This is a genomic window from Mesorhizobium captivum (genome assembly GCF_033977165.1).
Lineage (GTDB): Bacteria > Pseudomonadota > Alphaproteobacteria > Rhizobiales > Rhizobiaceae > Mesorhizobium > Mesorhizobium captivum.
The window spans coordinates 1-43,264 of record NZ_JAVIJB010000051.1; the positions used below are offsets into that span (position 1 = coordinate 1).

Below are 43,264 nucleotides of genomic sequence, written 5' to 3' on the forward strand. Positions count from 1 at the left end.
TCGTGCCGCCGCCGTTTGCCGCCGATTCGATCATGGAGGCGGCGGATGCCGGGATAAAGCTTTGCGTGTGCATCACCGACGGCATCCCCTCGCAGGACATGATGCAGGTCAAGCGCTACATGCGCCGCTACCGCTTCGAGGACCGCATGCGCCTCGTCGGCCCGAACTGCGCCGGCGTCATCACCCCCGGGCAGGCGCTGATGGGCATTATGCCCGGCAACATCTATCTCCCCGGCCGCGTCGGCATCGTCGGCCGCTCCGGCACGCTGGGTTACGAGGCGGCCTCGCAGATGAAGGCGCTGGGCATCGGCGTCTCGACCAGCGTCGGCATCGGCGGCGATCCGATCAACGGCTCCTCCTTCAAGGACATTCTGCAGCTCTTCGAGCGCGACGAGGATACAGACGCCGTGGTGATGATCGGCGAGATCGGCGGCCCGCAGGAAGCCGAAGCCGCGATCTGGGCGCGCGACAATATGCGCAAGCCGCTGATCGCCTACATCGCCGGGCTCTCAGCACCGAAAGGCCGCCGCATGGGCCACGCCGGCGCCATCATCTCCGCCTTCGGCGAGTCGGCGCAGGAAAAGGTCGAAATCCTGAAGGAAGCCGGCGTCGTCATCGTCCCGACGCCCGCCTCCTTCGGCGAGGTCGTTGCCGACACGCTGGCGCGGACGAAGAAGGCGGCGTGAGCGTGGGCGGACGTCTGGTCGGGTATCCTGGCCCGTCGAAATCGCCGTCAACATCGCGGACCGCTGCTGCCAGCCTGGCGGTTTCGCATGGTCGCTTGGGCAAGGTTGGGGGATCCAAATGAAGCCGCGTATCATTGTAACCCGACGTTGGCCGGCCAAGGTGGAAAAGCTTCTGACGGAACGGTTCGATGCGGTACTGAATGCCGATGATGTGCCGTTGACGCCAGCAGATTTCGCGACGGCGTTCCAGGCCTATGACGCAATCCTTCCCACCGTGAGCGATCGACTGCCTGCCTCAGTATTTCCGCCCGAAGGCTGTCGCACCAGGTTGCTCGCCAACTTTGGTGTCGGTTTCAGCCACATAGACGTGGCGGCTGCTCGAGACCGCGGCATTGCCGTCACCAACACACCGGGAGTACTGACGGATTGCACGGCCGACATTGCGATGAGCTTGCTCCTGTTGGTGGCACGCCGTGCCGGCGAGGGTGAGCGACAACTGCGCGCCGGTGCCTGGAAGGGATGGTGTCCAACCCATCTCATCGGCACGAAGGTTTCAGGCAAAAAGCTCGGGATCATTGGCATGGGACGCATCGGCAAGGCCATGGCGAGCCGGGCGCATTTCGGCTTCGGCATGGACGTCGTCTTCTACAATCGTTCCAAGGTCGACGACGACGAGATCCGGTTGATCTCTGCCCGGCAACTTCCATCCATCGAAGCCGTGCTGGCGGAGTCCGACTTCGTCTCGCTTCATTGTCCAGGTGGAGCCGAAAACAAGCATCTGATTGGTGAAGCAAGGCTCTCAGTCATGAAGCCGACCGCTTTCCTCATCAATACGGCGCGCGGGGATGTGATCGACGAGACTGCCCTTATCCACGCGCTCGACAAGGGGGTGATCGCTGGAGCCGGGCTCGACGTCTACGCCGAAGAACCTGCAGTGCCCCGCGGCCTCCTTGCTCGGGAAAACGTGGTTCTGCTTCCCCATCTTGGCAGTGCGACTACCGAAACACGAGAGGCGATGGGCATGAAGGCCCTCGAGAATCTCACTGCCTTCTTCGAGGGCAAACCCGCTCCGGATCGGGTGGTGTGACTGTGGCGCCTGCGACGGCGCTGATGGATCTCCGTAAACAGGCGGTCGACCTGTTTCGGACGGGCGTCGCTGCGGCCGAGCCCGGCCCAGCGGTTGCCGCTGCGCTGGCACGACACTCTGACAGACTTGAAAAGGCCAGGCGCGTCACCGCTATCGCCTTTGGCAAGGCAGCTTGCGCAATGACTTGCGCGGCATTGCCTTTGATTGGTGGCAAGCTGCATAAGGCTGTGGCCGTCACCAATGCCGAAAATGCGGTGGCGATCGATGGCGCGGCGGTTATCACGGCCGGGCACCCCCTGCCAGATCAGGGCAGCCTCGACGCAGGCTGTGCCGTCGAGAGTCTTGCCCGATCGGTGGAGCCTGGCGACCTTATTCTCGTACTCGTCAGCGGTGGCGGCTCGGCGCTGTTGTGTGCTCCCTCCTCCGGGCTGTCACTGGCTGACAAGATCACGCTCAATGAAAACCTCATCCGTTCGGGCGCCGACATTCGGGAAATCAACACTGTCAGGCAGCATTTTTCGCGCCTGAAGGGTGGACGCTTGGCGCAATTGGCATCGAGGGCCGACGTATTGGCGCTCATTGTCTCGGATGTGCCCGGCGATGACGTTCGCCTAGTGGCTAGCGGCCCGACAGCCCCGCTCTACGCCTCCGTTTCCCACGCGCACAGTGTGCTTTCGAAGTATGGTGTCGACTTGGCGTTCAAGCAGGCTCTTCTTTCGCCGGATGAGCGCTTTTCAGAAGCGATATTCGACCGCATCGAGAATGTGGTCGTCGGCTCCAACCGCATCAGTGTTGAAAGCGTGACGGCAAAAGCCCGGCAACGCGGCAATCATGTCATAAAGGCCGCCGACTGGTTGTCGGGCAATGTCCGTGACGCCGCCCGCACGCTCCACGGTATCGCAATCGAACATGCCGGCCACGCAGGACCGGTGGCAGTGATCGCCGGCGGCGAGACAACGGTCGAGGTCTCAGGCACAGGCAAAGGAGGACGCAATCAGGAAATGGCGCTGCGGTTCGCGCTGGCCAATGAAGAGAAAGCGATCCGCCGCACTTGGGTGTTTCTGAGCGGCGGTACCGATGGCCGCGACGGCCCCACCGATGCGGCCGGGGGTATCGTCGACGCCGGGTCCACGTCCCGGATCCGCAATTTCGGTCCGGAGCCCGCCGTCTTGCTAGGCAACAATGATTCCTATGCAGCGTTGGCAATGTCTGGAGATTTGTTGATGACTGGCGCTACCGGCACCAATGTCGCGGACCTGCAGATATTGTTGATGCAGTAGCATTCCTCGCATCCACGCCGATGGAGCGATGGACAATCGAAATTGAGGGCATGCGGGTGCGGCGCCGCAGTCAGGCGGGGCCCTTCGTCGTTTTCGGCAATCGTTGAGTAATATCTCTTCCGAGGACAGCGCCTACGACCAAGCCAGCGCCAGCGTAGCGCGCTTGGCTCATGCCGCGAAAGGCCCAATCCAGCAGTGCGTCGATCTGGCTGATTGTACTAGAAGGAAAATTAAATTCATGCTAGGAATTTCATGACGGATTGCTGGCAGGGATCGGATGCCGAAACGTTGTTGAAGCAGCAAGTGGTCAGCCAACAGTAGAGGACTGCAAGTAAGAGGGCGCAAGAGCTACGGCCGGCAACGCGCACGAGTGCCGCCGCGTCGAAGGTCAGCGCCGAGGTGTCGGGACTTAGGTGGGTCAATGCCCGAAAAGAGCAGATTCAGGATCTTGATCGGCGAGCGCAATCCGCTCGTGGTCGCCGCCCTTGGGGATATGATCTCGCGAGACGGCCGCTTCGATCTCGTTGACAGCGTCCAGGCCGGCGAGGCTTTTCTCCGAGCGGCGGCAGCCACACCCCCTCAGTTCGACGTCGCCGTGCTCGGGTGGAAATTGTCGGACATGGATGCCGTCGGTGTTTTGACAGCGATGCAGCGGCGCAGCCTGCATGCGCGCCTCGTGATCTTTTCCAACGATCACGACATCGCTATCCTCAAGCAGTGCGTACGCCTGGGCGTCCAGGGGTTCTGCTATCAGTTCGACGACCCGGCGATCCTTTTCGACACTCTGGTCGCGGTCGCCAATGGACGAATCTGCGTCCCTTACCTGGACGTCTCCAAAATCAACGACACGCCGATGTCGCGGCTCACGACACGTGAACGCGAGCTGCTCTCAGTGCTGGCTGACGGCTGGACCAATCTGCAGATCGCGACCCGCACCGGGATTTCCGAGAATACAGTCAAGTATCACCTCAGGAACCTCTACGACAAACTGGACGTCCGCAACCGGGCGATGGCTGTTGCGCTCTACGCCGGCGAGAGAAACCGCGGGCGCGTTTGAACTCGCCGTTGAGGATTTTCCATGGCCCGCATCGGCCTTGCCCTCTCACTGGCCTTGGCAATCCTGAATTCGGGGCGGTAGGTCACTCGGTCGCCGATCGCGAAGCCTGTCGTCCTTGCGCTATTCACGGCTGCCGGGCGGCTTTGATGCAAATCGCGACCCCTGTGGCTTATCCAAGGAAAGACTGAGCGCTGCGCTCACCTTCGTCGGTTCGCGTCAGGGGTAAGCGGGAAGGGCGTCAGGGTCTGTCCGCGCAGCGCACAGGGGCATCGCAAGCCTCGCTGCGTCAGCATAAAGCATCCGTCCTGAGGCGCGAACTAGATCCCTGCCGATGATCGCCTCCAGCACACCTTGTGTTCTGAGCGGCATCAGATCGGTGCAGTCGCTCATCCTGACGAAAACGCTGCTGATTGGCATGGCGACGCCGTGGATCGGAATGAGTGGCTCTTCAGCTTTCTCGCTCCATTCCTCGAGCGCCTCGAGCGCTTCATGAAAAGCGTTCTGCAGGGTGATCGGCGCATGCCCTTCAAAGAGATCCGGAAATACCTTGTGCATATCCATGTCCAAGTCTCTTCCTGAGGTCCCCCATGAAACGCGCCGAGCTGGCGCGGTTATGGAATGTGAACCCCTCGGTCCAATTATCTCGCTTTATTTCCTATAAGGCAACATATTTGCATAAGAGTTAAGCAGTGTCTAGCTCCGAATCGCGCTGGACCAATGCTGGCAAGATCGTGATTTATGGTCCATTCGGTGGTCCCAGGTTCGGCCCTGCCGACCATCATTCGGTTGGTGCTCCAACCCACCCGAACGAATGGCAAATCTACCCGTCCGGGCGTTTTCAAGAAGGCGGAAAATCTATCTGCTTCCAGATGGAGAAGCCCGGGATGTCCGCCTCGTTCGGTTGGCTCGGGACAACGCTTGGAAGAATGGGTGCCGCTGTGGACGACAGCAGACCGCTTAGCTGTCACGAGGATGTCAGAAGTCTTCTGTTCAGGCTGCTGACCTCTGTAGTCAGCGAACGTGAGCCCGGCTTAGCCGGGGTTCTGACCGGGCGCGTTAGCCTTGACACTCTCGCCGATGATCAGCGCATCCCGGCGCTCCAGGCGACCGGTATATGGTTCCAACTCGTCGCTATCGCCAACGAATTGCTCGCGATGCGTTCACGCCGAGAACTCGAGCAGATGGGTGGCGCGGACGAGGTGGTTGGCTCCTTCGCCAATGTCGTCGGCGAGATAGCCGCCGCCGGCTACCCGGCCGAGGAATTGCAGACCACCCTCGACACGCTGAATGTCGGGCCAACCATGACCGCCCACCCGACCGAGGCCAAGCGTGTCACCGTTCTCGAAATTCACCGGCGCATCTATCGCAAGCTCACCGAGCTCGAGCAGCAGCGCTGGGCGCCGCGGGAGCGCGAGCAACTCATTGACGACCTCAGGAGCGAGATCGAGCTTTTGTGGATGTCGGGCGAGTTGCGGCTTGAGCGGCCATCGGTCGAGAGCGAGATCTCATGGGGCCTGCATTTCTTCCGGGAAGTGATCTTCGAGGCGACTCCGAAGATCTATGATGCCGTCGAGGAGGCGTTTGCCCGCCACTACCCGCAATACGACATCGAGGTGCCGTCCTTCATGCGCTACGCGTCGTGGATCGGCGGCGATCGCGACGGCAATCCGAATGTCACGGCAAAGACGACGGTCCGGGCGCTCACGGAGTGCCGTCATGCCGTCATTGGCTGGTACATCCAGCAGGTTCGACGGTTGGTCACCGTGCTCAGCGTCAGCGCCAATGTCGTCGAGATCCCGGAAGATTTCACCAAGGCGCTTGCCCAGGCGCTGCACCGGACCGGTACAGCTCGCGAGATTGTGGCGCGCAACCCGGGAGAACCGCTGAGGCAGTTCGCGGCCGCGATGCTGGATCGCTTGCGGGCGATGCTCGGTGAGACCGTGGCCAAGCCGTATGCCCGCTCAGAGTTGTTCAGGATCGACCTGAGACATGTCGAAACGGTCCTTGCCAAACTGGGCGGCAACCATGTTGCGCGGCGCTTCGTCCGCCCTTTGCGTCAGCAGGTCGAGACCTTTGGTTTTCGCACAGTTGCATTGGACATTCGCCAGAACTCGACGGTCGTCAATCGGGTGCTGGCCGAGCTCTTCAGGCATATGGACGGGGATCAGGCGCCGACGCCCGACACGCCGCAATGGACGAAGCGCATCCGAACAGCACTCTCCACTGGCGAACAGCTTATCGTCGAACCGCAGTTGCTTTCGGATGAGGCGCGTGAACTCCTCGACCTCTTCGATGTCATCCGCGAAGCCTCCTCCGGGCTGAACGGAGGTGCGATTGGCGCCTTCATCTTGAGCATGACGCGGTCTTCAGAAGACCTGCTGGCTGTTTACGTGCTTGCGCAATATTGCGGTATGGCCACCGCGCTCGACGGCAGCGGCGCGATTGCCCTGCGCGTCGTGCCGCTGTTCGAGACCATCGCCGATCTGCGCGCGGCCGCCGATGTTCTGGATCAGCTTCTTTCGGTCTCGATTGTGCGCCGCTCCGTGCGCGATTTCGGTAACCGGCAGGAAGTCATGCTGGGATACTCCGACTCCAACAAGGATGGCGGGTTCCTGGCTTCGAACTGGGAACTGAACAAGACGCAAAGGCGTATCCACGCCCTCAGTCAGAAGCGCAAGATCACGATCAGCTTCTTCCACGGCCGCGGCGGTTCCGTCAGTCGAGGCGGTGCGCCGACCGGTCGGGCGATCGCTGCCCAGCCTGCCGGCACTGTTGCCGGTGTCATGCGCGTGACAGAGCAAGGCGAGGTCGTGTCGTCGAAATTCGCAAATCGCGGCACAGGTCTCTACCAGCTCGAGATCCTGGCCGCGAGCGTCTTGGCCCACAGCGTCAAGTCACACAACGAGCCTGAGTTAAAGGAAATCCCTGAGTTCAGCGAGGCTCTGGAGGCTTTGACCGGCATGTCGCAGGCATCCTACTCGGGCCTGATCAATGAGCCGGGCTTCATCGATTATTTCAATCAAGCGAGCCCTGTCGAAGAGCTGTCGCTGCTTAAGATCGGCTCGCGCCCGGCCCGCCGCTTCGGTGCTCGGGACATCTCCGACCTGCGCGCCATCCCTTGGGTTTTCGCCTGGAGCCAGAACCGGCATCTGCTGACCAATTGGTACGGCATCGGCAGCGCGCTAAATTCCTTCCTCGCTGTTCGCGGTAGCGCAGGGCTGGAACTGCTCAAGCAGATGTTCGAGCGCTCGCGCTTTTTCCGCCTCATCGTCGACGAGGTCGACAAGGGACTTTACCAAACCGACATGGAGATCGGTCGGCTCTATGCTGGCTTGGTGCAGGATCCCGAATTGTCGGAACGGATCTACCGCAAGATTGCCGCCGAATATGCGCTCACGCGCAAGACCATTGCCGAGATCAACGGCGGCCTGAAGGTCTCAAAGCGCTTCCCCGCCTTCAAGCAGCACTTCGATCGCATCAGACCGCAGTTGGACGGCATTCATCGATTGCAGGTGCAGCTCTTGCGCGAGGTCCGTGCCCAGGACGGCTCGACCGCAAAGCCCAAGCGTGCGGTCAACGCGCTGCTGCTTTCGATCAATTGCATTTCGACCGGCCTGGGCTGGACCGGATGATCACAATATTGGCGCTGCGTCGCGCCGTATGGGAGGAGCTTCATGAATATTTCGACCAAGCCTGACACCGGCGCAGCAAGCCGGTTCTTCCGCGCAGGCGTAGCTGTCGCAGATCGTGCCGTCAGCGACGCCATGCAGCGGGAGCTCTCTCGTCAGCGCAACGAGATCGAACTGATAGCTTCCGAAAACATCGTCTCCAGGGCGGTGCTTGAGGCACAAGGTTCGGTGCTGACCAACAAATATGCCGAGGGCTATCCCGGCCGTCGTTACTATGGCGGCTGCCAGTTCGTCGACGAAGTCGAGGATCTGGCGCGCGACCGCGCCAGGACGCTGTTTGGGTGCTCGTTCGCCAACGTGCAGCCGAACTCCGGCAGTCAGGCCAACCAGTCGGTTTTCATGGCGCTGATGCAGCCTGGCGACACCTTCCTGGGGCTTAATCTGTCCGCCGGTGGGCATCTCACCCATGGCGCGCCGGTCAACCAGTCCGGCAAGTGGTTCAATGTCGTCTCCTACGGGGTTCGCCCCGACACTCATCGCATCGACCTCGATGAGGTGCGCGATCTGGCGCGCAAGCACCGGCCCAAGGTGATCCTTGCCGGCGGTTCCGCCTATCCGCGCACCATCGATTTCAAAGCCTTTCGCGAGATCGCCGACGAAGTCGGCGCCAAACTGTTCGTCGACATGGCGCATTTCGCCGGCCTCGTGGCGGGCGGCGTCCACCCCAATCCCCTCGACCATGCCCATGTGGTGGCGACGACCACACACAAGACCCTGCGCGGCCCGCGTGGCGGCACGGTGCTGTCCAATGACGAGGAGATCGGCAAGAAGATCAACTCGGCGGTGTTCCCCGGCCTCCAGGGCGGACCGCTGATGCACGTCATCGCCGCAAAGGCCGTCGCATTCGGTGAGGCGCTGGCGCCCGAATTCAAGCTCTATGCGGCAAATGTGGTGTCAAACGCCAAGGCATTGGCCGAGACGCTGTCCGAAGGCGGCGTCGATATTATCTCGGGCGGTACCGACACGCATCTAATGCTGGTCGACCTGCGTCGAAAGGGTCTGACCGGCAAGGCAGTCGAGGCAGCACTCGGTCGCGCCCATGTCACCTGCAACAAGAACGGCATCCCGTTCGACCCGCAGGGACCGATGGTGACGTCGGGCATCCGCCTAGGCACCCCGGCCTGCACCACACGTGGCTTCCTCGTAGAAGAATTCCGTCAGGTCGGACGCCTGACGATGAGCGTGATCGATGGGCTGGCTGCAAATGGCGAGGCCGGCAACGCAGCAATCGAGGCGGCTGTGCGCGAGGAAGTGCACGATTTGGTCAGCCGATTTCCGATCTACGAGTGACCCCTGCCGGAGCAGGAACTGCGTTCTTGCTGATTAGACCGGCATGACCCGGCCTCGCATTTAACCGGTTGATGGATCAGCGCCGGAAGCTCTGATCGCCGAGTGCAGTTCCGCCGGGAACCCGAGGCGGCTTTGCAGCTTTCGGCGGCCGCCCCGCGCATCCGAAAAGGCGTGGCCCCCAAACCCTGTCGGGACGACGGCGAACGCGTGGCGCGCGAAGGCAACCCATATCCAGGTTCAAATCTGTTCAGGAGCATCACTGCTTTGCTGACGCCATCCACTATCTGCATCGCGTCGCTTGACACGAAATTAACTTTGCCAGATATTCCTGTTGGGAAATTAATATTCCCATCCGCAAAAGCGCAACAAAGCCGAAAATGGCCGCCTGGAGGAGAACAGATGGAAGCAACAATCAGTAGTCGAGCTGGCGAGCTCAGCCTCAACCAGCGCATCGACAAAATGCACGCTCGCGATCGCGCAGGCCTGTTGGCCTTCGTCATCGTGCTATGGGGCACACTTCTTTTCGCGCTGTTCAGCGTCTGGCCGTACATCTCGATCCCCGCCATGCGCATCATCCTGTCGGTCGCATGCGGACTGGTGTTGGCGTTCAACACGGCGGCCATTGTCGCCATGCTGCGCCACTATGAGGAAGACAAGCATTTCATCTACGGCCTTGACATCAAGCATCTTGACGAGATGCGCAGGCGCCGGGGCTAAGGAGCTAGCAAATGGCCTATCAACCTCCCAAACAGGGCCTCGCCGGTCAGGTCTTCGACGTCTTTACCCTGCTCGTGCTGACGGTGGGCGCCCTCTATTTGCCCCTTTACCTGGGCTTTGCCGGCGCCGCCAAAACGCCTAACCCGATCGCCAATCCGACCTGGGAAGCTCTCGGTCAGAATGCGACTGAGGCCAAGCAATGGGCGGCGATCGGAATTGCCGACCCGGCTGCGGCGAACGATATCATCACCGCCCGCTTCGACTACAGTTTCAACTGGGCCCCGCTGATCGTCATGGCGGTGCTGGTGATTGGCTATTTTGTCTTGGTTGTGCGGCTTTCCGACAGGGAATACCGCGAAGTGATCGAAGAGCGCTTCGATCCAAAGCGGCGATAGGGGAGGCGGTCATGGATGTCTGGAACATTCTTGAATACCTGGCCTGGGCCTTGTCAGCCATGTTCGGTGCTCTGATGCTCATCAATCTCATTCGCATCGACACCACCTACGATGACGAGTTGCTGACCTCATCACGCGAAGGCGAGATCGAGGTCACGGCCGAGCGCCACCAGATCTGAGGGACGGAAATGGCAAACGCGACTATAACCGCACCCGCAACCGAGCGGCTTCAACTCCTGCGCGTTCTTGGCCCCGCCCATATCTGGGCGCTCGGCGTCGGCATCGTGCTCGTCGGCGAATATATGGGCTGGAACTTCTCTGTCGGCAAAGGCGGGATGATCGCCGGGCTCGCCGCCTGCTGGGTGGCTGGTCTGCTCTACACCTGCGTGGCGATGATCGACTCCGAAGTGACGTCGACCATTGCCGCCGCTGGCGGCCAATATGCTCAGGCCAAGCACATCGTCGGGCCGTTGATGGCCTTCAATGTCGGCCTGTTCCTTGTCATGGCCTACACCATGCTCGAGGCGGCCAACGCGATAACCGTGGGCTATCTGCTCGACACGGTCGCGGGGATGATGGGCCATACCGGCCTCAACCAGAAGCCGTTCATCATCCTTTCCATCATGTTCCTGGCATGGCTCAATTTTCGCGGTGTGCTGGCCACGTTGACCTTCAATCTGGTCATTACGGCCATTGCCTTCCTGGCAATCATTGCCCTGTTCGTCTCGGTGCAACTCGGTGCCTCCGCCGTGCCGATGGACTTTTCGGCGATCACGACATCTCCGCTTCCCTATGGCTGGATCGGCATCGTCGCGGCTCTGCACTTCGGCCTGTGGTATTATCTCGGCATCGAGGGAACCTGCCAGGCCGCCGAGGAAGTGCGATCGCCGGCGCGTTCGCTGCCCTACGGCACCATGGCCGGCATCATGACGCTGCTGATTGCCGCGACCATGACCTGGTATGTCTGCTCAGGCCTCCTGCCTTGGGAATATCTCGGTCAAGCCGGAACGCCGCTCTTCGACGCCGCGCGCGTCACGGGCAATGCCGGTTTGATGGTGCTCCTCTTCGTCGGCACAATGTTCTCGACGCTCGCCTCGGCGAACGGATGCATCAACGACGCCTCGCGCGCCTGGTTCTCGATGGGGCGTGACCGCTACCTGCCGAGCTGGTTCGGCGCGGTGCACCCGGTCTATCGTACGCCGTACCGGTCGATTGTATTCCTGGTTCCCATCGCGCTCATCTTCGCGCTTGGTGCGCCGCTCGACCAGGTCGTGACCTTCTCGATCCTGTCGGGCCTGCTCGGATACACCTTCATGACCTTCAATATGGTCATGTTCCGGCGCAAATGGCCGCTCGACACGATCAAGCGCGGCTATGTGCATCCGCTTCATCCGCTGCCGGTGATCGTCCTGCTGACGCTATGCGCCGCGGCCTATTTCGCGGTGTTCCTCGGCTACGGCACACAGCTCAGCGCGATGATGTGCTTCTACATCGTGGCATCGCTCTGGTTCCATTTCCGGCGCTACCAGTTCGTGCGCCGGGGTGACCAGTTCACCATGCCCTGGCCGAAGCCCGCCGGTTATTGAACCCGTTAGACGTGGCGGCATGCCTTCCGCGCCGCCACGTCCTCATCAAGGCGATCTCGAATGATCACCACAATCGCTCTTGCCGCATTTGTCGCCGCTACCTGCGCCTGGATGGGCAAGCGGGCGATCAGCGACCATCGTGCCATCCTCGCGCAGCGCAGGGGGCTTCTTGACGAGGCGGCGACGCTTTTTCTAGACGTTCGGATCACTTTCGCTCCCGACCAGTTTCCCATTCTCGTCAGCAACCTTGAGGACGGCAGGCAGGTCCGTGTCGAACTCCTTGCCGACACCATGGTGACGCGCCGACTGCCGCAGCTCTGGCTCAGGGTGACGCTAAGCGAACTTCGCGAGCGCAACCGGCCAGCGATTGGCGCGCTCGCCCGCCCGACCGGCGCTGAATATTATTCGCTCGTCCACGACTTGCCTGAGTGGATGGCGCCACCGGAGATGGACGCTTCGCTATTGATGCGGGGCGACGGTCGCGCCACTGCGTGGCAGGTCGAGCGTGCCGCAACGATGTTCCGCAGCCTCTTTTCCGATCCGGGCGTGAAGGAAGCCGTCATTTCACCGCGCGGCACCCGGGTGATCCGTCAGGCCGCCCAGGGAGAGCGCGCAGCACATCTATTCCTGCGGCAGATCCGCTTTGCCGTCGCAACGATTTCGACCGACCTCGTCAGCAAGGCGGTCACGGAGGCGAAGTCCTTGAGCGAGGCGATGGCTGCGAGCGAGGCCACCATTCCAGTCTACGAAGCCGCCTGAGGTCGTCGATGGCCAAGCCAATCAATCCTTACCTGGTCCTTGCTTTGGCGATACTCTTCCCCGGGGCGGGTCACTTCGCTGTACGCGACGCAAAGCGCGGGCGGGCGTTTGCTTTCTTCGTGCTTTTCTTTTCGGTGATCAGCTACATGACGACAACACCGGATCAGTCGTACATCGGTCGACATGCGTTCGGGTTGTTCGTATGGGCTTTGTCGATCCCGGACGCCTATCGTCGGGCTCGGATCCTGGCGACGGCAGCAGCAAGCGGGAGGCATCACAGCCGTCTCGCTTGAGCGAAGATATTGCGGAATTCGCTCCGGTTCATTGGCACCACTCAAGCGTGCTGGCTCGCCGCGAGGCCAACATCTAACGTTCTCCTGACAGTCGGCTGAGCGGTGGCACAGTCTTCGAAATGCTGAAGGCCAGAGGGAGCCACCTGATTGCTGCGCTTGTCTTGATCGCTTTCAAGTAAGCCCGAGCCGGACAAGGTGGCGAACCACCGGCGAGAACACCTCCTGGCCGATATAGGATCCAACATTCGTCCGCTCGAAGAGTGTTTTGGCGAGGGTAGGATCTTCGACAACGGGAATGCCGGCCTGGCGTGCCTGAGCGGCCATCTCGTTGGCGGCGTGGTCCCGGCCCTTGCCGACGATCGTCGGCACGGGCGTTTCGCCCTTGATGTAGCGAAGCGCCACAGCGCGGTCGCCGGACACAAAGACGATGACCGCGTTTACGACGCCGAGCCTCGCGGGCTGCATCACCGCCTCGCGCCGCTGCCGCTGCTGCTCATGCCGGATCAACGGATCTCCCTCGAGATCCTTGTGTTCGCGCTTGTACTCGGTGGTGGTCATGCGCATGTCGCGCAGGAACAGCCAGCGCTGAATGGGGACGTCGATCAGGCCTATGACGACAAAGGCGAGGGCGGCCGCCACTCCAAATGGCGTCAGCATCGCCTGGACAACCGGCTCGAGACATGAAGACCCGCAGCCTGGCGCATCGAAGAGCGGCTGAAGCCATGCGGTCAGGATGAGTACGAACAGGCTCGCCAGAAACACCACCTTGGCCAAGCCCTTGGTGAACTCGATGACGTTGCGGAGCGACAGGATCTTCTGCAGGCCCTTCGCCGGATTGATATGATCGAATTGCGGTTTGAGCGGCTCGAACGAGAAGACCGGCCCGAACGTTCCCAGCATGCCGAAGACAGCGGTGAGCGCCACGACGATCGCGACCATCGGCAGGGTTATGAGCATCAAGGTCCAGAGCCAATGGCGCATGGCTCGCATGCTGACCTCCGCGAATGTGCTGCCGGGTTCCGTCACGATCCGCACCAGCTCCGAAACGTGCTCGACGAGCATCGGCCAGGCAAAATAGAGGTAGGCAAGAGCTGCAAGGAGCGTGAAGCCCGAAACCAGGTCGCGGCTCTGCGGAACCTGACCTTTCCGCCGGGCGTCGCGAAGCTTCTTGTCGGATGCCGGTAGTTTCTTTTCCTCAGCTTCTTCGGCCATGTTGCAATCTTATCGCACTGGTGTGGTTCCAGCCGGCCGACGTCCTGTGTAAGGTTGCGGCGGGCTTGAATACGGAGAGGTGGATATGCGGCAGCATGTCGTATTCTTGCCAGTCGTCGTCATGCTGGCATTGACCGGTTGTCAGACGACCAAAACCGATACCGACAAGGCGAAAGCCCAGGCTCCGTCCTCGCAGTCGGAACGCTTGATCAAGCTTGCGGACGATATCGACGCGCGCGGAGACAGCGATACCGCAATCGCGCTCTATCAGCGCGCGGCGGCGATGCCGGACGCTATGCCGATCGCGCTGGTCAAGGCGGGCGAGGCTTACATGCGGGCTGGCTATCCTGACGAAGCCGCCAAGGCCTATCAGGCGGCGCTTGCCAAGGCTCCCAATGACGGGCAGGCCATGCTCGGACTTGGCTCGGCGATGATCGAGACGGGTGATGTCAATGCCGGCATGCGCGCCCTGGCGCAGGCGGCGCCGCTGGTCAATACCAGCAGCGCTTACAACCGGCTCGGCGTGGCGCAGACATTCGCGGGCCAGACCGCCGAGGCGCAAGCGACCTTCGCGCAGGCGTTGAAGCTGGCGCCAGGCGACCTCGATATCGAGACCAACATGGCGCTGGCGGCCGCGCTCGAGGGCAATTCCTCCGCCGCGCTTCCGCTGGTTCAGAAGGTCTCCGCCGCACCCAACGCGCAACTGCACCACAAGCGCAACATCGTGGTGGTGTACGGACTTCTTGGAGAAGAAGACCAGGTCAAGGCTTCGCCGCCGATCGGCCTGACGACCAAGGAGGTCAGCACCTTGCTGGCGCGTGCCAAGGCCATACGGACCAAGGGCAGCACGCAGGCCAGAGCCAAGGCGCTCGGATCTATCCTCGGCTAGAGCAATTCCAGAGAAAGTGCGTAACGGTTTTCCGTCCGGAATTGCGTAAAAACAGATACTTGGAGCGGCTCGGCTTTTTCGTGAAATGCTGAACCGCTTCGGCGGGCGGGACCGTGAGGCCCGAAGGCGGCTTCTATCGAGCCCGCTGCCAATATGGCTGGTGGGAGTAGGGCTGGGTGGGCAAAGCCGCATCTGCCGCTACTCGACAGGCAGTGTTGTCTGCGGCGCCGGCGGCGCGCTGTTGGCTCCGCCGGTGGGAGCTTCTTCACCGTCGAGGTAGCGCCGCGCCGCCCTCGCGCTCGGCGCGGCCGCCGCTTTCCCCATCTGCCGGCCTTCGACCAGGTCGCGCTGGCTTTCGGCCATGCGCTGGAGATTGTAGGCGTTGGCACAGCCAGGCGGCAGGTGGGAGCCGACGCCCGAGACGATCGTGAGCTTGGTCGCCGCCGGCGTGTTGTCGTCGTCGGCCGGCTCCGCCAGACAAGCGTTGGGAGCAAGGACGGAGCTTGTGACGCCCTTTTCGGAACCGCCGGTATCGGTCGAAACATAGCTGTAGCCCGGAGAATAATCCTGCGGTTCCCGCGGGCTGTTCATGCAGCCCGACAAAAGCAGCACCGGGAAAATGGCGTAGCGGGCAATGGGCGACGTCATGGCAGTTCCCCTTATTTGACGATCAGGCCCATCGCGGAGGCGTCATTGACACGCTTGCGGCTGTGCCGCTTGGGCGCCGCACGATCGAGCGGCGTGGCAAGACTGTCGCGCACGGGCGCGACCAGATAGGGCGTGATCAGGATGACCAGTTCCGTCTCTTCGCGCTGGAAACGCTGTGACTGGAAAAGCGGACCAAGCACCGGCACGTCGCCGAGAACCGGAAACTTCTCCAGGTTGCGCGAGGTCCGTTGCTGGAAGAGTCCCGCGATCGCGAAGGTCTGGCCGCTTGCCACCTCGACAGTCGTGTCCGCTCGTCGCACCACGAAACTCGGCATGGCAAAGCCGTTGGCGCTGACGGAGCCGGCATCCGACAGGGAGCTGACCTCCGGCTGGACATGGAGCGCGATGCGATTGCGCCCGATCAGCGTCGGGGTGAAGCCAAGCGACACACCGAAAGGTTTGTATTGAACGGTCGTGACGTCAGACCCTTGCGCGATCGGCACCGGAATCTCGCCGCCGGCAAGAAAGTTCGCGGTTTGACCGGTCACGGCAGTCAGGTTCGGTTCGGCCAGGATCTTGACGACGCCGTTGCGCTGCAGCGCTTCGATGAGGACATCGAAGTTGATGCCGTGCGACTGGTCCATGTGCAAACCGAAATTCCCGTCGCCGGAAGGCACGCCATTGTCCTGGAACATGTTGAATTCGAAGCCGCCGCTTTTGTATCCGACAGACCAGTCGACGCCGTAGGACTGCAGCTCGGTACGCGAGACTTCCGCGAAGCGAACCCGGATATTGACCTGTTGCGAACCCTGAACGGTCATGTTGTTCAAAGGCGGCTGCTCCGGCGGCGAGAAGGTGCGTGCGACATTGTCGAGGTCTCTTGCCTCATCGATGCCCCGTGCTTCGCCTGTGGTGACGATGCGGGTTCCGAAGATGTGGAGGTTCGTCGCCGAGTTCGGCTGCATTGCGTGCTTGGCCTCATTGGCCGGCGTGACATCGGGCGTGACGCGGAATTGAGCCGTTGCCTCGATCTGCTCGTCGGCTTTGACCGCAATGAGATTGGTCAGGCCGGGCTTGAGCCCGAAAACATAGACCAGGCTGGGTGAGACGATTTGCAGATCTGCGATCGTGGTGTCCGCAATCAGCACGGATTCGACCGGTTCATTGAATCGCAACAAACGTCCCTGACCGACAGGCAAGTCGAGTGTCGGCTTGCTCGGCAGAGGCGATGCGTTCTGCGCTGCGGCGTCGGCAATCAAAGACAAGAACGCCAGCAGAAAGCAGGCCGCCGCGACAGCGAGCCAGCGCACCTCGATCCGCCTGGCGATAGCGGCGGATCGGACGCCTGCGGCGGTATCGTGGATTGTCATGCCGTTCCTCTCCTGAGCATGTGGATTCCCCCGATGTCTCCCTGCACCCCGGCGGCATCATGAGGTCGCTTCTTGCCCGGCATTCGCCTGAGCCGCCGGAAGAGCATGGGAGACATTGCGCGCACGCTCTTTGCCGGAGCGGCCGGCGATCGTGGCCAGGGGCTGGACGTTGAAATCCTGCGCGAGTTCCTGGAACGACAGAACCGGAAGCTCGATGGCATTGTGCGCGAGCAGGCTTCGCATGTGACGGCGCACATCCATAGCGGCGAGCACCACCGGCGAGACGTCCTGGTCACTCTGCGACAAGGCTCGCTCGATTTCGGTGACCAAGGCCTGCGCGCCATCGTCGGAAAGGTTCAGGAACGTTCCGGTCGAGGTGTTTTGCACCGCGCTTCGGAGGGTGTCCTCGGCCGAACGCTGCAAAACGTACGCCGCTATGATGTTGTCGCGGCCAGCGGCGCGGAAGCTGATCTGGCGTTTCAAGGACGTACGGACATATTCCGTGAGCAGAACGACGTCCTGTTCGCGTTGACCCCATTCGATCAACGCTTCGAGGATCAGGCGCAAGTTGCGGATCGGCACGTTCTCATCGACGAGCCGCCGAAGCACCTCCGCGACCTTCTGCAGCGGAACGATCTCCTGTGCCTGTCTGACCAGGTCCGCGTAGTCCGGCTCCATCTCCGACAGGAGCTTGCGGGTTTCCTGGATTCCGACGAAATGACCGGCATAGAGGCGAAGTGCGTTCGCGGTCCATTTCGCCGCCGTTTGCACGGGCGTGGAGAAGCCGAGTCCGGCTTCGTTCAATGCCGACACCTGGTGGATGTCGACCCATGTGAACTTGCGCCGACCGGAAATCGAACGACCTTTTTCGTAAGTCACCTCGAGCAGATCGAGATGCATCGGATCCGCCTCGACAAGGACGCGGTCGGTCGGAATTTCCGCATCCAGGATGGGTGCTCTCTCCAGATCGATCCGGATGCCTCGCGGCGGAAGCGTCCCGTCGACCTGAAGGCCGATAGGTGGAACGTCGATGCCGAGATCGCCGTAGAGTTCCTGGCGAACGCCATCGGCAAGCGCTGTAAAATCCGGCTCGGTGACCTCGCGTCCGAGTTCGGCTCCGAGGCGCACGATAACGCGGTAGGAAGAAGGCAGGGCCGCGACGGGTGTCGCTGGAAGCGATGCCGGACTTCCCGGCCGTTCGGCCGCAGCAATCTGGCCGATGTCGCCGGGCTCCGGTTCCCGGACGGTGCGGCGGTTGATTGCATTGGCGCCGGCGCCAAACGTGGCGCCGAGGACGAGGAAGACGATGGAAGGGAAGCCCGGCACCATGGCAAGGCCGATCATGATCACTGCCGCGAGCGCGAGCGCGCGGGAGTCGCGCAGGAGCTGGCTGGTTATCTGCCGACCGAGATCGCCTGTGCCGTCGGCGCTGCCGACGCGCGTCACCATCGTGCCGGCTGCCACGGCGACGAGCAGCGCCGGTATCTGGGCGACCAGCCCGTCGCCCACCGTGAGCAACGAATAGGTTGCGGCAGCCTCTCCCAGCGACATATCGTGCTGCAGCGTTCCGACGGAGAAGCCGCCGATCAGATTGACCAGAATGATGACAATGCCGGCAATGACGTCGCCCTTGACGAATTTCATGGCGCCGTCCATCGCGCCGAACAACTGGCTCTCGCGCTCGAGCTGCCGACGCAGGTGACGTGCCTCCGCCTGGTCAATGTCGCCGTTGCGCAGCTCCGCGTCGATGCTCATCTGCTTGCCGGGCAGCGCGTCGAGCGTGAAGCGCGCGGCCACTTCGGCGACGCGTTCGGCGCCGCGCGCAACCACGATAAACTGCGCGACCGTGATGATCAGGAAGATGACGAGGCCGACCGCGATGCTGCCGCCGACGACGAAGGCGCCGAAGGCGGTGATGATCTCGCCTGCATCGGCCTGAAGCAGGATCAGTCGCGTGGTGGTGATCGTGATGGCCAGCCGGAACAGCGTGGCGACGAGGATGACCGACGGCAGCGAGGAGAACTGCAGCGGATGAGAGACGTAGAACGAAGCCAGCAGGATGAGCACGCTGATGGCGATATTGGCGGTGATGAGGATGTCGACGAGGAACGTCGGCAGCGGGATGAGCATCATCACCACCGCGACCAGCATCAAGAGCGCAATGACCAGATCGCTGCGGCGGGACAGCCTTGCCAGGAATTGCAGAAGGCGCTCCGAGATGGTCATTCGGCACCTCGTCGCGACAGAAAACTTCGCATGGCGTCGTGCGCCTCCGTCTTGCGGCCGGCGGCCAGCAAAGCGCGGCTCTTCAGCAATCCGAGTGTCGGATGGTCCATTCCCTCCAGGGTCTCCAGCCGAGCGATTGTTGCGAGCGCCTTGTCGGCCTCGCCGTCGAGGATGAGCAAATGCGCCAATGTCCGCAGCACGCCGGCATTTCCCGGCGAAAGCTGCGCGGCGATGAGCAGGTACGCCGCGCCTCGCTTTGCCTGCCCGTGACACCCGTAGAGATAGCCCAGGACGTGCAGCAGCTGCACCGTGTCACGCGGATCAGTCAGGTCTCGATTCCTTCCTGCATCCTGCCAAGCAGATCGCGATGACGCTGGATTTCATCCTCCATCAGCGTTCTGGCGAGGGCCTTGAGTTGTTCGCCGCCGTCGAGATCCGGAACCAGCTGCGTCACGAGATGCTGGAGAATGGATACGGACCGACGCAGGACGGCTGGCTCGGGAATGGCGGGCATCACGAACTGGACGAGCATCTCATCGAGTGATTCACCTGCCGAATCGCGCGCGGGCTGGAATTCTGCGGTGTCGGGCCTTTCCGTGCCCGCGACTGATTTCGCCCCCTGGGCGCGGCTCGTGGTCCTGCCGATGCCGTTCATCCGGCGCCGGTAGATTGCCTGGCCGTGCGCGCCTTCGGCCTGCCGCAATTCGCGGCCTGCGGCGGTGTCCTTCGCTGCCGTGTCGAATCGCGGCCCTTCAAGCCGGCGGTTCACGGATATTTCAGCGCGACCGTGGCGCCGCCCTTGGTCAGAACAAGTTCCGTCTCGCCGATGTGCTTGATGGTCCAGCCATCATTGGTGAACGCACCTTCATGATAGCGGGCGCCATCGGCGGCGATGACGTAAGGCCGCTCGCCATACCAGATCGCCTGCAGCGTCAGACGCGGGGCCTGTTCGGCATTGCCGGTCATGACGTTGGAGACCAGGGGGGTACGTGCGCCGAACGCCTGATCGAACCAGGATTGCGTTTCCGTCCAGGCGCCGCTCTTGTCATTCGGAACAAGACCGGTGACCACCAGGCGCCCGGGCGACCGCTGGACGGTCAACGTGCTTATGCCGGATTGCTCGAGACGCTGCTTGAGCTGGCTTTCCGCTTCGGCACCGCTTTGCATCTGTTCGGGCGACGAATCGTCCATCACGTTCCGACCTGTGTCGCCAGCAAAGGCCACTTTGGTCAATTCGCCGCCCGGGATGGAGGAGGTCTTCTCGCCAAGATCCGGCTTGGCGAAGGAAAAGCCATTCGCTGCGATGGAGATAACGAACACGGCAAAGAGAACCGCGCCCGCAACGAGGAAGGGACGATTGGAGAGCGACCAGCGATTCGGCGCCCGCTGCGGACCGGTGAGTTGAATACGGGCATCGCCGAGCGTTATAGCGACCGGCAGTCTGCAACGGCTGCCATGGCCCTCGCGGATGGTCTCGCCCGTGGCGAGCGTCACGTCGCCGCCGACTGCCTCGATCTCGATCTGGCCGCCCTTGCGCCGCAGTCTGGCGTGGGTTGGCGCTATGCCAGCATCCCTGAGGACAATATCGGACTCCGTGCTCGAGCCGATCGTATAGAGAGGATCGATCAGACTGAGTTCCGCGCCGGCGTGAAATCCATGAATGACGCTGAGCGAGATGGAAGATCCGGATCCAGGGACGGATACGATCATCGAGCGGACCCAGCGTGCCGGGTTCAAGTCCCCGGACCCACCGATGGAATTAGCGGTCATGCCACTTCATCTCCCGCCGATATGATTTGAGATCCAGTCTCGGTCCAAGTCGAAGGACTCGTACGCCGCCGGTTGCTTGCGGCGGCGCATGGGGCTCCAGAATCCCGCTTAGGCCTTTTCGGCCGACTCGCCGAGCGTCTTGGCGGTGCTCATCAGCATGTCGTGCTGGGATTTCGCGATCTCTTTCGTGATCTCCAGTCCAAACATGCGCTCCTGTTGCTTGATCATCTTGTCAAGGTTCTGTTCCGGCGTTCCGTTGGTGCCGGATGTAATGGGAGGGGTCGCAGCCATCATTGTCTCCTTGAGGGACTATTCAGGTCGCAGCCTGCGGAGCCGCATGCAGCGTCCCGGCAGGTTGCCAAGGCAACTTAGGGCAGCGCGATCCAAAATGAAAGTCCATTTGGAATGCATGAACCAATTCGGTTCCAACTGTTGCATTGCCGGACTCCGCGGAGTAACCTTCAAATCGGGTGAATGGGGTATATCAGGATGGAAAAAGGTCCTTTGGCCGAGCTGTTGGTCGAACGGTTCGAGAACATGCCGCCGCAATTGAGGGTCGCCGCGCGTTTTGTGCTGGATCATCCCAAGGATGTCGCGCTGATGTCCATGCGCGAGCAGGCGCATCAGGCCGGCGTTTCGCACAGCACCATGATGCGGCTGGCGCGGTGGCTTGGACTGGATGGCTACGAGGACATGCGCAGCCTCTACGCGCGGGCGTTGCGCGAAACGGCTGCCGGCGGGCCGGCGCGACAGGGCGTCGAGAAGGAAGGCGCTTCGGGATTTTCGACTGCCGGCGTCGTTGCCGACAGTATCGCGGCCCAGATTTCCAGCCTTGGCGAATATGGCAGCGCGATGCAATTCGTCGCCGCCGCCGATCTCGTCGCAAGGTCAAGCAACCTGTTCGGCCTAGGCCTGCGCTCCGCGTGCCCGGTGGCGAGCCATTTCGTTCAGGTCATGTCGTTCCTGGCCGGCAATGGCCGCAAGGTGACGCTTGTCGGGGATATGGCCGGACAGGGGCTGGATGCGCTCCGGCTTGCGGGAGACGGCGACGTGCTGCTCGCGGTCGGCATGGCCCCCTATGACCGTACGACGATCGAAGTGGCGCGCCAGGCGGCCCGTCAGCGCGTAGGCGTCGTGGCAATAACCGACAGCAGCGTGTCGCCGCTGACGCGTATCGCGCAGGAAACGATCATCGTCACGTCAAGTTCGCAGTCGTTCTTCCGAAGCATGGCGCCGGCATTCGCTGCCGTCGAGATCCTCGCGGCGCTGACGGCGACGCGGTCTGAAGCCAATGCTGCGGAACGGGTAAGACAGTCGGAAGAGCAGCTTGCCGCTTTCGGCATTTATTGGAAGCCTCCCCGGTAGCATCTGAAGGGTTGCGATCGGGCGGGACGTGACGGCAGCCGGGCTGCCGCCAACAGTGATTTCCGGAGGTCGTTCAGATGGTTCGCCCGATAGCGCCCACCAAGCCGTTGGTCCAGCCGCAAAAGGTCGATGCCAAGGCGAGCGCCGCGCAGATCGCGCGGCTGGAAGCGCAGGCCGCTCAATTGCGCGAGCAGATCCGGCTCGCCAACAGGATGGGCGAGCGTGATTGGGCGGCACAGGCTCGCCAACAGCTGTCGCAAGTGAACTCGGAACTGAATTCCCTTCAACCGCCGCCGGCCGTAGCTCCGACAGCGCCGAACCTCCAGGTCATGAATGCCGGCACCTCCGGCAACGGCACGACGGTGATGCCCGCCCTCTACCAACAGCCGGACCTTCTAGGGCCTGGCGTGACGCAAGTTAAGCTTGACGGTGGCACGCCCGAAGACAATGCCGAGGAAGCGGCGACGGCCCGCAACATCGTCAACGACGTCACGGGTGGCAAAAGCATCGACCAGATCGCATCCGCCCGCGGCATGACGCGCGACGAGGTCATCGCCGCGCTGAGGTCAGGCGGGATGACGGTGTCGACCACCGACCCGACAAGCGGCAATGGCGACGTGCTGACGACGAAGATCACGGATGCCGTTGGCCGCACGGTCACGCAGTACTACGACTACCAGCACGACAGCTACTATACGAGCGTCCAGCAGCAGCCCAAAGGCGCGGCAACCACCACACCGGTCCGGGACGGGCTCGGCCGCAAGGAGACCAGCAGCTACAATTCCGATACTGGCGCCATAACGACACGCTATGAGGACGATCTTGGGACAGGTACCGTCACCGAGCGGACGTCGCTGCCCAACGGTACGTCCGTGGAAACGGTGACGCCGGGCGCCGGTCCTTCCCTTCCCGTGACCACCGTGACCGGCCCGGACGGCAGCAAGACCATTCTGAAACCCTCCCAGGGTCCGGGTGGGACCAGTACACAGAACATCAAGAACGGTCTCGCTGACGGAAAAAGCATCGACCAGATCGCGAAGGAAAACGGCCTCACCAGCGAACAGGTGATCGCCGAACTGCAGGCCGCCGGCTATCAGGTCAAGACTACCAGCAGCAGCGACGCGCAGTCGGTCGAGATCGTCGATCCACGCTCCGGCGACGAGACCGTCTACTCTCACGACTATCAGCACGACGTACGCACAGTCACGACCACGGCGGATGGCAAGGAAACGTCGCTATCCATCGATGGCAACGGAACCGAGACCACGACCGTCACCGACAAGGACGGCCGGGTGACGAAGACCACGACGGAGAAGATCAATGGCGGCAAGCCCGTCGAGTATGAGGTCAAGCCGGACGACAATCTCACGCTCATTGCCAAGCAATATGGCGTGACGCTGGTCGATCTGAGGAGAACCAATCCGCAGCTCTTCGATTCGTCTCGCGATCCCAACATCATCCATGACGGCGAGAAGATCAGAATCGACAACGGCACCCGCACGACGGTCGAGGTCACCTTCAACGGCTATACGCTGACCACCAAGCCCGATGGCAGCATGACGCTGCACAACAACACCACCGGCACCGACCTGAAGATCGAGGCCGGAAGCACGCAGGAAGCCCTGGCCAGGACGCTGCTGGCGGTCAACCCCAACAGCAGCAATCCCAAGGAGGCAAAAGAGGGCGAGGTCGTGAAGACCTTCGTCGAAGGGCTTCTGGCGGGCGAGACCCTGCCCAGTCTCATCGACGCCGCCGAGAAGGCCGGACAAGACAAACAGGCGCTGATCGACAAATACCCCTTAGGCCCTGCCGCGAAGCCCAAGCTGGACGGACAGAACAGGGTTGTCGATCCGTTTGGCGATCCGCCGCAGGGCAACGCGCCCTCCGGCGGAAAATGGACGCCGATGAAGATCGACGGCGTCTGGACCTGGGTCGATCCGCAGGTCGCCCAGGCCATCATCACCCAGAATATCGCGCTGTCCCGCGTCACCGAGACACGGGCGCTGGCCGGCCAGCGGCAGGAGCAGCCCAACGTCGATATGCTCGATCCCGCCTACAAGGACGCGATGGATGGCGCGCAGACCATCATAAACAAGGCGTTGGCGCCTAACGGTCTACAATGGACGCCGCAGAAACCCAAGGGCACCCTTGCCGATGCGCAGGCGCGGCTGACCAAAGCCAACACCCTCCTGCAGAACGCGCAGGATGCCCGAGGCGAGTATGAGAATGCCGGGCGCGCCCTCAAGGATGCCATTGCCGGGCAAGGCAAGCTCACTCCTCTGGGCGATCCGAATGCGCCGTCGGTCAGCGCGCGGGGCACTCCCGACCTCCATCCGAAATACGACCAGGACGTCGCCGATCATAGCGCCGTCGACAAGCTGTTTTCCGAGGTCGGCCTGCATCTGAGCAAGGGCGACAAGCTGACCATCGACTACCTGGTCGGGCAGGCCGAACTCGCCGGCGTCCCCGTGGACTCCAAGGAATACAAGGACCTCAAAGCCCTGCAGACGACGGCAGGCAACCAGCTCGAACTGGCCCAGGCCTATCAGGACTATTTCGACGCCCATGCCAATGCCGCGCAGGTCAACGCGCGGCAGACGGACCTCGAGCAGAAGCTGGCTACCGAATATCTTGGTGAACAGAAATTTAACTTTGACGAGAAGTACAATCGCATCAATGGCGACTACCTCGGGCACTACAAGAACTCGACGCTCGAGATCCGTGACGGCCAGCTCTGGGTAGTCAACCATTTCGACGAGGGAACTACTGAACAGCGGCTGACCTACAGCCTGAACGACAAGAATGTCAGGGGCGAATATCGCGATCGCCAACTCAACAAGGACTGGCAGACGCTGCTGGCCGGCTACGATCCCAACGCGAAAGTCTGCACGGCAAACGGTCTGCAATCGGTGAGGTCCAGCGAGGAGCAGGCGGCAAAGAGCCTGAACGACGTCCTGGACCGGCAGCTCGGTGACAGCCTCGCCGATCTGAATGCCAAGCTGCCGACGCTGCAGACCAATTTCGACAATGCGCTGACGCATCACAAGCCGGGATCGGTCGATGCTCCCGAAGGCACGCTGCCCAACGGCGTGCAGCCGGTCGAGATCAATGTCGGCGGACAGACGATCAAGGTGGCGCCGGACGTTGCCCAGAACTATAAGCAGAATGGGATCGACGCGCTGACCCAGGGCGGGAAGGCGATCTGGATCGACCTTGATACCAAAGATGACGACGCCAGTGGCCGCTGGGTCGATCCCGAATTGGCGGTCGCCAAGCTCAGGCTGGACGCGACAAGGCTTCAGATAAGTCAGATCGAGGATCTGCGCAGACAATTGCAGGGCTTCAACGACTATCACGAGCTTCGGCTCAGCGAGCCGTCTCTGCTGGTCGATGACAACACCACTGTCGACAAAACCTATCTGGACGAGCACGAGCAGCAGACGCTCGACGCCATCTATCAGCCGAAGTTCCAGCAACTGCTCGACAAAGGCTACGACAAAGAGTTCCGCCAACAACGCGGCACGGATCTGGATACTACGGTGGCCAAAACGCTCGGCCTGGACAGTTCGACCGACGATGGCCGCGACGCGGTCGAGAACGTGGCCGACGAGATCCGCGATATCGGCGGCGACAATCCGTATGTGCGTCGCGTGCCGATCTTCTATGTCGACGACCAGGTTGGTGCGCAGCAGGTGACGCTTTTGGCGGTGCGCGACGGTGATGGCAACACGCGCTATGTCGACGCGACCGGCAAGAAGTTCGACGATCTCGGAGATTTCCAGGACAACAACAGCCAGTTTGGCGAGAACGGCAAGCTCGTCGTTCCCAAAGACCTGGAAATGAAAGCGGGAGCCGACGGCAAGATCGCGCTCGAGGTGGTGAAAGCACGCAACGTCTCGGTCTGGGACAAGGTCGTCGATCCGCTGGTTGGCATCGGCACCGGCGTTGCCACCATCTTGTCGTTCACGCCGGCCGCGCCGGTCGCCGCGCCCCTGGCCTATGCCGGCGCGGCCTATCTCGGGACCAGAGCGGTCATAAATGAGGTCAACCACCTGGATCATGGCGGCGAATGGTACGATAGCGAGTCACTAACGAACATTGCCAGCGCAGCGACCACGGCGCTGCCCATGGCTTCCAGCGGCCTGCGCACCATCGGCATGGCGGCGAAGAGCGAGACGTTCCTGGCAGGGCTTGCTGCCAGTCCCCGCGCCTTCGCCGGCAGCATCGGCGCAACGCGGTCGAACTGGGCGTTGGCATCCGAAACCCGTACATACATGCAATCGACCGCCAGACTGAACAAGGCGGCGTGGGGGCTGGATGTCGGCTCGGTGATTGTCGGCGCGCCTTTACTGGCGACATCGGCCTATGATCTCGCCGCCAACGGAGACCAGATGAACGGTCTCCAGCTTGCCAACGCGCTGACGGGCCTTGGCACCGGCATCGCCGGCACCGGGCTCGGCATCCACGGTCTGCGCACGCTGCGGCCGGGAACAGGCACGCAAGCGAACCCCAACGCTCCCAACGCCAACCCGCCGCCGGGCAACGGCGGCCAGCAGCCTCCCGGCGGAAAAGGACCGTGGCAGTCGCCACCGGCGCTTGAGCCCGGCTCCTCCGGACGTCCCATGGATGTCTACGAGGCCGGGGCCGACGGTGTTTACAGGCCAACGGGCGAACAGGTCTTCCACGATCCCAGCTATCCCGTGATACCCGGGGAAGTGATCAAGACGAGCGACGCCGGCGGCGATGACCCGACAACGCTTTCGGGCCGCGATCCGGATGGCTCGGCCGAGCAAAGCCGCCCCAATCCCGCTGATGGCGATCCCATCATCGTGTCGAACGAGCCGACTGTGGCAGACGGTCCGGTGCATCTTGTGTGGGACCCGCAGACGCGCAGCTTTACCGGCATGCCCGAACCCGACACGAGCGGATACGTGTACACCAGCGGCAAGGATCCAAGCACGCCATCGGCCTATCTTGATGGCTTGACCGCCGAACAGCTCGTGGCCCGCTACGAGCAGGAGAAAAGCTATTACTCCAGCCGCGAGCTGGCCGAACGCTATGGTCCGGACGGCGTCCAGATACCGCGCACGCCACTTCGCGATGTGCTGCCGGACTTTCGCGTGGGAGTCACCTTCCGGATGCGGTTGAACACCGGCCAGGCCTTCGGGATAGGGTCGCCGACGGTCGCGGCCGTTGGCTTCGGTGTCGGCACCAAGACTGATTTCGGCATGATCGGATGGTCGATCGTCGACAGCGTCAGCCAGCGCAGCCTGACACCGTTCAAGGACGCGCTCGGCACTCAGGCCGTCGTCTCCTACCGGGCCAGGGAATACAGGAACATCACGGGCCTTCAGGCCGGCGTCTGGCCGGTCTCCAATCAAACTGCTTTCCCGGTTCGCAGCAGCGATCTCTCGGCGGAGGCGAGCAAGGCCATATTCAGCGATGCGACCGGCTACGACGCCAAGCCGCTGGATGCTGCCATTGTCGGAGCAACGCCAGATGGCGAAGGCATCGTGATCGAGATGAGCTACACGCCTTCGCTCAAAGGCGAGGAGGTCATGCTCGCGCCAGGCCAGCATGATTTCTTCGGCGTGCCGGCCGAAAACAGCGCCGGCCACGTCACGCTGCAAGGGGCGCTTCCGTTCGACCGTGTCATGACGGAGACGAAAGTCGGCATACGCCTGCCGATCATGGCCAACCATGTCACGGCGGTTGACCAGATGCCGCGTATCGGCTTCGAGAAACGCCCGGAGCTACCTGTCAAGGACACGCTCCAGCCGGGCGACATCGTGTCGAAGCAGGCATACGACCAGATCCAGTCGGCCCTTGGATCGACAAGCCTGAAGGTCCAGTTCGCCGTCAAGGATCTGACGAAGGCCTCCGAACTCATCGCAGCCATCGAACACGGCGATGGCGTCCGCTCGATCCGTGACCTCGTGAAGTCTGGCCAGATCGATCCGTCGAACACGGTTTCTCTGGTCGATGAGCCGTCGCTGAGCGGATTGCGCCTCTCGGCCGTACCCGGCAAGGCACCCACGGCAGACATCGTTTTGCTGACCGGCGAGAGGGTTCGGGCCGTAAATCCCGAAGCGATGCTGGTCGATATCATTTTCAACGATCACAACAGTCTGCCCCGAGTGTTGGGCTTCAATCCCGACCGGATGGTGACATCCGCGGCCTACAAGGTGAAATCAAAGGTACAATCGTGGCTTCCGCCGCGTTTCAGCTCGGACGGCTCGCCGCAGTCGCGCTATATGCCGAGCGCCGGCAACGTCTATCGGAATCTCTACGGTTCCGACGGGACACCGGCGACGCGCTATACGCTTTCATGGTCTACGCCTCCCTTGCCGGCAGGAGCGGTGGCTTACAGCGCCGAGGTGAGGGTCCAGTACAAGTCGAAGGCGGCCAAGACCGCCCCTTCGATTGCCAAGAATGAAACCGCGACGCTCACCTTCGATGGCGCCGACGGACAATCCCAGCAGTTGACGGTTCCCGCCTGGCTTGCCCGTGCCGTGGAATCGTCACGCGACGGCGCCTCGATCGGTATTCCAAAGGGAGGCAAGGCCTCCCTGGACAAGTTGCTGAATGAGCTTCAGGAAACGGCGCGGCCGGATCAGCTTGACGAGATCGAGCAGTTTAGAACCAATTTGGGCGCCTCGATCGTCGATGGCGGTTTCATGCGCCAGAACGTTGCTGAGGGTATCCTGACGTTCCTCTCTTCGCAGGCGAAGCCGCTGGAAGGTGGCGCGGAAGGCACCCGCCCTGCGCCGAAGCCAGCGCCGAAGGGACAGGGTTCAGCAGCAGACGGGTCGTTGGGCCCGTCATCCGCCAAGCCGTTGACGCAGGCCGAAATCGCCGCCAACCGCCGGGAGGCGGCGAGCCTGCTCGACGACATGCTCCCCCAGAACCTCGGCATGCCGGAAGTCACCAAGGCCAATCTTGTCGATCAGCTCAGCCGATCGCCGACGCTTATGGAACTCCTGCGCGGGGCGCAGGCGGAAGGCGTGCGTATCGTCAACCCGGCGCGGCACGATCTGCGGATTTTCGACGCCAACTCCGGCGACGATCTGACGGCGACTGGATCGCAATATGTCAGTGACGTGGGAGTGGTCTTCGTCGATGCCGAGACATTCCGCTCGGCCGACGCGGACAGCGACACCGTCCTTACCGAATTCGTCGACATGCTCGGCCACGAGTTGTCCCACGTTGCAGATGCTCCGATCGAGCTTCATCCCGACGATTTTCCCGATCGGCAGGCCTATAAGGATGCAGTGGTCTCTGCCTATCTGAACGTCGAGGGCGAGGCGGGATTTGTTCAATATGCCGCCGCCGACGAGCTTGCGGTCAATGGCGGCAAGCCAGCGGAGATCCTCGGCGCCGAGTGGAATTCGGCGCAGGCCGACATCTTCGCTCGCTACAAGGCCGGCGAGATTGACCGATCGCAAGCCGTTGAGGAGATGGCGGCGCTGTTCGGGGACAAGGAGCCGAGCACTGCGGACGGGACGTATGAGGAGTTCTATGGACGGTACGCGGATGAGCTATACGACCACTACGCATCCACTGAGTCCGACCCCTCGGCTGAAACTGGCCGCCCCGCACCGGCAAATAAGGGCCAACCCGCTCCGAACAATGGACCGGTCACGAGAGATGGCGTCAGAGCGACCCCGCTCGACCAGGTGCCGGATCTGCCCGTGGGCGATTTCCTGCCGAACCAGATTCCCTGGCTCAAGCGCGAGCAAGTGGCAGAGCTGACGGAACAGCAGTTCCGCGACATGGATCAGGCCGGCTTGCTGCCCTATCTGACCAAGAGCCAACTGCGCGGCATTCCGAAAGCAAAGACAGGCTATGTCAACATAGCGGGCCTCGACGGGAAACAGATTCCCTGGCTCACCGAGGGCCAGATGCGGAATGTGACTGGCCAGCAGCTCCAGGATCTCGGCAATGCCGGTTTGATGCCTCACCTGACAAAACCGCAGTTGCAGGCGATTAAGGGAGACAAGGTCGAGTTCGTCGACATGTCGAAGTTGGATGCGCGCCAGGTTCCGTGGTTCAAGCCCAGCCAAGTCGCCAAGTTCACGTCACGGCAATTCGAGGATCTGGGCAAGGCTGGATTGCTGAAGCACCTTGCCGAGCATCAGGTTCCGGCGATCCCCGAGCCGATGGTCGGTTCCGTGGACGTGGCGAAGCTCGACCTAAAGCAGGTGCCGTGGCTGACCGGGAAGCAGATCCCGATGCTGACCCGCGATCGATGGGGCGCCTTCACGATCCATCACATCGAAGCCCTGACCCAGCCGCAGATCGAAGCGGTGACACCAAAACAGTTCGAGGAAATGAGCCCCGGCCAGTTCCGCAAATTCACGCCTGAACAGTTCGAATGGATGAACGGGGACCAGAAGAACGCCCTCTCCGTGCTGCAGTTGACGACCTTCCGGGCGACCCACAAAAAGGCGATGACGCCGGATCAGGCGACCAGCGTCGATCTGGCCCTCAGCCATGCCAGGATGCGCGAAAACGCCCAGGCACTCGCCACCTTCGGCGGCATGTCGACCACTTCCTATGTGTTGTGGAGTTCGCTGCCCCCAACCTGGACCGCGACGGCCGGAGCGGTGGCATTCGGCGTGCGGGGCTTCGTATTCGGCGCGCAGGCTGTCTTCCCCAACGCGACCGCAAACAACAAGCCGTTCGGGCGATTCCTCAACGCGCTCGGCGGAGCCACGTTCATCGCCGCGGCGCCAGGCGCCGCGACCGGGATGATCCAGGGCAAGGATATTGTCGTCAACAGCACGTTCTCGCTCGGCAACGTCGTCTATGGCACGAAGTCGATGCTGCAATCGTTCACCGGCAGGCCGGTGATCAGAAACCTGGCCGAATATCTGGCTGGACCCGGCTATGTGCTTGGCTGTGCGGTCTATACGCTGCATTCTTGGCCGGCGCCGATCGCCACGGTCGCGGGCACCATGTTCACGTTCGGCTGCGCGGAGTTCTGGGCGTCGGCCATAAGGACCGACCGGATGAATCGCCGTTCGGTGCCGCGGACCGATGCCGATATCGCGGCGGCGGCAAAATCGGACAAACGATGGGCCACAGCGGATCGATGGACGCTGGGCATCACCTTCGGCATTGGAATGCTTCTCTTCTCGCTGGACTCCCTGCTCGCCCAGCCCTGGGACCCGAAAACGACCGCTCCGTCCGATCCTAAAAAACCGGATGGCGATGCGTCGTCCCAGCAGCCCGACGATCACTCGGATGTTCCAGATGAGCCGAAGACCCCGCCCGAAGACCTTCCGCAACTCGTCGTGTCGGCGGATGACGGCCTGAATTTGCGGAGCCAGCCTGACGGCAACTCTGCCGTGGTGACGGTGCTGCAACCCGGCACGTTCATCGAACAGACCGCGAAGCCCTCGACCGATCCGTCGGGAGAGGCCTGGATACCTGTCGAAGGTTTCGGACCAGACGGCAAGATGCATAGCGGCTGGGTTTCCGGCGACTATGTCGAGGTTCATCCCGAAGGCAGCAATAATTCTGAGGGCCGCACGAATCCGACACTGGAGAAAGACGGCTATCAATGGGTCGAGGTCAAGGACGGCGACAGCATCCGCCTGATCGCCAAGGCCCATTCAGCGGATGTGGCCGCGACGGTGGTGCTCAACATGGATCATATCCTGACCCCGGACGTGATCTTCTCGGGCGATCGCATCTACCTGCCGGCCACTTCGATCGGCTGAGAACGCCCGGCCTCGACTCGACCGTCGGCTCACTGCGTCGTGGCGATTCTCGCTGCATATGTGCGCGCGACCGTGGCCGCCAGGCTGGCGGCCTGCTCGGCCAGCGGATTTGAGGGGTTGGAGGCATAGGAGGCGGTGAACTGCAAATCGGATGGATGCCATTCGCAGTCGACGATCCGCAGTTTGCCGCTAGCGGTGTAGTCGCGGATGACCTCCCTGGGGAGGGACGCAATGCCAATTCCATTGAGGGTCATCTTGATCGAGGCAGCCAGCGAACTGGCCGGGAATATGCGAGGCGCCTCCTCGAACTCGCTGTTCAGCTTGTGGTAAAGTTCGCTGTAGGGTCGCGTGGTTCGCGCGTAGCTTATAATTGGAAACTGCATCAGGTCGCCCAGCGTCAACCTGCTCCGATCGGGCAATTCCAGGCACGGGGAGCAGACCCAGACGAGCGGGAATGAAGGCATCTCGATGTTCTCGATGCTGTATTCGAGGACTGGGCCCATCAGCACGGCCAGATCGAGCCGGTGTGACATGAGTTCGCCGCGAAGGGTCGTCGTTGCATCGACGACAATATCGGCTTCGACAAGTGGATGGCTCGCTTGCAGTTCTTTCAGGAAATCCGGAAGCCAGGTGTGCACGATCGTTTCAGCCACCCCGAGCCTGAGTACCCGCGTCGTTTCTGAAGGTCCGGACAGGGAGTTGGCCATCATCTGCAACCGCTCCGCCACGTGCAGGACCCGCTGCGCCGAAGGCAGCAGCCTTTGCCCCTCGGCGGTCAGTTTGACCGTGCTGCTGTGGCGTTCGAACAGCTTGGCGCCCAGCGCTTTCTCCAGTCCGGCAATTCGGGTGGACACTGCCGGCTGCGTTGTGTTCAGGCGCTCCGCTGCTTTCCGAAAGCTTCCGAAGGCCACCACCAGGAGAAAGGTTTCGATCTGCTTGATGTTGAAAGGTATCACGGCGGTCGTTCACTCATCTCAGGCAGCGGGGTAGGCGTATCGAGCGGCTAGTGTCGGACAATGATCTGGGCGCCGATCTTTACCCGATCATATAGATCGATAACGTCCTCATTGGTCATGCGGATGCAACCAGAGGAGTTCGCCTGTCCAACAGTCCATGGCTGGTTGGTGCCGTGGACGCGATAAAGCGATCTGCCGATGTAGAGCGCCCGCGCCCCCAGCGGGTTGTTCGGCCCTCCCTCAACACGCGCGGGCAGGAAGCGGCCCTTCGACGCTTCCCTGAATCGCATTTCGGCAGGTGGCCGCCAATCGGGCCAGCTCTTCTTGCTCGAGATCGTGTCGCGGCCGGACCACTCCAGTCCCTCCTTGCCAACGCCCACCGCGTATCGCAGCGCTTTGCCACCCCCGAGGATGTAGTAGAGGCGCCGCTCCGCGGTGGTGATCACGATCGACCCCTTTGGCTCAGCTTCGCTGAAATGCACAATTTCTCTGGGAATTGGCGACCACTCGTGCCGGTTTTCTTCTTCCGAAGCCTGGCCGGGAGCATTGGGAGCGGAAGGGGAGACCAGCACATTTCTGGCCGGATCGTAAGTCCAGCTTCGGGGGTCGTATTCACTGTTCGATTGTGCCTGCGCCGGAACCATGGCGGCAATCAAACTGGCGGCAAGCACGATTGACGAACCCAACGCCAGCTTAGGGCGCAGGGCGACCAGACCTCCGCTTCCCGGAAAACTGGCGGGAGCATCCAAGTTCGCGAGCGACACCGAGGCCAATCCCTTCTTCGTCCAGGCATCGAACCGGCGATCACGAACCGGTGATTGATTTCCAGCGCGCACCATATCGCTTTCAGGATCGTTCGCAACGTTTGGCACCGAATTCATGTACGCGATCCAATTGGACTTCCAATTTTCCAAGGCGCGCTATAGAGTGAAATCGGCGGGTAAAACCATGAAGCGGGCGATGCGGGTCTTTTCGCATTCGCTTGCGATAGGGACCAATGTTGACGGGACGCGGTACCTGCCACGCGTATCTTCTATCGGGAGCCAAGGCTGCCATCGTCATCGGCAGCCTCGCGGCGGTCCTCGCCTTTGGCGATGCGCTACGGGCGAACGCCGCTGAACCGCGCTGGTCTGCCGGGCCGTACAAATACATCACGGTCGATCAATCGGTGACGGACGCGCTGGTCGAGCTTGGTCGCAACATGCGCACGCCCATGCGGGTCAGCAAGCTTGTGAAAGGGCGCCTGAGCGCCGGCATGCCGGTTGGGACGGCCCGCGAATTTCTGGACGAGATCTGCAATCGATACGGTTTGGTCTGGCATTTCGACGGCATCGTCATGAACGTCGCCACCGAAGCCGAAGTTCAGACGGAGATGATCCCGCTCGATGCCAATACGGCGGCGCATGCGGAGGAACGGCTTTCGCGGCTAGGCGTCGTCGATCCAAGGTTTCCGGTAAAGGTTTCCAGGGAAGACGACGTCGTCTCGGTGTCGGGACCGCCATCCTATGTCGAACTCGTCCGCAAGACGCTCGGAGTTGCCGCGGCGCCGAGCGCGAAGCCGGATTCCGGCAAGGTAACCTCGGTTCGCGTTTTCCGCGGAAAGCAGGCGGAGGCGCAGAATGTTCCCTCCGGCAAGACGAATTGAGGAAGCGGAGGAGCAGGTTCATGCAAATCGCACCGATTGGAGCCTTGGAAGCCACGCTTGCCAATTTGACCACCGGCGTGGCCGCGCAGCAGCAGATCACTGCCGGCGCGACGGCGCAGCCTGGCAACCGAATGATTGGCGCCGGTCAGGAAAAACAAGATACCGCCAAAGCCAGTGCGTCCGAGAGCGGCGACGTCACTATGCCGGCAGGCAAACAGGTGGCGCAGGCATCCTCTGGCGCCAATCCCGCAATGGCCGGGCAATCCACCAAATCGGACAAGACCGAGCCGATCGTCGAACGCAAGCTCTTCGACTATCTGGCCGAGGTGGAGAGGTCGGGAGGCGGAACGTTCAGGGATCCATCGGCGCTGTTCGGTTCTGCGGTCCAGTCGTTGGAAGGCACGATGCAACAGGTCCAGAAAGCCCTTGGCCAGGCGAACGCCCCGGGAAACGCCGAAAGAGCCGCGAGGCAGGATGCCGAGAGCAAGACGGCTTCTTCAGGCAAGGAAAGCGAGGACGCGCCGGCAAAGAATGCCGAGCAACTCCTGGAACGATCCATTTCGGTGATGTGGGCGGCCGCCAATCTCGAGGTCGTGACGAGCAGCGTGACCGCAGTGACATCATCCACCAGCACGCTGATCAAGCAGCAGTAGAACGCGACGGGGTGTTCGTGCACGCAATAGTCCGGCCGCGGCGGTCAACGCTCCTCGATCGATGCGGCGCCTGGTGCCGCGTGGCGGTCGTAATCATTGGCATGCTTGCGCTGCAGGCCTGCTCGGAGGAGCTGTATTCCAACCTCGACCAGCGGCAGGCCAATGAGGTCGTCGCCACGCTGGTGCGCCATGGGATACCGGCTCAGCGCGAAGCCGGCAAGGACGGCAAGATGACGGTTTTCGTCGAGAAGAACCGCTTCGCCGAAGCCATGGCGATTCTCGATGAGAGCGGTTTGCCCAAGCAGGAATTCCAGACGCTGGGCGAGGTCTTCAAGCGAGGCGGGCTTGTCTCCTCGCCGGTGGAAGAGCGGGCGACGATGATCTATGGCCTAAGCCAGGAACTGTCGCAGACGATCTCGGATATCGACGGCGTGCTGTCCGCGCGCGTTCACCTGGTCCTACCTGAAAATGATCCTCTGAGACAGCAGTTGGTGCCGTCGTCCGCCTCCGTCTTCATCCGGCATCGCGCATCGGCTTCGATGAATGAGCTGATCCCGCAGGTCAAGATGCTGGTCGCTAAAGGCGTCGCGGGACTGACCTATGACAATGTCTCCGTGACCCTCATTCCGGTTGCCGCGACCTCCACCGAGCAGGAAACGGGCCAAGCAGGCTTCACCACGTTCCTCGGCCTTTGGATGCATCCGGACAGCGTAGCAGCGGCGATGTGGCTGTTCTACAGCATGGCGGCGGCCATACTCGCGCTCGCTGCTCGGCTGGCCTACGTCCAGTGGTACCGGCGGTCTGGGGTCTATGCGCTCGACGCGGTCGCAACGCCGGCGAGGAAGACATGATCCAGACCGATCCAAAGCAAGCCGCCAGCGCTGAATGGCAAGCATTCCTATGCAATCCCGCGGGCTACACGGACGCCGCGCGACTTGCACCATGCTTTGGTGGCACGATCGGCGAGGCTGCCTGTGAGCGAATGCGCCAGTCACCGCGCCTGCAGGAGCGGTTGTCGAAGCTTCTGGTCGATCATTACGGGCTTTCTTGCGCAGCCGACGAGCCGGCCGACGAAGCGGATCGGGCGATCGCCCTGTTGCCGGGCGAAGAGTTGGAGGAGCTCGCGCTTCGCGCGGGCGCGATTTACCGGGCCGGCAGTATTGCCGCCGTCATCGATGGACGCGAAGCGGCTGCCCTGCAGGCAGCCCTCGGCGCGGATATCTGCTCCTTTGCGGTCGCCAACCGCGACTTGGCCGGGCCCGTCAAGTCTCTGGAGCCTCTGGAAGAGGTCTACGATAGCGTCCATGCCGACGGCCTGAGCTGCCTCGGCGCCTGGTGTCAGGCGATGCCCCGCGATACGAGCATGCGTGTTCGCCTCAAACTGATGCCGCACGGACGCGTCGACCAGACGGCGGCCGCACCATTTGCCGAGGTCGGTCCGGCAATCATTCGGCGAGCGATGCGATAGACAGATGGCCGGACCGGACAACGCGATCAATGATATATCCAGGCGCCCCCGCGCCCGCATTCTGCGCGCTGCCGAGGCACGCGCGTGGCTGGACGGATATGCCTTCCTCGACGAAGCCAGGCGTGATGCGCAGCAGATGCGCGAGGCGGCTCGGCGAGCCTATGCGGCTGAATATGCGCAGGGCTATGAGGACGGCAAGGCGCAAGGCGACGCGGATGCCGCGCGTTTGGTGAGCGAGACCGCGATCAAGGTGGATCGCTATCTTGCCGGACTGGACGCAGAGGTCATCGGCCTGGCCGTCGATGTCGTCAGGCGGATGCTGGGGGAATTTGACGTGAGCATGCTTGTCGCCAAGGCGGCCGGGCAAGCCACTGCTGAAATTCGCCGCGCCAAATATCTGAAGGTCCGCGTCCATCCCGCTTCCGTTGGCAGGGTTCGCGATGAGCTGCACACGGTCTTGCGCGAGAGCGATCCGGGCATGACGGTCGAGATCGACGGGGATGACACGCTTGTGGCAGACGCGTGCATTCTCTCGACCGATATTGCCGTCATCGATGCCAGCATCGGCGCGCAACTCGATGCCATCGCCGCTGCGCTCCTGTCAAAGGCCGGGGCGACGGCATGACGCGCCCTGCCGCCGACATAGAGAGCCGGCTTGCGTCCATCATTCCTGGGCTTCGCTCAGGCTTGCGCGACGATGCCAGCCGGCCCCGTAGGGGACGTGTGCGGCGGGTGACCGGTACCGTCATCCATGCGACGCTGGAGGAGGTTAGGATCGGCGAGATATGCGACCTCCTCGATCCCAGGACAGGCAAGGCTAGCAAGGCCGAAGTCGTCGGCCTCATGGACGAGATGGCGATCCTGGTTCCGCTAGGCGATCTGACGGGTCTTTCAAGCCTGACCGAAGTGATTGCGACCGGGAAGGACCAGTCGGTGCCGGTCGGGCCCGGGCTTCTCGGTCGCGTGATCAGCGCGCTCGGCGAGCCATTGGACGGCAGGCCGCTTTCTCCGGATGGCATTGCCGGCAGCTACCCGGTCAATGCCTACCCGCCGTCGCCGCTCGAACGCAGCTTGATTTCCGAGCCGATCCAACTCGGGATCCGCGCCCTCGATGGACTGCTCACCTGCGCGCGCGGGCAGCGCGTCGGTATCTTCGGCGAACCGGGCGTCGGCAAGTCGGTTCTCCTTTCCGACATTGTCACCGGCACCGACGCGGACGTCGCCGTGGTAGCTCTCGTCGGCGAACGCGGGCGCGAAGTGCGTGAGTTCATCCAGCATCAACTTGGGCCGGAAGGGCTGGCGCGCGCAGTCATCGTCGTCGCGACCTCCGACCGGCCCGCCATCGAGCGCGTCAAGGCGGCCTATGTGGCGACCAGCATTGCCGAATATTTTCGCGACCAGGGCAAGCATGTCCTGTTCGCAATGGACAACATAACGCGGTTCGCCCGTGCTCAGCGCGAGATCGGTCTCGCTTCAGGCGAGCCGCCGACGCGCCGCGGTTTTCCCTCTTCGCTGTTTGCGGTCCTGCCGCGCCTGCTCGAGCGCTCGGGGCCGGGTCGCATCGGTTCGATCACCAGCCTCTACAGCGTCCTTCTCGAAGGCGACGGCACGCTGGACCCGGTCGCCGAGGAAATCCAGGCGCTTCTCGACGGCCACGTCTTTCTGTCGAACGACCTTGCGCAGCGCAATCATTTCCCGGCCATAGACGTGCTGCGCAGCCGGAGTCGTCTGATGGACACGGTGGTGCCGCCCGGGCATCGATCCGACGCCGGCCGCATGCGCGAGCTGCTCGCCCGCTACGCCGACATCGAGTTGCTGTTGCGCGTCGGCGAATATGAAAAGGGCAGCGATGCGATTGCGGACGAGGCGGTTGCGAAGATCGACACCATCAATGCCTTCCTGCGTCAGGCATCCGCCACGCATGAGACCATCGAGAAAACACGCCAACGCATGCGGGAGATCGTCAATGAAAGACCGTGACGTGATCGCTCGATTGCGCGATCTCCGGCGCCACCGTGAAGAACGGGCACAGGAAGCGGTCATCAAAAGGCACGCCGCCGCGCAGCGGGCGGTCGGGGAGGCTCGGAAGGCGGCGGTCGCCGTCGCTCAGCATCTTCAAGCGACAGCCAACGCCGAGGACGCGGCATTCGGTTCGCTGGTCGGACAAACGGTGAATGCCGCCAGACTCTCCCTGCTCCAGGGGCGGTTCGAGGTCGCCGCAAGGGAAACCGAGCAATTGCGGGAGACAGAGAGGGGGACAGGCATAACCGAGCAGCGACGCAAAGCGGAGTTGGCAGCGGCCCGTCAGGATCATCGCAAGTCCATCAAAGCCGTGACGAAACTGGACCGGTTGTTGGAACAGCTGATCAAACGTGGCGCAGGCCATGGCCTGGCGCTGGCCGAGCTCTCAGAGGAAGAGGAGCGCACCGTAACGCGCACCTCGTCAGAACAATAGCGCAAACCGTGATCGTGAGTGTGGCGGCGTGATGCCTCAATCCTTGGCGCCCGCAAGGAAGAAAGCGCGGGGAAACCCGGTGAAGCGCACGGCCAACGAGTCGAGCCAAGGCAAGCGGTTGGCATTGGAAACCGTCGCCGCGGCGGAGTTTGGCGCCTTGAACGCTTTCTACCGCCGCCGTGTTCCCGCGCCGATCACGATCGCGGGCAAAACCATGGCGATCGCAGCGGTCTGGCCGGCGCCGAACCCTGTCGAACAGAGGCGGTGCACAATTGCGTTCACCGTTGGCGACGCGGCGGGCAAATTGCGTCTGCCGCTTTCCGTTGTCGAACGAGGTCTCGCCATGGCGGACGGACTGGTCGACATGGGCCAGTTGGCACCGGCTCACGCCGCGTTGCTGTTGGAGTCGGCTTTCGAAAAGGACCTCGAATGGATCGAGCGCCAGCTGGGCGATGCGATCGCGCTCACCTCGATCGAGCGCAGGGACGTCGGTTCGGACGAAACCCGATATGCGCTTGTCCTGACCGGCGAGGGCGACCCGATTGACTGCGTTCTGAACACGGACAGCACTGGCCTTGCGATGCGGATCGGCCGCATTCTCGACGAGATCGGGAAAGCGAAGGCGCCGCTTCCGGCCGCTTTCCCGCTCCCGGTCAGCCTCCGGCGCGGTGCGCTGATGATCGGCCTTGGCGAGCTTCAAAGCCTGCGGGTCGACGACGTGATTCTTTTCGATGGCGCCGAGGAAGAAGGCGTGGCGGCTTTCGTCATCGCCGAGCGCCTCTTTGCCCCGGTCAGCTTGACTGCCGATGGGCCACGGCTGCTGGCCGCGCCGGCCGCAATTGCAGGATCGAGATGGGAGTGGACCATGAACCAAGGCACGCCGCCGCCAGCCGGCCAGACGTTGGAGGAGTCAACGCTCGACGAGTTGCCGGTCGCGCTTGCCTTCGAGATCGGCCGCACGGCAATGCCCGTGGGGGAAGTAAGGCAGCTTGCGGCCGGCGCTATCGTTCCCCTCGCCGACGTCACGAAGCCGACGGTCGATATCCTCGCCAACGGCAAACGCGTCGGCCGGGGGGAAATCGTGCGCATTGGCGAAAGCCTCGGCGTCAGGATCGAGCGCATGTTCGACAATGCTTGACAATTCGCCCAATCTCCTCGGGATTCTGATTGCCGTCGGCTTCGTCGGGCTGCTGCCGCTGGCCGTGGTTACGATGACCGGCTTTCTGAAAATCTCGGTCGTGCTCTTCCTCGTCCGCAACGCGCTCGGCGTCCAGCAGATGCCGCCCAATCTGGTGCTCTACGGCATAGCGCTCGTGCTCACCGTCTACGTCACGACACCGTTGCTGAGCGAGATGTCGAGCCGACTTCAGGAGGGGCAGGTTCAGTTCCAGACGACGGACGACCTCGCCAGGGCGGCGCAACTGGTCAGGGAACCATTGCAGCAGCACCTGATCAAATTCACCCAGCCGGAAGAGCGACGGTTCTTTCTTGACGGGACCAACCGCTTGTGGCCGGAGCAGGCACGCCAGAATCTCAGAGACGACGATCTCTCGATCCTTGTTCCCGCTTTTGTCGCCTCGGAACTCAAGCGAGCCTTCGAGATCGGCTTTCTGCTCTACCTTCCTTTCCTCATCATCGACATCGTTGTTGCGAACGTCCTGATGACGCTCGGCATGATCATGGTCTCGCCTGTGCTCATCTCGATCCCGCTGAAACTGTTCCTTTTCGTCGCCATCGATGGCTGGTCGCGGCTGATGCACGGCCTGATCCTGAGTTACGGCTGACGCTGTCGAGGCCCTGAATGGACAACGACTTCATCGCGGCGAAAGTCCAAAGCGCGCTTCTGACGGTGCTGTTCGCGTCAAGCCCGGCAATCATCGCGGCTCTTGCCGTCGGCATTCTCGTCGGGCTTGCCCAGGCGCTTACGCAAATTCAGGACCAGTCCTTGCCGCAGACGATAAAGCTCGTGGTGATCCTCCTGGTCATCATCGTATTCGGCCCGCTGCTTGGCCAGCAGATCGCGCAGCAGGCCTCGACGGTGATGGACGAATTCCCCGTCGTTACGCGCTGAGGAACGCGGATGGCGGCCGAACCACTCTTCGCGTCGGTCAAGGAGCTTCAATTCTATCTGTTGGCGGGAGCTTTTGTGCTCGCACGCATGACCGGATTCATGCTGCTGATGCCGCTCTTTTCCCGTGTGCCGCTGCCTGGGCTGCTGCGCAACGGCGTTGCCCTGGCGCTGTCGGTTCCGGTCTTTCCGCTGATCGTGAGCAAGCTGACGAATGCTGACATCGCGACCACGATGATTGCGATCTATATCCTGAAGGAGGTAGTGGTCGGGGTAACACTCGGGCTGGCGATGGGCATACCCTTCTGGGCCGCCGAGGCTGCCGGCGATATCCTGGATCTTCAGCGGGGTTCCTCGATGGGGACGCTGATCGATCCAATGATGACCCACGAGACGAGTGCCACCGGCACCCTGCTCGCCGTCATCATGGTCACGATCTACCTTGCCGCCGGCGGCCTGCAGCTTTCCCTGACCAGCCTTTACGACAGCTATGGTCTCTGGCCGATCGATCAGCTTCTGCCAGTATTCAGCAAGGACGCTGCCGCGATATTCCTCGGCTTGCTGAACCGCATTCTGGTCATGGCGCTGACCATGGTCTTCCCGCTCATCATCAGCATGCTGCTGTCCGACATCGTGCTCGCCTTCCTGGCGCGGGCCTCGCCGCACCTCAATGTTTTTGCGCTGTCGCTGGTCGTCAAAACGGCTGTGTTCAGCCTCATATTCGTCCTCTATTCGAGCTTTTTGCTCTTCTATATGGACCGGGATCTCGGCTTCCTGCGAGAGGCGGCTCGACAAATAGAAGCGATCGGTTGCCGCACATGTCAATAAAATTGATAAGATTAGACTATTAGAATATAAGATAGCCTTGGTTGACTAATAAATAGATTTTATCACGCCAGAAAAATTATAATAATTTGACAAGCGGCCGAACTGCCAACGATCTTACGCCTCCCGACGTGCCTCTGAGATGTGCATATACATCGGACACCATGCCTCGCCAGACCATTTCACCAATCTACGAGGATTTGCGAAGAGTCGACGCGAACAAGCTGCGCAGACTTGTCAGAACGGGCGTCTATGAGGGTCATACGGGCGGGCTTGCGCGCGGCAAGCTCCAGGTCAACGTCGTGATACTGCCCCGCAGCTTTGCCAGTGATTTCCACCAGTTCTGTGTCCGCAACCCAAAACCCTGTCCAATGGTGGGCCTGAGCCGAGCCGGCAGTCCATTGATCCCGGCGCTAGGCGATATCGATATCCGCACCGATGCCCCGCAGTACAACATCTATCGCTTCGGCGAACTGACCGGCCGGAAGACGGACATCATCGACCTGTGGCAGGATGATTTCGCGGCTTTCGCGTTCGGCAGTTCGCTTACCGTCGAGGCTGCGTTGGCCGAAAAGGGCGTAAGACTTCGCCGCATCGGTTGCGGCAAGGCCTTGCCCAAGTTCCGAACCAGGATCGAGACTTGCCGCGCCGGCCCGTTTGGTGGCGAGATGGTGGTCTCGATGCGCGCCGTAAGGCGCTGCGATGTCGACAGGGCTCGTGCGCTCACGGCACGCTTCCCGCATGCCCATGGCTCTCCTATCCATGTGGGAGAGCCTTCGATCATCGGAATATACGACATGATGGCTCCAGACTGGGGCGATGCGGTGGATCTGATGGACGGGGAGGTTCCTCTGTTCTGGGCCAGCAGCATAACTGCCCAGGAGGCCCTTTCTCGCGCCGAGCTAGCGATTTCAATCACCGTATCGCCGGGGCATATGCTCATCACCGACCTGGACGCACGAGCTCTCCATGGGTGAAAACGCGCCCGACATGGTCTTAAGGTCGAACCCATCGCTGCATTAGGCAGATCGGCTAGTTACGATCGGCTTCTAGTCTATTGATCCCGAAAGCGGACTGTCCGCCTTCGTGAAGAGTTTCGGGCGCCGGCAGGCGTACGAAAGTCCCCGAGGAAGGAACCCGCGGGCCACAG

General features: G+C 62.1%; 38 protein-coding genes. 27 read left to right on the forward strand and 11 right to left on the reverse strand.

The window, feature by feature from the left end:
- The 4 genes from RFM40_RS29230 to RFM40_RS29245 all read left to right on the forward strand — a co-directional run.
- A partial coding sequence (locus RFM40_RS29230) for a succinate--CoA ligase subunit alpha (protein WP_320278718.1) occupies positions 1–686 on the forward strand: 686 nt, incomplete at its 5' end.
- A 118-nt stretch (positions 687–804) separates the two neighbouring features.
- Positions 805–1,773 (forward strand): 2-hydroxyacid dehydrogenase, encoded by a 969-nt coding sequence (locus RFM40_RS29235; RefSeq protein ID WP_320229865.1) that lies wholly within the window; start codon positions 805–807, stop codon positions 1,771–1,773.
- Positions 1,774–1,796: 23 nt separating this feature from the next.
- On the forward strand, positions 1,797–3,053 hold the full coding sequence (locus tag RFM40_RS29240; protein ID WP_320278719.1) for a glycerate kinase type-2 family protein: 1,257 nt from the start codon (positions 1,797–1,799) through the stop codon (positions 3,051–3,053).
- Positions 3,054–3,474: 421 nt separating this feature from the next.
- Positions 3,475–4,110 carry a response regulator transcription factor gene (locus RFM40_RS29245; RefSeq protein WP_320278720.1) on the forward strand — a complete coding sequence of 212 codons (636 nt, stop codon included), beginning with the start codon at positions 3,475–3,477 and terminating at the stop codon, positions 4,108–4,110.
- Positions 4,111–4,326: 216 nt separating this feature from the next.
- Here RFM40_RS29245 and RFM40_RS29250 read toward each other — a convergent pair whose 3' ends face one another.
- The gene (locus tag RFM40_RS29250) at positions 4,327–4,671 is read right to left on the reverse strand and encodes a BRA0787 family protein (protein ID WP_320223502.1); all 345 of its coding nucleotides are present in this window, start codon (positions 4,669–4,671) and stop codon (positions 4,327–4,329) included.
- A gap of 365 nt (positions 4,672–5,036) precedes the next feature.
- Between RFM40_RS29250 and RFM40_RS29255 the strand changes: the two genes are divergently transcribed.
- From RFM40_RS29255 to RFM40_RS29290, 8 genes are all read left to right on the forward strand, one after another.
- The gene (locus RFM40_RS29255) at positions 5,037–7,742 is read left to right on the forward strand and encodes a phosphoenolpyruvate carboxylase (protein ID WP_320278721.1); all 2,706 of its coding nucleotides are present in this window, start codon (positions 5,037–5,039) and stop codon (positions 7,740–7,742) included.
- Between the two features lie 42 nt (positions 7,743–7,784).
- Complete coding sequence (glyA, locus tag RFM40_RS29260; RefSeq protein WP_320229861.1) at positions 7,785–9,089, forward strand: serine hydroxymethyltransferase; 1,305 nt, start codon at positions 7,785–7,787, stop codon at positions 9,087–9,089.
- Between the two features lie 399 nt (positions 9,090–9,488).
- On the forward strand, positions 9,489–9,806 hold the full coding sequence (locus RFM40_RS29265) for a hypothetical protein (RefSeq protein ID WP_320223499.1): 318 nt from the start codon (positions 9,489–9,491) through the stop codon (positions 9,804–9,806).
- A gap of 11 nt (positions 9,807–9,817) precedes the next feature.
- Positions 9,818–10,201 carry a hypothetical protein gene (locus tag RFM40_RS29270; RefSeq protein WP_320229860.1) on the forward strand — a complete coding sequence of 128 codons (384 nt, stop codon included), beginning with the start codon at positions 9,818–9,820 and terminating at the stop codon, positions 10,199–10,201.
- An 11-nt stretch (positions 10,202–10,212) separates the two neighbouring features.
- Positions 10,213–10,380 carry a hypothetical protein gene (locus tag RFM40_RS29275; RefSeq protein ID WP_320223497.1) on the forward strand — a complete coding sequence of 56 codons (168 nt, stop codon included), beginning with the start codon at positions 10,213–10,215 and terminating at the stop codon, positions 10,378–10,380.
- Between the two features lie 9 nt (positions 10,381–10,389).
- On the forward strand, positions 10,390–11,787 hold the full coding sequence (locus RFM40_RS29280) for an APC family permease (RefSeq protein WP_320229859.1): 1,398 nt from the start codon (positions 10,390–10,392) through the stop codon (positions 11,785–11,787).
- A 60-nt stretch (positions 11,788–11,847) separates the two neighbouring features.
- Positions 11,848–12,546, forward strand: coding sequence for a hypothetical protein (locus RFM40_RS29285; RefSeq protein ID WP_320229858.1), 699 nt, complete (start codon positions 11,848–11,850; stop codon positions 12,544–12,546).
- A gap of 8 nt (positions 12,547–12,554) precedes the next feature.
- Positions 12,555–12,839 carry a hypothetical protein gene (locus RFM40_RS29290; protein WP_320229857.1) on the forward strand — a complete coding sequence of 95 codons (285 nt, stop codon included), beginning with the start codon at positions 12,555–12,557 and terminating at the stop codon, positions 12,837–12,839.
- Between the two features lie 171 nt (positions 12,840–13,010).
- Here the strand turns inward: RFM40_RS29290 and RFM40_RS29295 are convergent, their stop codons facing one another.
- Entirely contained in the window at positions 13,011–14,051 is a 1,041-nt protein-coding gene (locus RFM40_RS29295; RefSeq protein WP_320229856.1) for an EscU/YscU/HrcU family type III secretion system export apparatus switch protein, read from the reverse strand.
- A gap of 85 nt (positions 14,052–14,136) precedes the next feature.
- On the opposite strand from RFM40_RS29295, the gene RFM40_RS29300 reads away from it, so the two are divergent.
- A complete protein-coding gene (locus RFM40_RS29300; protein WP_320229855.1) occupies positions 14,137–14,940 on the forward strand; it encodes a tetratricopeptide repeat protein in 804 nt (267 codons plus the stop codon).
- Positions 14,941–15,138: 198 nt separating this feature from the next.
- Here the strand turns inward: RFM40_RS29300 and RFM40_RS29305 are convergent, their stop codons facing one another.
- The 7 genes from RFM40_RS29305 to RFM40_RS29335 form a co-directional block, all read right to left on the reverse strand.
- Positions 15,139–15,588, reverse strand: a complete 450-nt coding sequence (locus tag RFM40_RS29305; RefSeq protein WP_320223491.1) for a hypothetical protein — start codon at positions 15,586–15,588, stop codon at positions 15,139–15,141.
- An 11-nt stretch (positions 15,589–15,599) separates the two neighbouring features.
- A complete protein-coding gene (locus RFM40_RS29310) occupies positions 15,600–16,958 on the reverse strand; it encodes a type II and III secretion system protein family protein (protein WP_320274016.1) in 1,359 nt (452 codons plus the stop codon).
- Positions 16,959–17,015: 57 nt separating this feature from the next.
- On the reverse strand, positions 17,016–19,184 hold the full coding sequence (sctV, locus tag RFM40_RS29315) for a type III secretion system export apparatus subunit SctV (RefSeq protein ID WP_320278722.1): 2,169 nt from the start codon (positions 19,182–19,184) through the stop codon (positions 17,016–17,018).
- The gene (locus RFM40_RS29320) at positions 19,181–19,492 is read right to left on the reverse strand and encodes a tetratricopeptide repeat protein (protein WP_245464636.1); all 312 of its coding nucleotides are present in this window, start codon (positions 19,490–19,492) and stop codon (positions 19,181–19,183) included. The genes sctV and RFM40_RS29320 overlap by 4 nt, the downstream gene beginning before the upstream one ends.
- Positions 19,493–19,509: 17 nt before the next feature.
- Positions 19,510–19,953, reverse strand: coding sequence for a hypothetical protein (locus RFM40_RS29325; protein ID WP_320229852.1), 444 nt, complete (start codon positions 19,951–19,953; stop codon positions 19,510–19,512).
- Positions 19,950–20,954, reverse strand: coding sequence for a SctD/MshK family protein (locus RFM40_RS29330; protein ID WP_320229851.1), 1,005 nt, complete (start codon positions 20,952–20,954; stop codon positions 19,950–19,952). Before RFM40_RS29330 ends, RFM40_RS29325 begins: the two co-directional genes overlap by 4 nt.
- Before the next feature lie 108 nt (positions 20,955–21,062).
- The gene (locus RFM40_RS29335) at positions 21,063–21,245 is read right to left on the reverse strand and encodes a hypothetical protein (protein WP_320229850.1); all 183 of its coding nucleotides are present in this window, start codon (positions 21,243–21,245) and stop codon (positions 21,063–21,065) included.
- Between the two features lie 213 nt (positions 21,246–21,458).
- Here RFM40_RS29335 and RFM40_RS29340 point away from each other — a divergent pair, with 213 nt between their 5' ends.
- Both RFM40_RS29340 and RFM40_RS29345 read left to right on the forward strand, forming a co-directional pair.
- Positions 21,459–22,319, forward strand: a complete 861-nt coding sequence (locus RFM40_RS29340; protein WP_320229849.1) for a MurR/RpiR family transcriptional regulator — start codon at positions 21,459–21,461, stop codon at positions 22,317–22,319.
- A gap of 77 nt (positions 22,320–22,396) precedes the next feature.
- Complete coding sequence (locus RFM40_RS29345; RefSeq protein ID WP_320278723.1) at positions 22,397–32,044, forward strand: LysM peptidoglycan-binding domain-containing protein; 9,648 nt, start codon at positions 22,397–22,399, stop codon at positions 32,042–32,044.
- Positions 32,045–32,073: 29 nt separating this feature from the next.
- Here RFM40_RS29345 and RFM40_RS29350 read toward each other — a convergent pair whose 3' ends face one another.
- Positions 32,074–33,000, reverse strand: coding sequence for a LysR family transcriptional regulator (locus RFM40_RS29350; RefSeq protein ID WP_320229847.1), 927 nt, complete (start codon positions 32,998–33,000; stop codon positions 32,074–32,076).
- Positions 33,001–33,047: 47 nt separating this feature from the next.
- The gene (locus tag RFM40_RS29355) at positions 33,048–33,881 is read right to left on the reverse strand and encodes a L,D-transpeptidase (RefSeq protein WP_320229846.1); all 834 of its coding nucleotides are present in this window, start codon (positions 33,879–33,881) and stop codon (positions 33,048–33,050) included.
- A 116-nt stretch (positions 33,882–33,997) separates the two neighbouring features.
- On the opposite strand from RFM40_RS29355, the gene RFM40_RS29360 reads away from it, so the two are divergent.
- The 12 genes from RFM40_RS29360 (at position 33,998) to RFM40_RS29415 (ending at position 43,091) form a co-directional block, all read left to right on the forward strand.
- The gene (locus RFM40_RS29360) at positions 33,998–34,645 is read left to right on the forward strand and encodes a type III secretion protein (protein WP_320229845.1); all 648 of its coding nucleotides are present in this window, start codon (positions 33,998–34,000) and stop codon (positions 34,643–34,645) included.
- A gap of 20 nt (positions 34,646–34,665) precedes the next feature.
- A complete protein-coding gene (locus RFM40_RS29365; RefSeq protein ID WP_320278724.1) occupies positions 34,666–35,298 on the forward strand; it encodes a hypothetical protein in 633 nt (210 codons plus the stop codon).
- Positions 35,299–35,378: 80 nt separating this feature from the next.
- A complete protein-coding gene (gene sctJ / locus RFM40_RS29370; RefSeq protein WP_320229843.1) occupies positions 35,379–36,149 on the forward strand; it encodes a type III secretion system inner membrane ring lipoprotein SctJ in 771 nt (256 codons plus the stop codon).
- Positions 36,146–36,766 carry a SctK family type III secretion system sorting platform protein gene (locus RFM40_RS29375; RefSeq protein ID WP_320229842.1) on the forward strand — a complete coding sequence of 207 codons (621 nt, stop codon included), beginning with the start codon at positions 36,146–36,148 and terminating at the stop codon, positions 36,764–36,766. Before sctJ ends, RFM40_RS29375 begins: the two co-directional genes overlap by 4 nt.
- A gap of 4 nt (positions 36,767–36,770) precedes the next feature.
- Positions 36,771–37,391 (forward strand): type III secretion system stator protein SctL, encoded by a 621-nt coding sequence (sctL, locus tag RFM40_RS29380; RefSeq protein WP_320278725.1) that lies wholly within the window; start codon positions 36,771–36,773, stop codon positions 37,389–37,391.
- A complete protein-coding gene (locus RFM40_RS29385) occupies positions 37,388–38,746 on the forward strand; it encodes a FliI/YscN family ATPase (protein ID WP_320229840.1) in 1,359 nt (452 codons plus the stop codon). The genes sctL and RFM40_RS29385 overlap by 4 nt, the downstream gene beginning before the upstream one ends.
- Positions 38,733–39,221 carry a hypothetical protein gene (locus tag RFM40_RS29390; RefSeq protein WP_320278726.1) on the forward strand — a complete coding sequence of 163 codons (489 nt, stop codon included), beginning with the start codon at positions 38,733–38,735 and terminating at the stop codon, positions 39,219–39,221. The genes RFM40_RS29385 and RFM40_RS29390 overlap by 14 nt, the downstream gene beginning before the upstream one ends.
- Before the next feature lie 79 nt (positions 39,222–39,300).
- Positions 39,301–40,359 (forward strand): type III secretion system cytoplasmic ring protein SctQ, encoded by a 1,059-nt coding sequence (gene sctQ, locus RFM40_RS29395; RefSeq protein WP_320278727.1) that lies wholly within the window; start codon positions 39,301–39,303, stop codon positions 40,357–40,359.
- Entirely contained in the window at positions 40,352–41,005 is a 654-nt protein-coding gene (gene sctR, locus RFM40_RS29400; protein ID WP_320223473.1) for a type III secretion system export apparatus subunit SctR, read from the forward strand. The genes sctQ and sctR overlap by 8 nt, the downstream gene beginning before the upstream one ends.
- 17 nt (positions 41,006–41,022) lie before the next feature.
- Positions 41,023–41,292, forward strand: a complete 270-nt coding sequence (locus RFM40_RS29405; protein ID WP_320223472.1) for an EscS/YscS/HrcS family type III secretion system export apparatus protein — start codon at positions 41,023–41,025, stop codon at positions 41,290–41,292.
- A 9-nt stretch (positions 41,293–41,301) separates the two neighbouring features.
- Entirely contained in the window at positions 41,302–42,117 is an 816-nt protein-coding gene (gene sctT, locus RFM40_RS29410) for a type III secretion system export apparatus subunit SctT (protein WP_320274030.1), read from the forward strand.
- Positions 42,118–42,278: 161 nt separating this feature from the next.
- On the forward strand, positions 42,279–43,091 hold the full coding sequence (locus tag RFM40_RS29415; protein WP_320278728.1) for a D-glutamate cyclase family protein: 813 nt from the start codon (positions 42,279–42,281) through the stop codon (positions 43,089–43,091).
- The last annotated feature ends 173 nt before the right edge of the window (positions 43,092–43,264 follow it).

Bases quoted from the DNA above. Each gene is read 5' to 3' on its own strand.
- RFM40_RS29235 (WP_320229865.1), top strand. From the start codon at position 805: ATGAAGCCGCGTATCATTGTAACCCGACGTTGGCCGGCCAAGGTGGAA.
- RFM40_RS29240 (WP_320278719.1), top strand. From the start codon at position 1,797: ATGGATCTCCGTAAACAGGCGGTCGACCTGTTTCGGACGGGCGTCGCT.
- RFM40_RS29245 (WP_320278720.1), top strand. From the start codon at position 3,475: ATGCCCGAAAAGAGCAGATTCAGGATCTTGATCGGCGAGCGCAATCCG.
- RFM40_RS29250 (WP_320223502.1), bottom strand. From the start codon at position 4,671: ATGGATATGCACAAGGTATTTCCGGATCTCTTTGAAGGGCATGCGCCG.
- RFM40_RS29255 (WP_320278721.1), top strand. From the start codon at position 5,037: ATGGGTGCCGCTGTGGACGACAGCAGACCGCTTAGCTGTCACGAGGAT.
- glyA (WP_320229861.1), top strand. From the start codon at position 7,785: ATGAATATTTCGACCAAGCCTGACACCGGCGCAGCAAGCCGGTTCTTC.
- RFM40_RS29265 (WP_320223499.1), top strand. From the start codon at position 9,489: ATGGAAGCAACAATCAGTAGTCGAGCTGGCGAGCTCAGCCTCAACCAG.
- RFM40_RS29270 (WP_320229860.1), top strand. From the start codon at position 9,818: ATGGCCTATCAACCTCCCAAACAGGGCCTCGCCGGTCAGGTCTTCGAC.
- RFM40_RS29275 (WP_320223497.1), top strand. From the start codon at position 10,213: ATGGATGTCTGGAACATTCTTGAATACCTGGCCTGGGCCTTGTCAGCC.
- RFM40_RS29280 (WP_320229859.1), top strand. From the start codon at position 10,390: ATGGCAAACGCGACTATAACCGCACCCGCAACCGAGCGGCTTCAACTC.
- RFM40_RS29285 (WP_320229858.1), top strand. From the start codon at position 11,848: ATGATCACCACAATCGCTCTTGCCGCATTTGTCGCCGCTACCTGCGCC.
- RFM40_RS29290 (WP_320229857.1), top strand. From the start codon at position 12,555: ATGGCCAAGCCAATCAATCCTTACCTGGTCCTTGCTTTGGCGATACTC.
- RFM40_RS29295 (WP_320229856.1), bottom strand. From the start codon at position 14,051: ATGGCCGAAGAAGCTGAGGAAAAGAAACTACCGGCATCCGACAAGAAG.
- RFM40_RS29300 (WP_320229855.1), top strand. From the start codon at position 14,137: ATGCGGCAGCATGTCGTATTCTTGCCAGTCGTCGTCATGCTGGCATTG.
- RFM40_RS29305 (WP_320223491.1), bottom strand. From the start codon at position 15,588: ATGACGTCGCCCATTGCCCGCTACGCCATTTTCCCGGTGCTGCTTTTG.
- RFM40_RS29310 (WP_320274016.1), bottom strand. From the start codon at position 16,958: ATGACAATCCACGATACCGCCGCAGGCGTCCGATCCGCCGCTATCGCC.
- sctV (WP_320278722.1), bottom strand. From the start codon at position 19,184: ATGACCATCTCGGAGCGCCTTCTGCAATTCCTGGCAAGGCTGTCCCGC.
- RFM40_RS29330 (WP_320229851.1), bottom strand. From the start codon at position 20,954: ATGACCGCTAATTCCATCGGTGGGTCCGGGGACTTGAACCCGGCACGC.
- RFM40_RS29335 (WP_320229850.1), bottom strand. From the start codon at position 21,245: ATGGCTGCGACCCCTCCCATTACATCCGGCACCAACGGAACGCCGGAA.
- RFM40_RS29345 (WP_320278723.1), top strand. From the start codon at position 22,397: ATGGTTCGCCCGATAGCGCCCACCAAGCCGTTGGTCCAGCCGCAAAAG.
- RFM40_RS29355 (WP_320229846.1), bottom strand. From the start codon at position 33,881: ATGAATTCGGTGCCAAACGTTGCGAACGATCCTGAAAGCGATATGGTG.
- RFM40_RS29360 (WP_320229845.1), top strand. From the start codon at position 33,998: ATGTTGACGGGACGCGGTACCTGCCACGCGTATCTTCTATCGGGAGCC.
- RFM40_RS29365 (WP_320278724.1), top strand. From the start codon at position 34,666: ATGCAAATCGCACCGATTGGAGCCTTGGAAGCCACGCTTGCCAATTTG.
- RFM40_RS29375 (WP_320229842.1), top strand. From the start codon at position 36,146: ATGATCCAGACCGATCCAAAGCAAGCCGCCAGCGCTGAATGGCAAGCA.
- sctL (WP_320278725.1), top strand. From the start codon at position 36,771: ATGGCCGGACCGGACAACGCGATCAATGATATATCCAGGCGCCCCCGC.
- RFM40_RS29385 (WP_320229840.1), top strand. From the start codon at position 37,388: ATGACGCGCCCTGCCGCCGACATAGAGAGCCGGCTTGCGTCCATCATT.
- RFM40_RS29390 (WP_320278726.1), top strand. From the start codon at position 38,733: ATGAAAGACCGTGACGTGATCGCTCGATTGCGCGATCTCCGGCGCCAC.
- sctR (WP_320223473.1), top strand. From the start codon at position 40,352: ATGCTTGACAATTCGCCCAATCTCCTCGGGATTCTGATTGCCGTCGGC.
- RFM40_RS29405 (WP_320223472.1), top strand. From the start codon at position 41,023: ATGGACAACGACTTCATCGCGGCGAAAGTCCAAAGCGCGCTTCTGACG.
- sctT (WP_320274030.1), top strand. From the start codon at position 41,302: ATGGCGGCCGAACCACTCTTCGCGTCGGTCAAGGAGCTTCAATTCTAT.
- RFM40_RS29415 (WP_320278728.1), top strand. From the start codon at position 42,279: ATGCCTCGCCAGACCATTTCACCAATCTACGAGGATTTGCGAAGAGTC.